General features: G+C 54.3%; 25 protein-coding genes (1 of these 25 only partly in view). 13 read left to right on the plus strand and 12 right to left on the minus strand.

Annotated elements, in window-relative coordinates; all coding sequences use genetic code 11:
- On the minus strand, positions 1–448 hold the 5' portion of the coding sequence (locus KA369_03925; protein ID MBP7735099.1) for a LysM peptidoglycan-binding domain-containing protein. The gene continues 365 nt to the left of window position 1, outside the view; the window shows 448 of its 813 coding nt (coding positions 1–448); the start codon lies at positions 446–448; its stop codon lies off the left edge, out of view.
- Positions 449–633: 185 nt separating this feature from the next.
- Between KA369_03925 and KA369_03930 the strand changes: the two genes are divergently transcribed.
- Positions 634–1,122 (plus strand): GNAT family N-acetyltransferase, encoded by a 489-nt coding sequence (locus KA369_03930; protein MBP7735100.1) that lies wholly within the window; start codon positions 634–636, stop codon positions 1,120–1,122.
- On the plus strand, positions 1,106–2,209 hold the full coding sequence (sfsA, locus tag KA369_03935; GenBank protein MBP7735101.1) for a DNA/RNA nuclease SfsA: 1,104 nt from the start codon (positions 1,106–1,108) through the stop codon (positions 2,207–2,209). Before KA369_03930 ends, sfsA begins: the two co-directional genes overlap by 17 nt.
- A gap of 9 nt (positions 2,210–2,218) precedes the next feature.
- Here sfsA and KA369_03940 read toward each other — a convergent pair whose 3' ends face one another.
- Entirely contained in the window at positions 2,219–3,571 is a 1,353-nt protein-coding gene (locus KA369_03940) for a response regulator (GenBank protein MBP7735102.1), read from the minus strand.
- A gap of 552 nt (positions 3,572–4,123) precedes the next feature.
- Here KA369_03940 and KA369_03945 point away from each other — a divergent pair.
- The gene (locus KA369_03945; GenBank protein MBP7735103.1) at positions 4,124–8,437 is read left to right on the plus strand and encodes an activase; all 4,314 of its coding nucleotides are present in this window, start codon (positions 4,124–4,126) and stop codon (positions 8,435–8,437) included.
- 64 nt (positions 8,438–8,501) lie between these two features.
- On the opposite strand, the gene KA369_03950 is transcribed toward KA369_03945, so the two are convergent.
- Entirely contained in the window at positions 8,502–9,521 is a 1,020-nt protein-coding gene (locus KA369_03950) for a FecR domain-containing protein (GenBank protein MBP7735104.1), read from the minus strand.
- A 64-nt stretch (positions 9,522–9,585) separates the two neighbouring features.
- The gene (locus KA369_03955; GenBank protein MBP7735105.1) at positions 9,586–10,647 is read right to left on the minus strand and encodes a mannose-1-phosphate guanylyltransferase; all 1,062 of its coding nucleotides are present in this window, start codon (positions 10,645–10,647) and stop codon (positions 9,586–9,588) included.
- 319 nt (positions 10,648–10,966) lie between these two features.
- Between KA369_03955 and KA369_03960 the strand changes: the two genes are divergently transcribed.
- A complete protein-coding gene (locus tag KA369_03960; GenBank protein ID MBP7735106.1) occupies positions 10,967–14,128 on the plus strand; it encodes a hypothetical protein in 3,162 nt (1,053 codons plus the stop codon).
- Between the two features lie 22 nt (positions 14,129–14,150).
- On the opposite strand, the gene KA369_03965 is transcribed toward KA369_03960, so the two are convergent.
- Positions 14,151–15,041 carry a tetratricopeptide repeat protein gene (locus KA369_03965; GenBank protein MBP7735107.1) on the minus strand — a complete coding sequence of 297 codons (891 nt, stop codon included), beginning with the start codon at positions 15,039–15,041 and terminating at the stop codon, positions 14,151–14,153.
- Positions 15,042–15,055: 14 nt separating this feature from the next.
- The gene (locus tag KA369_03970) at positions 15,056–16,003 is read right to left on the minus strand and encodes an ATP-binding cassette domain-containing protein (GenBank protein MBP7735108.1); all 948 of its coding nucleotides are present in this window, start codon (positions 16,001–16,003) and stop codon (positions 15,056–15,058) included.
- A 369-nt stretch (positions 16,004–16,372) separates the two neighbouring features.
- On the opposite strand from KA369_03970, the gene KA369_03975 reads away from it, so the two are divergent.
- The 5 genes from KA369_03975 to KA369_03995 all read left to right on the plus strand — a co-directional run bounded on the left by KA369_03975 (position 16,373) and on the right by KA369_03995 (position 21,744).
- Positions 16,373–17,551 (plus strand): hypothetical protein, encoded by a 1,179-nt coding sequence (locus KA369_03975; protein MBP7735109.1) that lies wholly within the window; start codon positions 16,373–16,375, stop codon positions 17,549–17,551.
- 15 nt (positions 17,552–17,566) lie between these two features.
- Positions 17,567–18,211 (plus strand): hypothetical protein, encoded by a 645-nt coding sequence (locus tag KA369_03980; GenBank protein ID MBP7735110.1) that lies wholly within the window; start codon positions 17,567–17,569, stop codon positions 18,209–18,211.
- A 150-nt stretch (positions 18,212–18,361) separates the two neighbouring features.
- Positions 18,362–18,757, plus strand: a complete 396-nt coding sequence (locus tag KA369_03985; GenBank protein MBP7735111.1) for a hypothetical protein — start codon at positions 18,362–18,364, stop codon at positions 18,755–18,757.
- A 146-nt stretch (positions 18,758–18,903) separates the two neighbouring features.
- Positions 18,904–20,055, plus strand: coding sequence for a DUF1577 domain-containing protein (locus KA369_03990; protein ID MBP7735112.1), 1,152 nt, complete (start codon positions 18,904–18,906; stop codon positions 20,053–20,055).
- Between the two features lie 15 nt (positions 20,056–20,070).
- A complete protein-coding gene (locus KA369_03995; protein MBP7735113.1) occupies positions 20,071–21,744 on the plus strand; it encodes a VWA domain-containing protein in 1,674 nt (557 codons plus the stop codon).
- Positions 21,745–21,773: 29 nt separating this feature from the next.
- On the opposite strand, the gene KA369_04000 is transcribed toward KA369_03995, so the two are convergent.
- The 4 genes from KA369_04000 to rpiB form a co-directional block, all read right to left on the minus strand.
- On the minus strand, positions 21,774–23,255 hold the full coding sequence (locus tag KA369_04000; protein ID MBP7735114.1) for an HDOD domain-containing protein: 1,482 nt from the start codon (positions 23,253–23,255) through the stop codon (positions 21,774–21,776).
- A 106-nt stretch (positions 23,256–23,361) separates the two neighbouring features.
- Positions 23,362–24,795: an HD domain-containing protein gene (locus KA369_04005; protein ID MBP7735115.1), complete on the minus strand. Its 1,434-nt coding sequence runs from the start codon at positions 24,793–24,795 to the stop codon at positions 23,362–23,364.
- Between the two features lie 66 nt (positions 24,796–24,861).
- On the minus strand, positions 24,862–26,547 hold the full coding sequence (locus tag KA369_04010) for a hypothetical protein (protein ID MBP7735116.1): 1,686 nt from the start codon (positions 26,545–26,547) through the stop codon (positions 24,862–24,864).
- A 50-nt stretch (positions 26,548–26,597) separates the two neighbouring features.
- Positions 26,598–27,032 (minus strand): ribose 5-phosphate isomerase B, encoded by a 435-nt coding sequence (rpiB, locus tag KA369_04015; GenBank protein ID MBP7735117.1) that lies wholly within the window; start codon positions 27,030–27,032, stop codon positions 26,598–26,600.
- A 599-nt stretch (positions 27,033–27,631) separates the two neighbouring features.
- Here rpiB and KA369_04020 point away from each other — a divergent pair.
- The 3 genes from KA369_04020 (at position 27,632) to KA369_04030 (ending at position 35,470) form a co-directional block, all read left to right on the plus strand.
- Positions 27,632–28,450, plus strand: a complete 819-nt coding sequence (locus KA369_04020; protein ID MBP7735118.1) for a crotonase/enoyl-CoA hydratase family protein — start codon at positions 27,632–27,634, stop codon at positions 28,448–28,450.
- A 104-nt stretch (positions 28,451–28,554) separates the two neighbouring features.
- Complete coding sequence (locus tag KA369_04025) at positions 28,555–29,550, plus strand: M23 family metallopeptidase (GenBank protein MBP7735119.1); 996 nt, start codon at positions 28,555–28,557, stop codon at positions 29,548–29,550.
- 286 nt (positions 29,551–29,836) lie between these two features.
- On the plus strand, positions 29,837–35,470 hold the full coding sequence (locus KA369_04030; protein MBP7735120.1) for a hypothetical protein: 5,634 nt from the start codon (positions 29,837–29,839) through the stop codon (positions 35,468–35,470).
- Between the two features lie 51 nt (positions 35,471–35,521).
- Here KA369_04030 and KA369_04035 read toward each other — a convergent pair whose 3' ends face one another.
- The gene (locus KA369_04035; GenBank protein ID MBP7735121.1) at positions 35,522–36,607 is read right to left on the minus strand and encodes a DHH family phosphoesterase; all 1,086 of its coding nucleotides are present in this window, start codon (positions 36,605–36,607) and stop codon (positions 35,522–35,524) included.
- Positions 36,608–36,616: 9 nt separating this feature from the next.
- Positions 36,617–38,758, minus strand: coding sequence for a serine/threonine-protein phosphatase (locus tag KA369_04040; protein MBP7735122.1), 2,142 nt, complete (start codon positions 38,756–38,758; stop codon positions 36,617–36,619).
- A 216-nt stretch (positions 38,759–38,974) separates the two neighbouring features.
- Here KA369_04040 and KA369_04045 point away from each other — a divergent pair, with 216 nt between their 5' ends.
- Positions 38,975–41,488, plus strand: a complete 2,514-nt coding sequence (locus KA369_04045) for a response regulator (GenBank protein ID MBP7735123.1) — start codon at positions 38,975–38,977, stop codon at positions 41,486–41,488.
- Positions 41,489–42,579 lie beyond the last annotated feature (1,091 nt).

The raw sequence follows: 42,579 nt of genomic DNA on the forward strand, positions 1-42,579 counted from the left end.
TCAGGATAAATTGGAGAATTCTCCGAAGCAGGCTTGGTCCCTCGGGGTGTGCCGGCTCTTCATGCTTTGCCGGTTCGGGGGGAGCAGGCGGTAATGCCGGCTTATCGCGACGCCGCGTGGCGTCAGCGGGCGCCGCTTTCTTCTGCTTCGAGGAAGAGGCTTGTTTTTTTGCTTTTGGCGAAGAGCCCCTGGCGGCGGCCCATGAACGAATCTCTCCCCTGAACCACTGATCGGCCTCCGGCGTGAAGGCATAGTGATCCCGGATGTATTTCATCGTGTTTTTTTCAATATCCGAATAATCGCTGGAGTCTTTGACGGCCCGCAGAATTTTCCTGGCATCATTCAGCGATATGCGGCCATCGCCTTTTCCTTGAACCGATGCATCCGCCATGCCGATCAATTTCCTGTCGTAATTCTTTCCTTTGATTTTTTTATAATAGGTCGCCATGGTAATGTACCCTCCTTTGTCTGCGTGTATTGTTATATTAAAGGGAGACGGGGTTATCGATGACTCTTTTTGAATGCGAGTTTTGTTTATCATAGACTTGTTAAAATGTCAAGCGACAATGCAAATAAAAAACATGCATTTGTATTTGACAGGTTGCGTCGGTAAGGATAATCAGGGGACATGGCATGGACCTCATGGAAATAATTCCTTTACACAGGATACCTGATTATGCGCCGATCCTCGCCCACTGGTCCTACATGGAGTGGTACCGGGCAAGGTCCATGGATTTTACCCTGGTCCTCAGGGCGTACCAGGAGAGGGCGCGCAGCGACAGGGTGCCTCTTTCCTTCGTGGCGATAGAGGGGTCCCTTCCGGTGGGAATGGTCACTCTTAAGCTGGACGATCTCTGGTCGCGAAAGGACCTGAATCCATGGCTGGCGTCGCTCTACGTGTTGCCTGAGTACCGCAGGTGCGGAACGGGACAGGCTCTGGTCCGCGCGGTCACGGCCCGGGCCCCGGAGCTCGGCCATGATCGCCTCTATCTTTTCCTCGGCCGCCATGACCGGGAATGGCTGGAGCGATACTACATTAACCGCGGGTGGGCCGTTGTCGAATCAGCAGTGGACAATGACGGCCTTGAAACAAAGATACTCGCCTATGAACTCCCCCGCTGATTCGACGTTCCGGGATGCGGTCTTCGTCGAGCGGTTGAATCGCTTTGTGGCGCGGGTCGATCTGGAGGGAACGGCACTGCTCGTCCGCGTCCCCAATACGGGCCGCCTCGCGGAGCTGTTCATTCCGGGAACGCCGGTGATCCTTGTGCCGTCACAGGGAAAATACCCCTTTACCATACAATACGTCATATATCAGGGCCGGCCCGTGCTCATCGATTCAATTTTGAGCAACCGCGTGTTCCGGGACTGCATGGCGGTGCGGACGGTTCCGGGCCTGGAGGACTATGCCATCATCAAGCGCGAGCCGGCCGTCGGGAATCATCGCTTTGATTTTTCCATCGGCAATGGGGTGAGCGATTCCTTCGTAGAGATCAAGTCATGCACGCTGGCGTGGCATTCCATAGCCTCCTTCCCTGACGCGGTGAGCGACAGGGCGGCGGAACATGTGCGTGTCCTGGCTGAATCGGGTAAGGGAATCCTTGTATTTCTGCTCCTCCATGAGGGTGTCGACCTGTTCGTGCCCAACTATCATACTGATTTTGCCTTTTATGAAGCGCTCCGCTCCCATGGCGATGCCATTGACGTTCGGGCCTATGCCGCCCGGTACGACAGCGGGTACCGGATCAGGGGAATGAGACCGGTCAGGATCGAGGTCCCTGATGTGGAGCCCCGGGGCGTTTACACCATTGTGCTCTATAATAACACCGAGAGTGATATTGCCGTCGGCGGGCTGGGGACCAGGACCTTCCCGCGGGGATATTATATCTATGTCGGAAGCAGCATGAACAATCTCTTCAAGAGGATAGACCATCACCGGCGAAAGAGAAAGAAGCCGCACTGGCACATCGATTACCTGACTGTGCAATGGCCGATCAGGGCGGCGCTGCCGATCGTGACCGGGGAAAGACTGGAATGCGCTCTTGCCGGCTCCGTGGCGGCCCTGGGCTACCGGTGCGTGGAGGGGTTCGGATCGTCCGACTGCGGCTGCGCGGGCCACCTCTTCCACGGGGAGTCGAATCCTCTCCATGACGAGCGGTTCATTGATACGATCTACACGTACCGGTACGGGCGCCTGCTGGAGCGGTGAGGCCCCGGATCATGTCATCTGGTATTTCTTGTTCAGAAAAAGATCGAGGCAGATATCGACAATGTCCTTGTCGAAGTGTATGCCTCTCTGCTTCTTGATTTCGTCCAGGGCGAAATCGATCCCCCGGGAGGGACGGTAGGGACGGTCCGAAGCCATGGCCTCAACGACGTCGGCGACGCATATGATGCGCGAGCCCAGCAGGATGCTTTCGCCGTCAAGGCCAAGGGGATAGCCCGAGCCGTTGAGCCACTCGTGGTGCTGGAAAACCATTTCTGCCAGGGGCCAGGGAAATTCGATGGTCTTCAGGATATCATAACCGATCTGGGGATGGGTCTTGATGAGCTCGAATTCAATGGGAGAGAGCTTTCCCGGCTTGCTCAGAATTTCAGTGGGGATGCAGATCTTTCCCAGGTCGTGGATGATGCCCGCCATGAATATCCCTTCGATCTCCTTTTCAGACAGCTTCATCTCCCGGGCAATGGCGCGGGCGATATCGGCGACGCGCCGCTGGTGGCCCGCGGTGTAGGGATCCCTGGTCTCGAGGGTCTGCGCCATGGCCTGGATGATGCCGCTGATCGCTTTCTTGATCTGGAGGTAGCTTTCCTTGATCTTCATCTCTGATTTGATCCGCTCGGTGTCGTCCCTGAGAACGATAACGGACCCGGACCGCTCCCCGCTGATGTCGCTGATATGGGATACGCTGAAGTCAATGGGTACCTGCTTGCCGTTGGGGGTGATGAAGTAATTGAAGTGGAGGCCGGCATCGGCTTCCTGCCCGGCATCGATACCGGGATGGATGCCGTTGTAACGGATGTTCAGGATCTCCGTGAAGCGCTTTCCGATAAGCTTGTCGATGGTCAGGTCGGTTATTTTTTCCGCGATGGGATTGACATAGGTTATCTGGTCGGAATTGTCCATGACAAAAACGGCATCGCCGATGCTGTTCAGGATCGTGAAGAACCGCAGCTCGCTTTCCTTGAGCTTGTCCTCCATCTCGTGTCGCAGTATGGCCAGGTCAATGGCCGACTTGAGCTCTTTCTTGTCAACCGGCTTGACGATGTAGCCGGAGGGGTTCGTGGTCAGGGCGCGCTTCAGGGTGTTGCTGTCCGATGATGACGTGAGGTATATGACCGGGATGTTGTGAATCTCGTTGATCTGCCGCGCCGCCTCGATACCGTCAATTTCGCCGTCCAGGATGATGTCCATCAGTACCAGGTCGGGACTGCTTGTTATCACTTCCCTGACGGCTTCCTCGCCGGTCGGCACCGTATTGGAAATAGTGAATCCCAGGTCGCGGATGAATTTATTGAGAAGGAGGATCGTTGTTTTGTCGTCTTCGACAAGAAGAATTTTTTTATTCATTAAGATCCTTTGCCATGCCGGCCCTTGTGTCTTTGGTTGAATGCATCGAATAAAAGGTTTTTAGCGACATAATTAAACAATGTGTTCTTTGCCAAGTATTGCACAGTGAATAAAAAAATTCAATTTATTCATTATTAAAATACTAAAAAATTTTGTAGAAGTAAATATATGCTTATGTAAAGTATTATTTTTACGCATTATTTACCGGGATGCCTGTTTTCATAAAGGTGGGGTTTTCGGATAAACTGGTTATATCGCCGGTTTTTTGAAGAGATACGCAGCGGGATTTATTAATGTATCAGATGTGCAATAAGGGAAACAGGCGTTTTCTTTTAATGGGGCAATAATAAATTGATTAGCAATAAAAAATCTTAATGGACAAAAAAAATTGTAGATATTTTTATGGGCCCATCATTTTACTGCTTTTCTTATTTTTATGCCACGGGTAAAAAGCGATTCTTATCACTGAGGATACGAGAAGATTGCATTTCTTATTATCGCACTACATATAAAAAATAGAAATAACAAGAGTATTACCGGGAGGATTCTTCTATGCAAAGTTTAGGAATCAATATCGGCTCATCGAGCATCAAGGCGGTGCTCCTGGAGGACAAGAAGGTCCTCTGGAAAACATACGTGGCCCATGAGGGCAATTTTCTCGAGACCCTGAAAACGATACTTGTCGAGAACAGCGTTTCTCCCGGCGTGCCATCCCTGGTGACCGGGACGGAAGGCCGCTATCTGATCAACACGAACAACGTACTCGAATCGATCTGCATCGAAGAGGCCCTGTCACAGCTCAACCTGAATGTCAACGCCGTGGTTTCCCTGGGCGGCGAGAATTTCGTCGTGTACACGATCGATGAAAATGGAAGGATCATCACCAGTTTCGCCGGGAACAAGTGCGCCTCCGGGACCGGCGAATTCTTCAAGCAGCAGCTCGGGCGCATGGACCTGCGCCTCCACGACGTGGCGACCGTGCCCGATACGGCCAAGGTGTGCCACATGTCGTCGCGCTGCTCCGTGTTCATGAAGAGCGATTGCACCCACAAGCTGAACAAGGGCGAGGCCACCAAGGCCGATATCGTCCTGTCCCTCACCGATGTCATGGCGACCAAGGTGGTCGATTTCCTCAAGCGGGCGCGCATCAATTCCGGAAAGGTGCTCCTTGCCGGCGGCGTCACCCGGAACAAGTATATCATCCAGTTCGTTAAGGACAAGATGCCCGGCATCGAGATCATCGTTCCGGAAGAGGCCCCCTATTTCGAGGCCTTCGGCGCGGCCCATCTGGCCCGGAATTCCGGGAGCCCCTTCCCCGGCATCGGCAATCTCTTCAAGCCCCAGCAGATCGAGTTTGCCCGCTACAAGAGCCTCACGACGGTGGAGGGGAGGGTGCATTACCTGAAATCCCGGCGCGGCGCGGCGAAGCCGGGAGGCGAGTATATCCTCGGCGTGGACGGCGGCTCCACCACCACCAAGGTGGCCCTTATTGACATTGAAACGGACGAGATCGTCGCGTCCCATTACGGCCGCACCCACGGCGACCCGGTCAATGCCCTGAAGGAGTGCCTGACCGAGGTCAAGAAACAGCTTAACGAACAGATCGGCGACGCGAAGATCAACATCACCCTCGCCTCCACGACGGGATCGTCGCGGGAGATCCTGGGCGTGTTCCTCGAGACGCCGGCCGTATATAATGAAATCATCGCCCATGCGGTGGGCACGACCTATTTCAAGCCCGACATCGACACCATCTTTGAGATCGGGGGGCAGGACGCGAAATACGCCCTGCTCAAGAACAAGGTCCCCATAGACTACGCCATGAACGAGGCCTGCTCCGCCGGGACCGGCTCCTTCCTGGAGGAATCCGCCTCCGGGGACCTGAACATCACCAACGTCCGGGACATCGGCGACATCGCCGTGCAGGCCCAGGGCCCGCTGAAATTCGGGGAACAGTGCTCCGCCTTTATCAACTCCGATATCCGCAAGGCGATCCAGCTCGGGGCCTCGCGGGAGGACATCACCGCCGGCATCATCACCTCCATCGTGTCGAATTACCTGAACCGCGTCGTGGGGAACCGCACCATCGGGGACAACATCGTCCTCCAGGGGGGCGTGGCCCTGAACAAGGCGGTGCCCCTGGCCTTCGCCATGCTCATGAACAAGAACATCACCATTCCGCCCGACCCGGAGCTGCTCGGCTGCTTCGGCGTGGGGATCCTGGCAAAGCAGAAATTTCACGACGGCATCATAACCAAGGGCGCCTTTGAGATCGACGCGATCCTTAACACGAAGATCGTGTACGAGCGCGAGTTCCGCTGCAAGGCCTGCGACAACGACTGTCCGATCCGCGTGCTCAACGTGAACGGCCACAAGTACATGTTCGGCGGCCGGTGCAACAAGTACGCCAACATGAGGAAGAAGAAAAACATCGACGAATCAAAGGTCTTCAATTATATAGAGAAGCGGGAACAGCTCATGTTCCACGAATGCGCCCCGCCGAAGGAGGAATTCGTCAGGAAATATGATTTCGTCGTGGGCGTGCCCAAGGCCTTTTCCGTGTACACCCTGTGGCCGCTCTATGCATGGTTTTTCCACAGCCTCGGCATAGAGGTGCGGCTGTCGGAGGACATTTCCCACGAGGGCGTGGCCCGCACCGAGGGGTCCTACTGCTTCCCGGCCGAAATAGCCCACGGCGCGGTCCAGGACATCATCAATTCCGGCCTTGACTACATCTTCGTGCCCCATTTCAGGGACCTGGAGAGCTACGAGGAAAAGGTGCACGCCACCTTCTGCCCCATCACCCAGTCGCTCCCCTATTATATCAAGAAGGCCTTCCCGGAGATCGACGAGAAGAAGTTCCTCTCGCCCATTGTCAGCTTCAAGTTCGGCCTGGAAAAGGCCCTCGAGGAATTCATCAAGATGGGAGGAGAGATGGGCATCCCCGAGCGGGAGGTGCGGCGAGCCTTCGACATCGGCTGCGCCAGGCAGAAGGATTTCTGGGAACGCTACCACGCCATGGGCCGGGACGCCTATGAAAAGGCAAAGGCCGCGGAGCACCCGGTCATCGCCATCCTGGGAAGGCCCTACAACGCCTTCACCCGCGACGCCAACATGGGCATTCCCCTGAAGTTCACCACCCGCGGCTACTCGGTCATCCCCTTTGACATGCTGCCCGTCGACGAGGCCCATATATTCGACAACATGTACTGGTATTACGGCCAGCAGGACATGAGGGCGAGCGTGGTCCTGAAGGACCAGCCGAACATTTTCATCACGTATATAACCAATTTCTCCTGCGCCCCCGATTCGTTCATGCTCCATTATGTGAAGTGGATCATGGGTACCAAGCCCTTCCTGGTGCTGGAGCTCGATTCCCACTCGGCGGACGCCGGGGTAGATACCAGGGTCGAGGCCTTCCTGGACATCATCGAGGGGTACCGCTCCAAGTTCGACCAGATACGGGAAGAGCGCTACGACAACGGGCTTCGCTTCATCAACAATGGCGTAGACCCGCTCCACCTCATGGACCTCAAGAACGACCGGAAGATCGATATCTTCGGGAACAAGAAGGTGAAGATGCTCCTCACGAGCATGGGACGGCTTTCCTCCGAGCTCCTGGCGGCGTCCCTGCGGGCTGCCAATATCACGGCCGAGGCCATGCCCCTCCCGGACGTTTATACCCTGCAGATGGCGCGAAACCACATGTCCGGCAAGGAGTGCCTCCCCTCGCAGCTGGTACTTGGGGCCGCACTCAAGTATTTCTCCTCAGAAAAATATCGGAAGGACGAGATATACCTGCTCTTCGTACCCACGACGACCGGCCCGTGCCGCACCGGGCAGTACTTCGTGTTCTACGAGAACCTGTTCAAGGACATGCGCCTCGAGAACGTGGTGGTGGTCACCCTCGATTCGGACAACTCCTACAACGAGCTGGGACCGCATTTCAGCAAGAGCGCCTGGTGGGGCCTCGTGGTGGCGGATTTCATGAAGGACATCGAGACGTCGCTCCGCACCTGCGCGGTGGACCCGGTCACGGCCATCGCCAAGTACGACGAGCTGTGGCAGGAACTCATCGACATCACCGAGACCGATATCGCGAAGGTGCTGCCCGCCCTCCGGCGCATCGCGGTCGAAATAGCCAAGATTCCGCTCAAGCGCAGGATCGAGGATACGCCGAAGGTCCTCATCGTGGGTGAAATATTCGTGCGCCGGGACGATTTTGCCGTGGACGAGATGATACGCATGTTCAGCAAGCGGGGCATCATCGCCAAGGTTTCCGGCATCACGGAATGGATCTACTACTGCGATTACACCAGGAAGCATGACATACAGAAGCGCCTGGGCCTCCTTCCCTGGTATAAGAAGCCGTTCTCCAGGGTTTTCCGCGACCTCGTGGCGTGGAAGATAGAGGAGAAATACAAGCATAGCGTCGAAAAGAGGGTGAAGAAGGCCCTCGAGGTGACGAACCTGATACCGCGTACGCCCCATGACATGGAGCATATCATGGGCAACGCGGAAAAGCACTTCGTCAGCGACGAGCTCTATTCCGAGATATCCATATCGAGCGGCGTCGCCTCCACGGCCATGATGGAGGACTTTTCCGGGATCGTGAACATATCGCCCTTCGCCTGCCTCATCGGCCGGGTGATCGAGGGCCTCATTACCCCCTGGTCGCGGGAGCGGCGCTTCCCGGTCATTTCGGTCGAGATCGACGGGGACATCCTCCCGCCGGGCATCGTCAACAAGCTCGAGATTTTCATGCTCAACGTGCTCCGGTTCCGGTACAACCCGGCCATCTCGGAGCTGGTGGAGCGGGAAGGCGAGAAGGTGGTTTCCCTGGACAGGAAGATCATCAAGGCGTAACGTAAAAGGCCGCGATTTTAATCGCGGCCTTTTTTAGATTGAGTCATGAGTTTTGGATGTGCTCTTATATGCCGGATTTCTTCTCCTTGAACCGGGACTTTATATCATCCAGCTTGTTCTTGTACCGTCCCATGATTTTGTCGCGGGCCTTCAGGTAGTCCTCCCTGATTTTTTGCAGCGACGTGAGGTTCTTTCTCTGCTGATTGGCGACGATGCCCGATTTGCTCTCTATCGAGCGGTACCGGTCGCTCACATCGCCGTCCTTCCCCCTGTACGATTCGGCAATGTCCTTCGCGGAGTGGTTGAGGGCTTCGTTCATCAGGATGTCGTCCTCTGTTCTTTCCGTGGCGCCGTTCAGCATGTCCCCGGCTTTTTCCAGCGATTCCTTGCTGTCCGCATTGTCAACGGCGCTCCGAACGCTTACAATGGCGTCCCCTGTTTCCTTGTTGCGATCGTCGAAGGACTTGAGATTGCTCTCGTATCGTTCGGAACGGGCCGCGGTATTTTTTTCAAAGTCACGGTCGTTCCTGTTTTTCCACTCCTCGGCGCTGCCTTTCGAGGGGGCAGGTTTCCCCCCCATGGGGGTTTCGGATTTTTCATTTTCCTTCACCGCGGCGGATCCCTTTGGGCTTATAATCTCCACGGTGCCTTCCTTCACGTCGACGCGGGTGTCGCCGCCGGTGCTGACGGTGAGGGTATATTCCGTCCCCCGGACCGCGCAGACGATCGTCGGCGAATAGGATTTGCTGGTGCCCTTGATGAGCTTCTTTATGCTTCCGGAGGCGGTCCCGGATATAAGGGAAACGCTGTCGGAACCGGAGATGTTCTTGCTGCCGATGGTGGCGCTGCTCGATTCGTTCAGCTTGATCTTGCCGCCGTCCCCGTACATGATTTCAAGATAGGAATTCTTTCCTGTTTTCAGGTAGTCCCCGGTCTGGAGTTTTTTCCCCACCGCCACGGGGGCCGGTTTCCCGCCGCGGGTCAGGGTTATGCTCCCGAGGAAGAACGATATTTCCACCGGATACAGGGCCGAGGGGAGTAGGAGGATAAGCGCTGCCTGGATGAACGCGAGTTTTTTGATCATGACGGTCCGCTCCTTGCTTTTTAAAGATACTACCATCAAGATAAAGGGGATGGCGTTTTAGTTCTTATTTTTTTACCATGCCGGCTATTATTTTCACGTCCTGCGATGAGTCCTTGTTGATGACCAGGATCTCGTTTCCGGCCTGGACTACGACGATATTGGACAGGCCCACGACGCTGATACGGCTGTTTTCCGTGAACACGGAGCAGTTTTCCGAGTTGAGGAAGATCGCCATGTCCTTCTCCGGCGAGCGGTTCCTGCTTCCGTCTGGGGGCAGGATATCGTCGATGGATTTCCAGCTGCCCAGGTCGGTCCAGCCGAAATCGCCGGGGATGACGATGCGGTTTTCTGCCCGCTCCATGATGCCGAAGTCCACCGATATGGATTCAACGGCATCGAAAATCTTCTTTTTTATTTCCCAGGGTTTGCCGTCATTTGAGGCGATTTCCGCCGGGGTCAGTTCCGACAGGGGCTGGAACGCCGATATCTGGTCCGGAAGAAGCTTCCGGTACTGATCCAGAAGAACCGAGATCTTCCATACGAAGATGCCGCTGTTCCAGAAGTAATTCCCGGACTCGAAGTACTGGCGGGCGCGGTCGATATCGGGCTTTTCCACGAAGGTGTCGATGGGATAGATGGGGCCCGGACCGTCCATCGCCTTGATGTAGCCGTACCCCGTCTCCGGGTAGGTGGGCTTGATGCCGATGGTCACGAGCCTGCCCTGTTCGGCCTCGCGTATGCCTTCCCTGAGGATGCGGGTGAATTCATCGGTATTCTTGATATGATGGTCCGCCGGCAGGGAAATCATGATGGAATCGTCAAAGCGTTTCTTTATGTACAGGGCTGCGTAGAGGAGGGCCGCCGCCGTATTGCGGGGCCGCGGCTCGGACAGCACGGTGCCGCTGAGCTTGAATTTGCCGATTTCGTCCCTGGAGAGGTTTTCATGTTTTTTTGACGTGACTATGATGCAATGTTCAGGATCAAGAGGGAGCATGCGCTTTATAGTCTCTTCCAGGAGCGTCCCCGATCCTGAAAGATTATGAAACTGTTTCGGCTTTTCATCCCGCGAGAGAGGCCAGAGCCGTGTTCCGGCCCCGCCGGCAAGAATAACAGGTATTACCTTCATTGAATGTCCATTTCGATTTAATTTTCAACAAGAATATGTCGGTGCAACGGATTATTATGTCAACAATTATTCCTCAAAATCTTTTTGTGGCGCCCTGAACCATCGATACTATTGCTGAAAATTCCGGATCATGGATCATGATCTTCGCCATCACGTTAAGGGTGTACAATTTATTGGCGTAAATGACGATAACAATAATAGAGGGGCATATCATTTTTTTATTGCCGTGGCGGTATGATCCCGGCTATACTTTATATGTGCGTCAATGGAATCCATACAAATCCTGATAACAGGAAAGAAATGAGCGGGGATTAAACACGTGGCTGAAGAAAAGAGTTTCTTGCAAACCATAAAGCTTGAGATCAGCAGAAGCTTTAAGCTGGTTCCCTACGAGCGCCTGGCATTCCACAAGGTCCTGGGCATATTGAAATCCGACATTGGACTGAGCATACTGTCCAAGGAGCTTGACAAGGGTCCGGAAATACGTTACAGCGCGTTGGCGACACTGGTCACCTCCGATAATCCCGCCGGGCTTCCTGTCCTTCTTTCGCAGCTTGAGAAAAATATTACCGATGAAGAGCGGATCATGGTCCTTGAGTACATCATGCGGCTGGGGGGCGCGGATAACATCAAGGATATCATTAATTTTTTAAAAAAGAAGCAGGACCTGGGATATTCCCCCGCCGTCGCCGCCACGGCCTTCGAGGCGCTAAAAACGATAGGAGTGGAAGCCGAGGAGGTGCTGAATTTCCTGGTATCGGTCATAAACACCGAGCGCGTCGATCCGCAGCTCAGGTCTCTGGCGATTGAATCCCTCTCGTCGTTCAAATCGATAGCCCTTTTTGAAAAGATCCTGAAAAAGGGCGAAGACGTCTTTTGCTATTCCGCCTACAAGGCCATATACGGTCTCGCGGTCGATCTTGCCGACAAGGCCAGCAAGGTGAAAACAGAAGACGACCGGCTCTACACCTATTCTCCCGACAGCGAGGACAAGATCGTCCTTGATATCAGGGTCCTCCTTGGAAAGATGACCCATGAGTTCGATACCTATTCCAATGAGACGAAAAACGCCTTTATCTGCGCCATGATAGCCTGCAACCACCGGGAATACCTGATCTATACCATGAAGGCCCTCACCTCCAATGACATAGAGCTGATCAGCATGGTCCTGTTTTCGCTTTATCATAACATCGATCGTCTCAGGGACCCGGACAAGCTTTTCAGAAACCTGATCGCCATTTCAACCGAGATCGACAGGTTCAACGAGATGATCGTCGATATCTTCGTCAAATATTTCAACATGCCCGTGGATACGCGTCCCTTCAATCTTCTCAAGGACAAATTGTACAATTATATCGTCGTCACCCTGGAAACCTATTTCGAGAATTACCGGAAGTCCTTCATGATCACCGATGTCATAGAGAAGGGCCTTCCGGAAAGCTTCCAGCGGATCAGAAGGTTCATCCTGAGCCACTGCACGCCGGAGGTGAAAAAGGAGATCATCGCCTTCCTGACCAATGACGATCCCTCCCTGGTGAAGCATATCGTGTCCAGCCTCGCGAAGCGGATAAGCTATCTCGAGGGCGAAGGCGTGGAAGACCTGGCCCTGCTCATGGAGGTGATGCTGGAGAAGGACCGCAAGTCGCGGGAGAACTCCGCGTCGCGCCTCGAAGACCTGAATTTCGAGAAGCTGTATCTCCGGAACCGCATCATCAGGCTGTGCCGCGTCATCAGCCTCCTCCATATCGACGAGGCCTCCTCGGTGCTGGTGAACATTTACAATTACCTGAAGAAATACCCGGACCGCGATATCCTGGAGGCGACGGTCCTCACCCTCTCCACCCTGAATTACTCCTACATGCTCGGTGAGATCGAGGTCATGATCACCACCGGCGCTCCCGAGGATCAGAAAAACGCGCTGGGGCTTCTCTCCCTCTTCACCGAACAGAGGTCCCTTAACATCATCCTGGAGCTCATGAAGAACAGGATAGCGGAGGATTCCGGCATCGTCGAATCGGCGATGACCATACTCCTCGACAGGGACATCACGGGCAACATCACGGCAAACCAGATATTCAAGAGCGTCATTGCAGGCAATCCGAGCGCGTCGATACGAAGCCTCGCCGTCCTCGGGATCGGCCAGTGCCGGTTCGACGGGGACATCGATTATCTGAACGACCTGTTCTACAAGATGGGGCAGGACAATTCCAAGGATGTCATCGTGCGGGCCATCGCGATGATCGTCACCGACAGCCAGAGCTTCAACAAGCGCCAGCTCATGCGCTACCTGCAGGAGTACCTGAAGGACCCGGGTATCAAGGTGCGGATTTTCTCGTGCCTCCTGCTGGCCCAGCTGGGAAACAAGGACGCCCTCAGGTCGATCCGCGACATGCTGGTGATCAAGAACAAGGGGATCCAGCGGGATATTTTGGCGATACTGGGGGACCTGAAGTCGATCGAATTTTCCTTCTTCCTTCTCTCGCTGCTCAAGGAGGAGTACGGGATCTCGAAGGATATAATTCCCGTCATCGCGAAACTCTCTCTGGAGGAGATGAAGGAAATAGACGGATTCGTGGTGAACATCTTCCGCAAGTACGAGGCTCCCGTCATCGAGGGGATGCAGGTCCCGTCACCGCAGGAGCCGGGACTCATATCCGTCGAGGGCCTGAAGAGGGAGCGGCTGACGATCCTCAACATGGTCCTGGCCGAGGGAAGCCTGACATCGCTGGCCGGGAGCATTCCCGATCTCATAAGCCTGAACCTCAGGATAAAGGCCTTCATCGCCTCCGCCATCAGCGACGGGGGAGGGACCATCACGAAGCTCTCGAACAGCAATATCGTCGCGTATTTTTCCAGCGCCAAGGCGGCGGCCGACTCGGCCATTAAGATCCAGAGAAATATCCTGGCCTTCAACTCATTGCGGGTCACGGACAGGAACATCGACATGTACCTGCAGCTTGTGACGGATACCGTGAGCATTATCAACGATGAAATAATAGATTTTCCCCGCATGATGAGGGCTTTCACGAGTCTGCCCGTAAGGAACAAGACCGTCATAGACCACGCCACGATGGAGCTGATTTCGGACTCCTTCAGCGTGAGGGAAATCCCGCGGATGGTGCTCGCGATGAGCGGGATTCCCGTCACTAACTACGAGCTGATGAACCCGATAAACTTCGCCCAGCTTTCGGATCAAACCATCAAGAGGATCAAGGAAGAGGAAGAAAAGCGGAACCAGATGCAGCAGCAGATTCAGGCCGAGCTCAAGAGACTCAAGCAGGGGAGCCGGGCCCCGTCGTCTGCGGCGATCGCCCGGGGACTTGATAACCTGGGGGGACAGCTGCAGAACGAGCTCGACGAGATAGACCGGTACGTCCAGAAGCGCTCGACGGACCGGGAACTGATAAAGAACGTCCGTAAAATGCTCACCAACGTGCATAACCTCTACAAGGTGGAGATATCACGGCTCATCATCGATTGATGCGCCCGCCTCCCCGATACGGCTATTTTTCGATGAAGCGGTTGCTCAGGTTGAGCTTGTGCTCGATCAGGGTGACGGAATGGGTGACGAAAAACCTGTCGCTTTTGTTCGCCAGCAGAATGCCGTAATGTTCGCTCGCCGTCCTGTAGTCCTGCAGCTTGAATGATGTCTCGGCGTAGAAATAATGATAGGTCTTGTCGTATTCCTTGCGGGTGTCTATCGCCTTGAGGGTGTTCAGGGCCTTGTAATAATCCTGCTCCATGAACAGGATCTTCGCTTTCCCCAGTATGGCGTTGTTGAAGCGGCTGTTGATCCTCAGGCACTGGTCGTAATACTTTTTTGCCAGCTGGAGCTGATGCCTGCTGAAAAACAGATCGCCGATAAGAACATAGGTGTTCAGCTCGTTCTTGTTCCATTTGAGCGCCTGGCGATAGGCGTCGATGGCCTCGTTGTCCTGGTACCATCGCTGGTAGATGGCACCCATCTGGAGATAGGTCCCGGAATACTCGGGAACCACGGCCTGGGCCTTTTTGAAGTGGAGGAGCGACTTCTGCAGGTCCTGGAGATGGAGGCAACATACGCCGAGGTTGTAGCGGAAGGGGAAAAAGAGAGCGGAATTCTTGAGGGCTTTTTCCAGGATTTCCAGGGCGCCGGCAAAATCCCCGGTCTCCATCCTGGCCGCGGCGCTGTTGTTGACCTCGGCGAGGGTGCTTTCGCCGGTGCAGTATACGATGTCGTTTTTGAAATAGATGCGGTCCCTGGGACCTGCGTCGTCCGGGTTCTTGCGGGCCAGGTGGAGGAGATAATTCAGGTACGTGAAATCCTCGCGGGCCGCGGCGGGTAGGCCCGTGCAGAGCGTTGCCGCCAGGAGCAGGATGACGGCGGGTAATGAACTGCGGGCGGTGCCTGTCATGGCGGCCCTGCCGATCAATAGAGGTGGCAGGCGACCCTGGCCTGCCGTACCTGTTTCATCGCAGGGTAATCCTTCCTGCATATATCCATGGCATGGGGACAGCGGGGGTGGAAATGGCATCCTTCCGGCGGGTTTTCCGGAGAGAGAATTTCTCCCGTGATAACGCTGAATCCGTGCTTTCCGGCCCTCGTCTCCGGGACTGCCTTTATCAGGCTCCGCGTATAGGGATGGAGCGGGCCGGCATAGAGGCTTTTTTTCGGGCTCTCCTCGACGATGCGTCCCAGGTACATCACCACGATGCGGTCGCTCATATGCTCTACCACTGCCAGGTCGTGGGACACCAGGAGGTAGGTGAGCTTCAATTTTTTCTGCAGATCATGGAGAAGGTTCAGGATCTGCCCCTGGATCGACATGTCCAGGGCCGAGACCGGCTCGTCGAGGATGATGAACCGCGGATTAAGGGCCAGGGCCCGGGCTATGCCGATCCGCTGCCGCTGGCCGCCGCTGAATTCGTGGGGATACCGGTCGCGGTGAGACGCCTCAAGGCCCACCAGCGACGACAGTTCCTCAAACCGGGCATTGATCTCCCTCTGCTTCATGGTGGTGTGAATCCGGAGCGGCTCGGTGATTGTTTTTTCCACGGTCATGCGGGGGTTGAGGGAGCTGTAGGGATCCTGGAAGACGATCTGCATGTTTTTCCGGAAGGCCCGAAGATCGCCGCGGTCCAGTTCATGGACCCGGGTGCCTCCTATGACGATCTCCCCGGCATCGGGCTCGATGAGACGCAGGATCGACCGCGCGGCCGTGGTTTTCCCGCTCCCGCTTTCCCCCACCATGCCGAGGGTCTGCCCTTCCGGTATTGAGAAAGAAACGCCGTCAACGGCCCTGATGGTCCCGGGGCGCTCGAAGAACCCGGCTTTCCTGGTCGAGAAGTGCTTGGCCAGGGCTTGAACCGAGACCATTGTCTCACGCTTTTTCTCTATTGCTTTCAACTGTTCCTCGAAGAACTTCAATGATTCATGTATTAATTATCATTCAGGAATATTGTCAACACTATTTGATCGCAGCGCGCTCTTATTCCCGGAGCAAAGCTCCGGGAATAAGAGCGCGCAAAACATTATGCGACAAAATACCCCGTAGCCTGCTATGGGTATTTTATGGCGGTTGCTTCAGGTTTTTATCATTGTGATGAAGGGTTCTATGGTTCCAGAGCTTTAAAAGAATTTTTTTATTGATTTTTTATTGCGCTAATTATGTATATAAATCAGTTTAGCCGTGTCCAAATCATGGAAAGGGCGCATTCAGGGCGTGATACAGAGGGGATGCAGGTAATGGAAGATTTTACTATCATATCATATCCGGGTACCAGAAACGATCTGCTCCTGTCCCTGAACGAATCGAGGTCCCGGTACATGCTTCCCATCGGCGGGAGGTTCCGGGTCGTTGACTTTACCCTGCGGAATTCCTTTACCTCGGGGGCCCGCACAACCATCATTTACAACAACCTTGACGATGATCTCGGGGAATATGTCGACCGGTATGGTCCCTTCGGCGACATGAAATTCCCTCCCATCAAAGTCATAACCCGCGAGTACTCCGATATCAAGGTATGCTATAATCTTATCCTGGAAAGCAACACGGAATATTACGTCATATACAACGGCGATAATCCCTCGATCATCGATTTTTCCACGATCATAAGGAAATACAAGGCCAAGAAGACCGGCGCCGTGCTGTTCCGGTTGAACCTGGACGGCAAGCCCACCATGGCCTACACGGTCCTCATCTCGGACCAGCAGACCCTGCTTGATGTGGTGAAGTCAGCCATCAAGGAAAAGAGAACCGCGCCTAACCTTTTCGAAATGATCATCAATATCCTCGTCAACGAAGGGATCGCTAAAAGCAGCTTCGACGCCTATTACTGGCCCATCAAGAACGTGCCGGAATATTACGCTCTCAGCCGGGATATCATATGGGACCCGGAAATTTTCGGCATGCTCTATCGCGAGCAGATCATCAAGAGCCACATTGCCTCGGGCGGTTTCGCCCACGTGGGACGCCACGGAAAGATCGTCAGGTCCTTTGTTTCGGATTTCTGCAAGATCAACGGCACCGTCGAGAACTCCATCATATACCCGGGCGTTGAAATCGGCGAGCAGACCGTGGTAAAGGATTCGATCATACTGCCCCATAACCGGATAGGGTCAGGAGCGCGCATCATGCGTTCCATCATCGATGAGCGCACCGACCTGAAAGAGGAATCGACCTACCTGAATATCGGGAACGGGAGCCGGATCGGGTCTAGCGAGGAATTCATTAAGAATTCCGATTTTCCCCGCTCGCTTTTTTCAAGCATCACCCTCATCGGAAAAGACTGCCGCATCGCCGACGGCGCGCGCATCGGAGGAGGCTGTTACATTGCCTCCGGACTGGGAGACGAGTTCCAGGGGTCGAAAAAATTCCTTTACGACGGAACATCCCTCATGAAACCCATCCCCGGCGTGGTATAAGGAGCGCCCGGGACCATGAGGGCAGGGAGCGCATGTGCCGGGTTTCTCCTCTGCGCGTTACTGGCGGCGCTGCAGAATCCGGCATTCCCGGCAAAGAAACAGGTTACCAGGACCATGGATTTCCACGAGTTTGCAAAACAGGTGCGGGGGAAGGAATCGTTTGCCCTGAAAGTGCGCGGCGCGCCACGTGAATCGTTTTTTACCGGGAAACGGTATGTCCATTACGAGACCGTGGCCTATATCGGCGTCGATGACATACGTTCAACGCACCAGATGCTGTACCACACGGATGAGGATTTTACCGTCATCTTCGGTAGCGCGGCTGTCCCGGTGCGATACAGCCAGGTCCGCACCTGCCTCAACCCGTCCTTTGAGAGGAAATACGCAAAGGAAGACCTTGTCGATCCCCGGTCCGCAAAAGAAAAATCTCTCCGCTCGATCATGGACGACAAACAGGTAACGGCGCTCCTCCTGGTTGAATATGGACTCGGGGAGGGTATTACATATTACGGCAGGCTCAAGACCGAAGGTTATCACCTCCCGCCACAGGAACCGGGAGGGAGACCGGAACGCAGGGAAAAAACCGTCCTGCTCATCTCAGACCGTTCCTTCCCCAACGAATGCGAGCTCACCCCCCTATACCAGGGATGGAGTTATTGACCGCGGGAACAGGCGCGGCCATCGGGAAGGCAGCCCTGCCGAAATAATCCCTCCATGAAAGGATTGACATTTTTACAAAAGGCCCGTAGCCTGTAATTGACGGCGTCTTATGGGACATATAACCGGATATCAGCTGAAGGGAGGATGACTATGAATAAAATCGTTATTTCCGTGATTGCCGCGGTCCTGCTGCCCCTCTTCCTCTCCGGGTGCGGAAAGTCCGGCGCCAGCTGTGATGATTGCTACGGCGGCACTGACTACCGGGGCCTCTATGACTGTTACGATCGTTGTGACTGCCGGTATCGCCACGGCCGCCTTGCCATGCCGGAAGAGTTTTTCGACGCCCGCGATTTTCGCCGTGACAGCCTCTATGGCGATTACCATAGGTGGCGCGATGACGAGATAGGAAAATATAATAAGAAGGGATCGCGCTGGAGCCGTTATCACCGGTATCGCCGCCATTATTATCCGTATCATGGCCATCAGGATGCCCTGTCAGAGCGCTTTTTGCCGCATATCGCACCAGATTATGAGTATGATGAATAATTCGCAGCTGTATGCCGAGAGCCGCAGATTAAAACCTACCAGCCCTATACCGGCGGTTTTTTTCTCAACATTGAACCGGTATCGTTCGATGATACAATATGGTCCCGGCGTTTATCCATGCCGGGCATTCGGGATTTGGATACACTATGTCATTTTTACGCGACAATCCACGGAAGCTGAAAAGCGCTACCCAGGTGGAAGCGATCAACAGGATAATTGAGAAGTATGTCGATTTAAAAGAGCTTTTCCTGCGCGTGGAATTTAAAAGGGAGCCGATCGAGTATCTGGAACGACCGGAAGACGATGTTCTCGTGCTGCGGTTTAAACAGCCTCTTGAAGAGGACCATGTTGAGATTTTCACGGTTTTGAGGGAGCGGTTTATAGATTTTGTTTTAGAAAAGATCTCCGCCGCCGGTCCCGCCTTTCCCGATTACAGTTATAACATGCGAATCACAAAATGCTCGATCGCCCTGGATAAGCGGGAGCATGAGCGGTACGAGTTCGTCGATGAGTTCCCCATGGCGACCAATATCGCGACGATCAAAATCAGGGAGCGCGAGAGCGATTTTAGGAAGTCGCTGTCGGTGCGGATGATCGTCGAGGAGTTCATTGGTAAGATCGACGGCGTGGATATCAAAAAGGTGCAGTACAAGGAGGACAAGGACATCACGCCCGTTGTCCAGTATGTCATGGAGTCCGGCTCCACGCTCCACATTCCGGACATGTCGGATTTGCCCCGTTTTTTCAAGGAGAACGGCGCCGTTCTTGAGAATATCAAATCCGCGGAGCTCCGGGATGACCTGCAGCGCTGGCTCCAGAACAACAATGTCAGCATCAAGTCCCTTGTCGTCATGCCGGTGATGTATCAGCCCCTGGTGGGGAAAGAATTTCCCATCGCCTACCTTACCGCCATCAACAAAGATACCGTCATAGACGCGGCCCGGGTCGAGCGGATCCGTTCGTCCATCAATGACCTCTCGGAGAGGGTGCGGAACGGGAATCTGGTAGAATCGAAGCTTCAGGGAAAGATCATCGACGTGTCCGCCGGAGGCGTAAAGATCGAGCTCGGCGACAGCAAGATGATCGAAAAGCTGGTCACCCAGAATGTCATCATGCTTGAAATGAATTTCAAAGAGGAGAATCCCATCGTCATATCCGGTCAGATGGTATGGGTTTACAAGCTCGATGACGGCCGCTGCATGATAGGCATAGATTTTCACGGTTCACGGTTCGGGCCGAGAATGAAGAGCGCTCTCGCGATTCATGTGCAGAATTTCATTTCCCGCACCAGGCACTAGTCACGGGTGTTCACGATGAAACTGAGAATGCTCCTGCCCGTCGCGTTAATTTTTTTTTACGCCGCGGCCCAGGCCGCCGAGATAGCCGTCATCCCCTACAAAATAGAAAATCCCTCCTCTGATTTTCCGGAATCAACGGGGGGAGAATATGCGCGGCTCCTTTCAGTGGCCTCCATGGTGCTAAAGGATGATGTGGAGATCACCTCTCCCCGCCAGGTACATCTGGACCTGGCACGCTGGAAGCTGTCCTCCCAGGACATCATAACAAAAGACGATCTCGACATGATGGGGAGCACCCTGCATATCGATTATTTCCTCCTCGGAAATCTCGCCCGTGGCGGCGACCGGTACCGCTCCGACAGCGTCCTATACTCGGTCCGCGACCGGAAAGTGGTTGCCAGGGCCCGGGTGTCGGACCGCGAGCTTATCGGACTCGCGCAAAAAGAAATAAAGGAGGCTTTGAGGCTGTTTCGCACAAAGTCTCCCATGGACGCAGGCGCCGGCGGCGGTTCCATGGACCTGGTTTTTCTCCTGGACCTGTCATACCGGATTAATCGGGACTGGCAGCCGGTAAAAAGCGCCGTTATCGGCCTTGCTTCGCACCTGATAGACAACCGCAGGATGGATACCAGGATCTACCTGGTGCCGTTTTCCGATACGATAGCGTATCCCGCGTCATCCATATCCGTCAATTCGATCGTGGCGGTGCGGAACGGTCTGGATAACCTGAAGCCGGCCGGCGGCGCCGGGAAGGATGATTTCATGAAATCGCTGCGCCATGCCGTGAACAGCGTGCGGTGGCGAGCCGATGCCCGCAAGGCCATCGTGGTGATATCCAATACCCCTGTCAGCTCGGGCAGCGCGGACCGACTGGGCGTTGCGGCGCGCAACAAGGGGATCATCATTAACACCGTTTCTATGGGCGGAATGTCCGGCGACCAGAGCCAGGAGTTGGGCCGGCTGGCGGAAAGCACCGGCGGCTCCCGCTCCCATGCCGCCTATCACCAGAAGATCTTTGATCCCGGCGGCGAGGCCGTTGAGCTGTACATGGAAAACGGGAGGCTTTTCAGGTCGCGGTTTCCGGACAAGGAATGGAAAAAGGGCCTCTTTTCGAAGAAAGGGTCCCGCAGTCGGCAGGGGAAGCCAAAATCATTTCTCGAGGAAGTGTTCATCAGCGAAAAGAAGGGGATACCGACACCCTATGATCTTCCCCGATCCTATTCCCGGATCACGAATGATCGGGTCATCAACGAGGAGCCGCTGGAAAACAACGTCGATCTTCTGGTCAGGCGGGGCATGACCGGGGGGAAGGCGCGGAAAGGGACCGCGGCCGTTTCAGCCGGGAAGGCCCTCATATCTGATGGAAAGGTTTCGTTCTGGGTGTCCGCGCCCAGCGAGGACTTCATCAAGTACTTTATCGACCGACAGGAAGCCGGCCATATGTTTTCCCTGGGTGTCATGGTGAAAAAGGACGTCAACTCGGCCTACGGCGTATCCCTCGTGCCGGTGATCAAGGGCATCGGGCCGGATTACCTCCCCCAGTGCATCAAGGCAAGCCTGAGCGATATCGTGCGGCGCGCCGAATATTACAGCGCCAACGGCCTTTCCTTTCCTCCCGTGTGGTTCGTCGATGTGAAGGTCGACAACAGCGAGAGATCACGGGGCGGCGGCGACATCAGGGGACGGTAGGCGGCCCCCTTCCATCCACAGGAATAATCTCAACTGTTTTTCGAGGGTTCGAACTTGGTCTTTATTTTGGCGTGGAGCTCCGTGAATTTGTTTATATCCAGGAGATTATACTTTTCGAGAATGCCCTCGTCAATGTAATAGAAGCTGTACCGCCGGTCCTCGATGCCGACCATCATGTTGGCAAGGTAAATGGCATAGACGACGTCTCGGTATTTGGCGCTGCAGTTGTAGGGCGAATGATGGTAATTAATGGCCTCAACGAGGTATTCGGGGAAATTCCAGTTCTTGGAAATCATTGATCCGATGGTGGAGTGGCTGATGCCGATGGATATTTCCTCCATGGTGGTCGTGGTGATTTTCCTGTTGTTCACGATGTCGGCGATCCTCTTGACGAGTTTTTTGTCGGTTGCCAGCAGCACGATCTTTCCCAGGTCGTGGAGGAGGCCAGCCATGTACACGTTTTCCACAATGGCGGACTGCCGGAAGGTCAAGGCGATGTTCCGCGCGTAAAATGCCACCCTGTTGCAGTGCTCCCATATCATCTCGAAGCTGCTGTACCGCTCGTTCAAGATGCGCCGCGCGTTGCTCGCCAGGAGAATGGCCTCGAGATTCTTAAGGCCGATCGTTACCACGGCGGTCTTGATGTCCTCGATGCGCTTGCCCGGGACGATGCCCGCCGAGTTTGAAAGCTTGATCACGTCCGAGCTCAGGGCCGGGTCTATCTTCAGGTTCTTGACGATGGCGTCCATGGTTGAGTCGGGGTCCCGGCAGAGATGCTGGAGCTGTATGATCGTTTCCGGGAAGGTCGGGATCCCGTCGATCTCGTTAAGAATGTGCTCTTTCACCTTCGTGGTTATTTCACTCGATTTCAGGACAGAAGGAATCGCGAGGGAGGTGATGGTGGCTTTTCCCGTTTTCTCGATATTATAATTGTGGGCGTCGATGCCCATGTTCTTCAGGAGCAGTATGGTCAGAACGATGCCCAGGCCGGCACCTTCGGTATCGTCCTCGATCTCCGAATAGGCTTCGGAAAAGTCGTTGTACTGGATCGCTTTCTGGATGCGGTAATTGATCCGGTCCAGCTCAACGGTCAGGATCGGCGAATTGTTCGCCACCGTGATCTTGATCATGTCCGAATCGTGCTCGAAGGAAATCTGGACATATAAATCGCTCCGCTTGAGATCGTCCTCGATGGAGTCGAAATCGCCCACAACCTCTTTCTTGAACTTGTCCATTCCTTTCTGGTACTGCGGGGCGTCATTTATGTCGAGATTGTTCTTCATGAAAAAGGCCCGCTTCGTGTTCGCCTTCAGCGCGTTGATAATGAGCTCGCGCAGGATGGTGATTATGGAATTCAGAAGATATATCTGGTCGTTTTTCGACAGGAGCCGCGCGAGCACGCTGTTGAGAACCATGAGCACCTGTTCATTGACGTATTTAAACAGAAGTTTGAGAGGTTCTCCCTTCTCTATCTTGGCGGATATTATTTTTCTATTGGTTATATCAACCATGTCGGTGATTATAATTGTTCAGAAAATTGTGGATGGTTTTTTATGTACATCCGTTCAATCATAATAGGAGGGTTAATCGTTACCGTCAAGCAATTTATGGAGCCATTTATTCAGGGGGTCGATGCCGATCGAGAATTTCCCGGGACAGGGCGGTCAGCTTTTCCCGCTCGTTCAGCTCGGGATTGTCAAGAACGGTCTCCAGGAGCTGGTTCAAAATCATCCCGATTATCGGCCCGGGCTCAAGGCCGAATTCCTCCATGAGAATCGTGCCGTTTATATTCAGGTCGCGGACCGAAAAGGCGTTTTCCTGCTCTATGACATGGTCGATCCGCTGCTTCAGCCGGTTGATCGGCGCGGGAAGGCCCTTCCGGGCGCCGTTCCCTTTCCGGTCGGCCATGCGCAGGGCGAAGAGGTCCTCTATGTTCTCGAGGCCGACTTTGCGGATGAAGCGGCGCACGGCGCCGTCCGTCCATTCGTCGGTATAATGAAACATGTGGTTCAGGATCAGGTTGTTGACCGTCTCGATCTGCTCATTGGAGAACTTGAGGCGCTTCATGATCTTTTTAACCATCTTGGCGCCGACGACTTCGTGATTGTAAAAGGTAAAATCGCCGTCCTCGCCGGGATGCCTTGTCGGCACCTTGCCCACGTCGTGGAGAAGCGCGGCGAGTCGTATCATGGGGTGCTCGCGGGGGGCGGCGTCGCACGAATAGACGCTGTGGTAATACACGTCATAGATATGGTAGCGGTTCTGCGAAACATCGTGGCATTCCGCCAGCTCCGGCAGGAAGAGGGGAAGGAGTCCGGTCGTCCGCAGGTATTCGATGCCCAGCGACGGCTTTTCCGATTCGAGGATCTTGAGAAACTCATCGCGGATCCTCTCGTGGGAAACGCCCTTCACCACGCCGAGGGTCTCGGTGATGGCGCGGAGGGTTTTTTCCTCTATGGTGAAATTGAGCTTCGAGGCGAAGCGGCAGGCGCGGATGGGGCGGAGGCCGTCTTCGGTGAAGCGCATAATGGGATCGCCGATGGTGCGGATAATGCCGCTCTGCAAGTCGCGGAGGCCTTCCACGTGATCGATGAGCTCGCCGGTGAGAGGGTCAAAGGCGAGCCCGTTAATGGTGAAGTCGCGGCGGTCCACGTCGATCCTGAGGTCGTTCGAAAAGGAGACCGAATCCGGATGGCGGCCGTCGATGTATTTTCCGTCGGAGCGGTATGTCGTGATCTCAAACTGCCACTGGTCCGCCAGGACGGAAACCGTCCCGTGCTTTATGCCCGTGGGGATCGTCTTGCGGAACAGCCGCGTGATCTCTTCGGGCCGCGCATCAGTGGCGAAATCGTAGTCGTATATTTCATTGCCCAGGATGAGGTCGCGCACGGAACCGCCGATGAGATAGCACTGAAAACCGGCGTCGCGAAACCTGCCGGCGATATTCAGTATCGTCGGCAGGATGTTTTCCGGGATGGCAATGTCGAGATTCATGTTCTGCATGGGGGAAACGTACCGGTCGTTAACATTAAATTGGGCGTTTTTGGCCATTTCGGCGCTTTGGGGCAATTAAGTATCAGGCGCCGCATTAGTCAATGGATTTTTCCGGGGGGCCGGTTATCTGATCTCCGAGCCCTGGTAGGGTCGCGCCGTAACCGGCTTTGACGGCTCCGACTCGTGGTTGTAGATCGTGTCAGGCTTGTAGGAGTCATAGGCGCTCACCGAAAAATAGTAGAGGACCGTGTTCTGCAGCAGTGGGTACTGCAGCTTGTTGAAGCGGTCATGGCTCCTGTTTTCATCGATGACATCATTGGTTATCGTTACCTGGACGAAATTTCCCGCGCCCATGGCGTTGGTCAGCCTGGCGCCGCCCGCGGTCGTGATGACGCCGTCATAACGGCCCGGCGTGATCCCGTAGTAAATCTTGTATCCCATGAAGTCATGGTCGACGTTCTTTTTCCACCTGAGGACAACCCTTCGGTCACCCGAGGAAACGTTCTCGACCATGAGGGGCGGATTGGGAGGTAGATCGAGGCGGTAGTCGAGCTCCACATGGGAGAGACGCGGCGCCCGCTTGCCGTCGGGCGACGCGACGAGATGGGCCCTCCATTGGTAGTACATTCCCCGGAGAAAGTCCCCCTCGCCCTGCTTTGTCAGGAATATTTTTTTCTGGTTGTTGGCCACGCGGTACCATTTGAGGTCGATATCGCCCGCCCTGAAACTGCGGTCGGCGATTCTGAATTCCATCCAGACGAAGGTATCCGCCCCGGCATCGTCCTTCCAGCGGAACTCCTGTACCTTGGTCCCGGTTCCGGCAAATCGGTACACCGGGCTCGTAATGACGCCTTCCACGTTATAGGGAATACGGCCGATCCTTCCGACGGAGCGGTAGTTCCGGTAGGCCAGCTCGGTGGTCTTTTCAAGGTCCTCGAAATGGCGGTATGATATCCTGAATTCATCGATCAGGCCCGCGTAGCTCCTCCCGATATAGGCCGGTGGCGCGTCGACGCAGTGCAGGGTGCCATCGGCATTGCGGTATCCGAAGGAGGGCGCGTACACGCCGTTGTAGGCCTCGCCGCTCTCGGTTACGTAGACGACCTCGTCCTCCTCGCCGTCAAGGTATTTCGTCAGCTTCCCGCTGAGGCGGTCGAAGCTCAGGCTGAAGTGATGCCATCTCATTTTCGAAAGCGCCCTGCCGCGGCGCAGGACCACGTCGTAGCTTGTCCGATCCGGCTTGTCGAAGATACCGTAGAGGCCGGCAACGAGGGAGCCGTGCGAGATGGTGACATCGATGCCCCGCTTGGTCCCCGATATGTATCCGACCCGGGAAAAGAGTACGCTGCCGTCTCGCAGTTCATAGGGCATGAACCTGAATTCTATGGTGAAGGAGCCGAGGTCATCGCAGGTGCCGAGCCATGCCCCCTTGACGGTTTCTATGGTGACGCCGTGCTCTTTCTTGAAGAACTGGGCGCACCCTTTGCCCAGTGCTCCGTTGCCGGTCGAGAAATTATAATCGCTTGCGATGACCCGGTAGTGGCGGGTATCGTCCCGGACAAGGCGCCGGGAGGGCGTGTTGAAGGAGAGAACGATATCGGTAATCAGGGGATCGCTCGATCTGCGATAGGTCAGGTCTTTTATGCCGTAGGCCGTGCCGCCGCCGGGAAGGGGTATCGGCTTAACGTTGTGCAGGCACTCCCGGGGGATCGAGGGAAACACGATGGTTCCGCTCGAGTCAGGACGCGGCGAAAGAAGTATCCCGCACAGAGGGAGCAGCAGCAGCAAGCGCATTCTTCGTACAGACATGTCTCGTTCCCTGGATTTTTCTCGGTGGCACACTGTTATTGTCTATGCAATCAGGCCTCTTCGAGGCCGTTGATTTTTTCAACCCGCAGCTGATGGCGCCCGCCGTCAAAGGCAGTGTTGAGCCACCGGTCCACGATCCTGAAGGCCAGCTCGTCGCCGAGAACCCGCGCGCCCAGGCAGAGCACGTTGGCATTGTTGTGGCGCTTCGCCATCTCCGCCATGAACTCGTTGCAGCAGAGAGCGGCCCGGATACCCTTCATCTTGTTAGCCGCCATGGAAACGCCGATGCCGGTGCCGCAGATGATGATGCCGTATTCCAATTCACCGCCCTGTATCTTCCGGCACAGGGCAGCGGCGTAGTCGGGATAATCGCATGAGTCTTCGGAATGGGTCCCGGCATCGTCGAATTCTATGGCGCTGAAATGCTTTTTGATCGATTCTTTCAATCTGAAGCCGCCATGGTCTGAAGATATTCCGATTTTCACGATATTCCTCTTAAGTTGCTCCGGTACTCCTCCTGAGGTGACATATGCCAGATTTTTTATCAATTACAATTTGTTTATTCGATTAAATTCTGATTTAAATCGAGCCACCAATGGCTCATCACGCGAATAGACGCTCCGGTCAAGTATTGACACAGTGGGCAATCATGAGACATGGAGCGATCAAAAGTTATCCACAATGTCATAAGCAGTATATTTGGTATATTCTATAATTCTGTATTATCGATATCACCGTGAACAATGAATCTCAAACTTCATTCCATGTTTTTTTTAATCTCTAACCCTTGATATTTCCAGCAGATTTTTTATGTCGTATTTATTATTTCTGAGTATGATGTGATATCTTGGTACGATGCCCGGGTCTTTTTTATGTCCACAGTCTGTTTTTGATGGGGAAATGTGGATAATGTGGATAACTTTGTGGATAAATTGACAAATTTCCCCATCTTACCATTTTTTTATTGCATAATTTCTTGTTCTTTTTAGGTTCAACTCGATCAGTACCGATGATAAAAGTAATGAGCTTTTTTCCGGGCTGAGCCGGTATTTGCCGCATCAACGGCTTAACAGGAGTAACGCATATGGATTACAAGTTTTATTCGGTTGAGAAAAAGCCCCCGTTGGCATGGGTTTATTTGAACAGGCCCGAAAAAAAGAACGCCATGAACGCCCCGGCCTGGACCGAGCTCATCCCGATCATGAAGGATCTCGATGATGATGACCAGATCCGGGCCATAATCGTCGCCGGCAAAGGCACCATCTTCAGCGCCGGCATTGACCTCATGGGAATGATCCCCGAGCTGCCCGAGCTTGTCGACAAGGAGCAGAAAGGCGGCACCAAGCAGAATCTCTATAAGAAAATACTCCTCATGCAGGAGGGATTGTCCTGTATCGAAACATGCCGTAAACCGGTCATAGCCGCCGTCCATGGCAAGTGCATTGGCGCCGGGTTGGACCTCATCACGGCCTGCGATATACGGCTCTGTACCGAGGACGCGGAATTTTCCCTGCGCGAAGCGGCGGTGGGCATCGCGGCTGACATGGGGGTCCTCCAGCGCCTCTCCAATATCTGCGGGCAGGGCATCACCCGCGAAATGGCCTTTACCGCCAGGAATATCCAGGCCGGGCGCGCGAAGGAAATACACCTGGTCAATGAAGTATACGCGAACCAGGATGAGCTCATGAAGGCCGCGGAGCGGCTCGCGAAGGAGATTGCGGACAATTCCCCCGTCGCGGTGAAGGGAACGAAGATCGTGCTGAACCAGCTTGCGTCGGCCCAGGTGAAGGAGAACCTGGTATTCAATGCGATACTGAGCGCCGCCATAATCCCGAACAATGACCTGTTCGAGGCGGTTACCGCCTTCAGCCAGAAGCGGAAGCCCAACTTCAGCGGATCCTGATGAGCCGGACCATGGAGTGACACCCGGGCGTTCCTCCATGATAAAAAATTGTTGTAAATATAATAAAATATGCTACTAACGAATATAGAAAGCGCGCAACAGCCATGAAGGTAAAAATCAAACAATACCACGGGAAGTTCCGCCTCAAGTTTTTTGAGAAGTACTACCTCTTGCGAAAGAAGTTCTTGAAATTCTGGGACAGCTTCGTTGAGAAGGGTCATGAGAAAATGACCGTCATGTTCATCCCCCACAACGAGCGGAAGATATTCAATTTCCAGATTTCGAAGTTCACCATATCGTTTTTTTTCCTCCTCTTCCTGGTCGTCCTGGTGACCTCGTCCTATGCCGTGATCAGGCACGCGGCGGTGAAGCGTGAGGAGCAGCGCCTCCTCATGACCTACGAGGACATCCGCTCCCACCTGCTGCGGTTTGAAAAGCTGACGAACAGCGTCTCTGAACTGGTGGAGGAGATTAAGCCGGATGTCGAGGAGCTTTACGAGCTTACAGCCGGGCCCGAGGAGATCGGAACCATATGGGATATGGACCAGATGGACAAAAAGGATTACGAAGAACTGCGGAAGATGCAGCATATCCTCCCGGAGGAGATATTCACCATCAAGGAGCTCCAGCGGGATATTCTCTGCACCACCAATACGATAAAGACCGTTAAGAATTTCGTCGACGTCCGGAGCAAGGTCGTTCGTGATACTCCATCGCTCGTGCCGAATCCCGGCCATATCACTTCTCTCTTCGGCTGGCGCCGGTCGCCCTTCGGCCACGGACGGGACTTCCATTCAGGCATTGATATCGCCGCGCCGCCGGGCACCGAAATACGCGCCACGGCCCCGGGTAAAGTTACATCGGCGGGGTGGAGCGGCGGATACGGCTGGATGATCCGCGTCCAGCATAAGTATGGATTCGAATCGGTCTATGCCCACTGCCAGCGGGTCGCCGTGAACGGAGACCAGAACGTCAAGAAGGGCGAAGTCATCGGCTACGTGGGGCAGACGGGGAACGCCACCGGCAATCACTGCCATTATGAAATCAGGCTGGGCAATATACCTATCAATCCATATCCCTACATGAGCAGGATATGGTAATCAAAACAACGCCTTCTCCATCCTCTCGCAGATGAAGTAATCAACAAACCCTCCGATCCGAAGGCCCTAGATGAACGGTGTGACAGCTATTTCCGCCGTTCAGGAGTGGTTATCCCGTCATCGCCCCCGTTGCAAGGCTACCGCGCAAATATGCCGCCCCGGTAAAATTTTTTGTCAAAAACAGATTAATCACGCTACTAAATGATTACAAGAGTCTTAACGCGCACGGCCGTATCCCTCCATGACGCGGATATGGTAATCAAAACAATGGCTCCTCCAGTACTGTATGCTGAAACAGCTGTCCCACTATATTTGGCTCGCGGCGATAGCCGGCGCGCTCACGGCCGCCGTCATTGCCAATTCCAGGGGACAGGGCTTCAGGGAGAAGCTCCTCGATTATATCGATGATAACGCCCTTGTCGATGAAGTAACCGTTGCCATCGACGAACCCTCCGATCCGACGGTCCTCGATGAGCGGTTCGACCTGTTTTCCTGCCGCTCCGGAGACTGGGAGGATTACGTCGTCGACCCCCGTTACAGGAATATCGCTGAAAAGGAAAAAATGACGTCGCTCTACCGCGGCGATGACGTGAGGATCGAGACCTACGGATTCCTGAACCTGGACCTGAAATACGGCCAGTCGATATTCACCCGCAAGCGCTACCAGGAATACTCCGGGGACAAGCCGAAGTCGGAGCTGGTCCAGGACGGCTTCAGCGCCAAGCAGGACCTGCAGATCCACGTTGAAGGGACCATCGGCGACCGCATGAGCATTTACATCGATCATGACAGCAGGAAGAAGGACAACCGCTACATGCTGAAGTACCGCGCCGTGCGCGACGATGAGCTGATTCGTGAGCTGAACGCGGGGGAGATCGACATCAATTTCAAGGGGTCCAGATACGCGGTCTATGACAACAACACCGCCAAGGGCCTCGGAGTTGACCTGAAGCTGCAGAAGAACAGGTTCACGTTCAAGGCCTTCGGCAGCGTCACACGGGGAAACACGGAAGTCGAGACGTACAGGGGCAATTCGATGCCCGGCAACATCAAGCTATCGGAGTACCAGTATGTGAAGGGTGTCTACTACCAGATCGAGCCGTACATCCGGTACGATAATAACATCGACCCTCCCCATCCGTCCAATTACACCCTGAAGCCGGTGAACATCAATCCCTACGGATTCGAGATATACATGGACGACCAGGATCCTTACAACAAGCAGAATATCGTCGAGCTCCCCGCCTACGGCGGCCTCTACCGCAAGATGCAGGCGGGGGTCGATTACAAGATCAACTTTTCGACCGGTCTCCTGCAGTTTATCAGGCCCGTGCAGGACAAGGCGCGGATCTTCGCCGTGTATAACCTCATGGGGTCGTCCACCGACCCGTCGGCCCTTCAGCCCGGAGACCCCCGGCATCCGGGGGGGAACTTCTCGGGCAGGATCTTTGTATTCTTGAAATACGGTTATTCCCTGAGCAATGACCCGGTATCGCCGCCGAATCATCCGGCACCGGACGTGTACGAGGTCCGATCGTTCTATGTCATCGGCGACAAGTACATACTGCCCAATAATTTCAGCCTCAGCTTCTTCATGGAAAACGGCGTCATGAGCCAGAACGATATCGCGAGCCTCGGCACCTATTCCGTCGACTACACCAACGGAGTGATCCAGTTCGTGTACCGCGAGCCGTACAGGCAGCTGCTCGGGGCCAATGGGACCGCGGCACGGATCTACGCGGAGCACCAGCCGACGAACGTATATGATTTTTCCCGCTATCGGATAAAGATCGACTACTACAGGGACGCCCGGAGCTTCCAGCTTAACCACCTTAACGTCATTCCGAACAGCGTGGTCGTGAAGGTCGATCGGCGAACGATTTCCGAGACCCTCTACACCGTGGATTATACGGCCGGCTATATCACCTTCAACAGTGCCACCAATCCCCTCATCGGCCCTGAAACGGTCATCGAGATACGGTATGAGTACCTCCCGATCGGGACGCAGGGGCAGGAATTTGTGGGCGGCTTCAGGGGTGAGTATGAGTTCAGCAGGGACCTGAAGGTCGGCGGGAGCATGCTCTACTCCCGCACCGGGAGCGATGAAAAGGTGCCAGCGGTGGGGACCGAGCCGACACAGACGGTGTTTGTCGAAGGGGACGCGACGCTGCATCTGGACGGCCGCCGCCTTGCGCAGTTCGCCAATATTTTCACCCGCAACAGGAGAAAGGAGCTTCCCATCGAGATTAACGGCTACGCGGAATACGCCAAGAGCTATAAAAACATGAACACCTTCGGGAAAGCCATGATCGACAACATGGAATCGTCGGAGGAGGCGGTCGTGCTGTCTTTGGACGAGCGGGACTGGATCTATTCGTCGCCGCCCTCTGCGTTGCCCGGGGCGGTCAGGGGGATTTTGAATTACTATTATTACCGGGACGCGGCCAATCCGACGATCCTGAAGGGAGTCGAATACTCGGCGCTTGCGCCGAAGGTCGCCTATTCCGTCAAGGCGGGGCCCTATAATGTCGCCACGGGCCATGTGCTGAGCACCATCCTCAGCCTGACATCGCAGCGGTCGCTGGTCCTCGATTTCGAGGATAATCACCTCGCCGGGAGCGGCGACTACGTATCGATCGTGACACGGGATTTTTCAAAAAGCGCGGTGGACCTGTCGAGCATGCAATACGCGGAGATATCGTACCGCTATGAGGGAACGACCTCGGTCGATCTCTATCTCGATATAGGGAAAGTCAATGAGGACTCCGGGGGGGATGGAGGCCTTCAAACCGAGGACCTGAACCTGAACGGTATCCTGGATTCCGATCCTGTAACCGGTTTCACCGAAGACATCGGCTACCTCTTTCAGGAGGCCGGCCATCCTGAGACCAGGATCGGCGGCGGCGCGGCCTATAACAGGCTCACCATCGGGGACGGGGTCCTGACCAGCGAAGACCTGAACCAGAACGGGACCCTTGATACCCTCGACAACGTGTATTCGTTCCAGGGCCATTCGGTCCCGCTGGTGTCCGGGATCGACACCTGGCAGGTCGCACGTCTCTATGTCGACCCATCGGCCATGACCCAGTCCGAGATAAATTTGCTGAGGGAAGTCGAATCGGTGCGTCTTTATGTCCGCAAGACCCCGGGAGACAGGGGCCGCCTTTTCATCGACTCGGTCAAATTCGTCTCATCCAAGTGGCGCGAGGCGCGCCTCGGCACGGCGCTGGCGTCGCCCGACCAGATGAAGGTGTCCGCGATAAACTGCTTCGACGACGACGAATACCGCTGGGAGGCCTTTTCGCTTGTCATGAAGAGCGTGTACAAGGCCATGTACGGCGTGAAGAGCGATCAGGACCTTTTAAAGGAAAAGGAAACCTCGCTGAAACTGGAATACGCGATTCCCGCAGGGTCCCGGCAGGTTTCGGTGACGCGGCGCTTTGCAAAAGCGGTCGATTTCCGGAATTACCGTTCCCTGTCGGCATGGATGAATTTCCGCGCCTTCTCGCCGGGCGACCGGGTGGGGATCATCGTCGGCTCTTCGGACACTGACTATTTGGAATACCAGATGAACATGACCTTTCCCCGGGTCTGGCAGGAGATGAAAATGCGCCTGAAGAACAAGTCGGAGAGCTACCTGATCCCGGTTTCCATGTCCGGCCGCCCGGACCTGAAACGGATAACGATGATGAAAATCATAATCTACTCCTCCGCGCCGCCGAGCATCGGGTCTCTCTGGGTCGATGAGATCTACCTGTCCGAGCCCGAAATCCTCGAGGACACGGCGCACTGGTATGAAGGGGAGTTAAAGGTCAACAAGCCGTTCCATGTGACCAAAGGGGGCGTGCCGATCATGTCCGATTTTAGCGTCAAGTACGTGCAGAAAGGGCATGGCTCAAAATTCAGCACCATCGGTAAAAAAGACCTGGATATGGCCGAGGAATACAAGCAGGTCTTTTCCTCTTTCAATATCATCCCGAACTGGAACACCAGGGTCGATTATATCCGTGAGGATTCGGAAACCGACGGCCTCAACGAGGAAGTCGACGTGTCGCAGCGGGGAAAGACCAATAAAAACAGCGTTGTGTTCATCACGGATTATCAATCGGAGAAAAACTGGGTTCCCAGCATCAAATTAATGTACAAGTATGATGATTATAACAACAAGGCGGATGAACGCATTTCCAGTTACAGCGTCAAGCGGCTCAAAACGCAGCTGAACCATTCCCCGGTCATCCACTGCCGCCAGACCATCGAAAAGTTCCTATGGGGCCGGTGGACCAGCGAGGTTCTCATGACAATGCTCTTCAAAAAGGATCAGACGAAGAGGAGTTCCTATGAAATGAGCATGATAGACCTCAACACCATGGCGTCGATCCTCGAAATTGAAAAGCGGCAGCGCAGCGATATCAAATACAATCTGGATTACACCCATCGCGTATTCTATGTCCGCCCGGCGATCCAGGTCGGCTCCGAAGAGATCGTCGCGTGGATCGGAAAATCCCAGTTCAACCGAACCGATCTGCTGTACAACTTCAGGGGGGACTATCATTTCCCCTTCGTATACAACAGTAACTGCCGGTACGTGGAGCGGAGCAAGAACCTGAGCCTGTCCGCGGGGCTGAGCGATTTCAGCTACATAGCGCCGGGATACAAGATCGACATACAATATTTTGAAAACAAGTTCCGCGACTTCAACCTGGAAAGCGCCTCGCAGTACGGGTATAAAAGGGCCAAGGACGCCCAGACCCTGGTTGCCACAACCATCGATATTCCGGTGTATTTTTACAAGATCAAGGCGCTTAAGTCCCTGAGGACCTTCTCGATCAACTACAACCGTTCGCTGTTTCTGACCGAGGCCAATGTTCCCTATGAGGGTGAGCGGAAGGATCCGCTGGACGAGAGGTACGGCATAACCCGCACGGTCAGCAGGCTGTCAAACGCGGCTTTCAATGTCTTTCAGTATTATCCGTTTTGCTTCTTCCTGGGAAGAAACAACTATGCAAGGGGGCGCGACTACCTTTGTAAAACCCTGAACAGGCCCATCATATATAAAAACGGAACGAACGTTTCAGACTACAACAACAACCTTCGGCTCCAGGAGAATTTTTCTGTCGCCTGGTCCGTTGACCTGGACAAGGTGAACATAACGTCGAACTCGGGGCTGCAACAGCTGTGCGAGCGCCAGGACGTGCTGGGTGTGCCAGGCCAGACGGTGAACGCCAATTTTGAAATTAACGTGAATTTCGACCTGATGAAACTGTTGCGCTTCTGGTTTTTCAGGCCGAACCGCGAGGGAATCCCCTATCATGCGGCGTTCCTGACGGTAGGGTATAAATTCGACATCAACATGCTTATAACCCAGAACATCGAGGAAACGGTCCATTCCCCGAACGCGGGCATGAGCTTCAAGCGCGACAGGGCAAGCCTGACCCTGCAGCTGGGCATCTGCCTCAAGAATAAGAACAGCAGGTCGTTCATACCCTGGAGCCCCCTGAAGCTCTCGTTAAAGGACTACCTATACTTCCAGAATATGCCGTTCAATGTTTTTTTCAAGGACAAGGATACGGCCTACACGTTCACCGCCCTATTTGAAACCGATGTCAAGTGGATCTTTAAGTTTTTCTCGCTCTTCTACCGGCTGGCGGCCATGCCCATCTTTAACCTCGAGTATGCCATGAACATAAACCGGTATGACTATCTTCTCACCACATCGCCGCAGCCCCTTGATTCCCATGTCATCACGACCAAGTTGATCCTGGACCTTCACAAGAATATCCAGGGCGGGTTGAACACGCGGGTTGCAGTGGAGCAATACCGGAACAGGAAGAATCTCAACTACTATAATCTGAAGGCGAGCGACCTGAAGCGTGAGGTGTTTTCCTATGAGGTCGGGGCCACCCTGACGATCCTTTTCTAGGCGCCTGGCCGGCGCGCCGGGCGACGGCGCACATCGTGGATAAGGCGCGGCTTATTGGAAATAGTCCCGGATCCTTTTTTTGAATTTCTGGTAAAACCCCTTTAACTCGGTGAGATACAACTCTTCCCTGCTTTTCTTCAGCATTTCCACCGTGGCCAGCCTGATCACTTCCCAGAGGAGGGCGCGGTCCGGACAGTGGCGGAAATAGTCTATCTGTATCTGGTAGGCTCCCTTGAATCTCCGGGCCCCCCCTTCCGGGGATATCTGCTTGATGATGGGACCCAGGTCCAGGGACTCGCTGGAAGAGCGGAACGAGGCGTCAATATAGAGACGGCCCATCGCCGGGTCCTCAATGGCTGCGAAGACTATGACTGTCGGATATTCTTCCCGCCGGAGGAGAAAATCCGCTATGATGGCGATGCTGTCCCTGTGGCCGGCATCGACAAATCCCACGCCGGCGATGAGCCAGTCTTTATAGACAGTCTTGTTTTCAATGGCTGTTTTGATGAGTCCCAGGGTCTCCCGTGAAAGGGGGATGCTGCTGATCCTGTTGAAAACTTCGTGATCTGAAAAATGCGAGAGATAATCAAGGGCCTCGTAGTCCAGTTTCCCGGCCCGGGAGTATTTGTCGGTATCGGTATAGATGCCGTAGAGCAGGGCGGTCGCGACCGATACCATGGTCGCCGGTTCCAGCGGCGCGTCAAGGTTCTTGATCAGCAGCGCCACGAGGGTGCTCGTGGAACCGGCGTCCTCGTCTCTCAGGATGAAATCCGCCTTTGGTTTCTCCCCCGTGGGCTCGTGGTGGTCGATATACACGGCGCAGGGAAGGTCTCCCGCAAACTCCCCGGCGTCGGGGGATGGGTGATCGGTGACGATATAGGCGTCATACTGGCGGTGGTCCGGGAGGCGGGGCGATATGCCGAGGGGTATGCCGAGGATATCGACCATGGCGCTGTTTTGAGGCAGCGACAGTTTTTTTGTGGCGATGATCGCAGTGGAAACATTCAACGAGCGGCACACGGCGCTGATCGCGAAGGAGGACGCAATGGCGTCCGGGTCCGGGGATCCCTTGATGATGATGAGGATGTTGCGGTATTTCGCAATGGACGCAGTGAACGCGCTGGAGGAAGCCTTCATAGCCTGCCCTCATTGATATTTGAAGATTATTACGCTCACATCGTTGATCTGGTTTCTCTGGTTAATGAACTTGTTGTAGTCTTCAAAAATGAGCCGCGTCAGGTCGGAAGGAGATGCGCCCTTGCCGTTCCTGATCAATTCCTTGACCCGGCTGAAGCCATAGACATCGCCGCGGTCGTTGATGGCCGCGGTAAGTCCGTCGGAATAGAGGATGCCGATGGAGCCCGGCGCCAGGCGGATCATTTTCGAATTGAACTTCGATGTCCTGTCGGCGCCGACCGGTACGCCGCCGGTATCGCAGGCGGTGAAGGTGTCATTGGCCGGGCTGTATACGATCAACGGATTGAAGGCCGCGTTGGCATAGGACACGTCGCCGGACGAGTAGAGAATTGCGCAATAGGCGGAAGCGTGCTTGTTCGAGAAACGGGACGTTGAAAGCACCCAGTTCATGGCGGCGAGGATCTTGTCCGGGGCGTCGAAGGATTTTGAAGGTGTGTGCAGGACCGTGTACATCTCAAGGGATAAGACGGCCGAGTCGACGCCCGAATAGGATGAGTCTGACATGAACAGGATGAGCCGATCCTCTCCCGGCGCCACCGAGTCAAAATAATCGCCGCCGTAGGTGGAGTTGTTGATATACAGGGAGCTCACGCGGAACCTGGCCCCTTGATGCATTGCCTGCGGAATGATTTTCTTTTTCACGCTATTCACGACCATCTGGTCATGATCGATGACCTGCGTGGCGCGCACCTCCTCGAGCATGAGGGAGTTTGCCAGGTTCTGCTGGAACTGGATGCGGAAGATCTCAAGTACCGTAATGAGGCTTTTCGAGTAGATCCTGTTGTTGTGCAGGGGGCCCAGAGCGAGCATCCCGATTATCCGGTCTTCCGGGTCCAAAAAGGGAATGATAATTTCCACGTGATTGTGCTCCATGTACCGGAGGACCGCTTCGCGATAGGATTCGAACCGGGAATCGGAGTACAGCGCGGGCTTATAGAGAATGGCGGGAAATTGACCGATCATTTCGGTCAGTGGGCTCGACAGGCTGATCTCCTTGTCAGGAATCGCGGTCACCGAATCGTGGATGACCGATATCTTCTTCTCCTGCCTGTTGATGAGATAAAAGTGGCCGTGACTGATATTGAATTTTTCCACGATGTCGTCGACCAGGGCCGTGAGGATCTCTTCCCATCGTTTCCCTTCATGGGACTCCGGCGAGAGCCCCTTTGCGAAGAGTTGGTCAATGAGCGCCACCGTGGACTGATATCCACGGTGTGGCAGCTTTTCAATCCGCGGCCGCAGGTATTTGAAAACGAGGAAAAGGTAGGCGAAGATAAACACCGCTATCCCGAGGGGAGGCACCGGCTCCTTGAGATATTCTCCCGTGTTGTATTTAATGACAAGCATCGTGGGGATCGTCAGGATGGCGATGATCAGCGTCCTGTAGAGAGCCGTGGAAAAAAAGACCTTCATGTCCTTTTTCACGATGTCCATCGCGGCGTAATTCAGAATGAAAAGAATGGAAGATAAGGCGATGGGGATCGACAGAATGCCGAACCGGTTTATTCCCGCCAAATAGGGCAGGTAGAGCGATACCGCGAGAAAAGATGAATAGAAAAAAGAGAGGCTGATGACAAGGTAGACCAGGTCGTTTTTATGGGCCCTGTTTTCAAGTCTGCTCGCCTTTATGATAACGATGATGATCGTTGCGAGGATATAACAGGTGATTGCCCCCAGGTGGAGAGCGGTGCCCTCCGTGAGGATGTTCGCTCCCCAGTCGTCAGCGGACCATGGCACGACCAGGTCGGTAACAATGGTAATAATACACAGTGCGAAACCCGGAAGGCCGGCCGCCAGAGCCATGGTCGGGCGATTTTTCTTTTTATAGGGAAAAAGGAAAAAGAAACCCATGATCAGGATCGCCACAACGAGGAGCAGCGATAGGACAAACCTCTGAACCATAGGGGCCGGTATGAGGGTGCCATCGATGAGATTGACTCCGATCAGACCGAAAAGGAAGGTCGATGCCAGGCAGGCCACGGACAGCATGATGTTTGCGGCTGAACGGACTTTTTTGAAAATATTATAGGTGCATAAAACCAGTGAAAGTGCTGTCGCTACCCACGCAAAGATGATCTCAAGATAAACCAAGGCGTCTCCGTATAGCTCCCGGGCTGTCGTTCAATAGGGTGAAATATTTCAAATGTTGATTATTATTTCAAGTATTTATCGGCAGCGGCCCTTTTTTTTCCTCAAAGCAGAAAGATTTTATCGTTTATCCGGAAAAATTTTGTCATGAAGAAGCCATAACGCGCTACTACCCAGTATAACCCCATGGAGAGATGCCATGGACGCGGCGGTTCAACAATGGATAAACAAGGGTTGATCGATATAACGATGCGGATGCTGGCCCTGCTCATCGTTGTTCAGGTGACGACATCATGCTCGAAGGGTTATTCCGGCAGGAAGCATCGCCAGGCCGAGAAAGGGACGGTGGACCTCAGAACCTGGGATTTCACCAGGGACGGGCCTGCGGATCTGTCCGGGCAATGGGCGTTTTACTGGAAACAACTGGTAAGGGATGATGGAGGGACGACCCGGGATATGAAGGCTGAATTCATTGATGTGCCGGGAATCTGGAATGGCCGGATCGAATCCGGCCGGGCCATTTCAGGCGATGGTTTCGGGACATACCGGTTACGGGTGCTGCTGCCAAAAGGCTCCGGAGGGCGCACACTGGCCCTTAAAGTTCAGGATATGGGCACGGCCTATTCACTTTTCGTGAACGGGGCGTTGGCCGGCACAGGAGGCGTGGTGGCCGCATCGGCGGAAAAGTCCTCTCCCGGGTACTGGCCCGATGTGATCGAGGCGGATCCGGAAGGGGATCAGATGACCGTCACCCTCCATGTTTCGAATTATCATCACAGAAAGGGCGGCGCATGGGAACCGATCCTCCTGGGCCCCCCGGCCATGCTCCGGGACATCAGGGAACGGAATCTCGCACGGGACTTTTTTCTTTTTGGGTCCATCCTTCTCATGGGCGCCTATCACCTGGTCCTGTTCAGCCTGAGGAAGAAGGACCAGCCGTATCTATACTTCGGCCTCTTCTGCCTGCTTATCGCGGCAAGGGTCCTGGTGACGGGGGAATATTTTGCCGTTCGAATTTTTCCCTCGGCCTCCTGGGAAGCCATAGTATCGGCTGAATACCTGTCCTTTTATGCCGGCGTGCCGGTTTTTTTCCTGTTTGTCAGAACGCTTTGGCCGGATGAGTTTTCACCGAAGGTCCTGACCGGCATCGTGGCAGCGGGAATCCTTTTCTCCGGTGCTGTAATCGCCCTGCCGCCCCGTATGTATACCCATACCATGCGCCCCTATCAGGTGCTCTCCGCCGCTGTCGGCCTCTATGGTCTTTATATTCTTGTATGGGCGGCGGCCCGCAAACGGGAAGGGGCAGCGCCTTTTATCGCCGGGTTTACCGTCCTGTTCATTACTGTCATCAACGACTTTTTACACAATAACATGATTATTCAGACCGGCTACCTGGTGCCGTGTGGTCTTTTCATGTTCATCATCCTGCAGGCGTATCTTCTGTCGAGGCGGTTCTCCATGACCCTCACCGCCGTTGAGCGCCTAACCGGAGAGCTGGAATTGAAAAACAGGAGACTCGTGGAGATGAACGTAATGAAGGATGAATTCCTTGCCTCGGTATCCCATGAGCTCCGGACGCCTCTGAACGGCATTATCGGAATAGCTGAATCGATGATCGAGGGGCGGTGCGGCATGGTGAGCCTTGAATCGAAATTCAACCTGGGCCTGATAAACGCCAGCGGCAGGCGCCTGGCCGCCCTGGTAAACGACATACTCGATTTTGCCCGACTGAAGAACAGTGACATCGCGCTTAACCTGAAGCCGGTGGATATACGGGCCCTGGCGGACGTGGTGCTCGCCTTTATCCGCCCCCTCGTGGGCGCGAAGAATCTGGTTCTGCTAAACGATATCCCGGCGGAATGCCCACCGGTCCATGCCGATGAAGACAGGGTACAGCAGGTTTTATACAATCTCGTGGGAAATGCCGTTAAATTCACAGCCTCGGGAAGCGTGGTCATTTCGTCGCGGGCTGCCGGCAGGGAAGAATGGCTGGAAATAGCCGTTACTGACACGGGCAGCGGCATCCGGGATGAACGGCGCAAAGGCATCTTTTCCGCTAAGGAAGGCTCCGGGACCCCTGGTGGCTTCGGTATCGGGCTTTCCATTACCAGGAAGCTCGTTGAGCTCCATGGCGGCACCATCCAATCGGAATCCGCTCCCGGGGGCGGGTCGGTGTTCACCTTCACCCTGCCGCTCTGGTCCGGCAGCCTGAGGGAGCGGAGGGCGTTATCGGCGGTGAATGGAGATAGCGCGCCGCGGAATCACTCTACAGGGGCGGGTGCGGGCCGATCAAGTGAAGCAAAAGGATTAGAGGGGATAGCCCGTATCCTCGTTGTGGATGATGATAGCGTCAACCTGCAGGTCCTGCGCAACCATCTCTCATCAGCCGGATTCACGGTGGAGACGGCGACGGGCGGCGCCGATGCCCTTGACAGGCTGAGCAGGACAGGCTTTGACCTGCTGATTCTGGATCTCATGATGCCCGGCATGTCGGGACTGGATCTGTGCGGGGAGGTGAGAAAAAGATTCTCTTTGGTGGAGCTTCCGGTCATATTTCTAACGGCACGCCACGGCATCAATGATCTCAATTACCCTCCACATTCCCCACACGCTTCTTTCCTCTCGATTTCAGAATTTTCTCAAGTCCATACACTCTTAGTCCCTTCAATGCAGAGAACTCATCAAGGTACAATTGAGAAAATTCAGGACGGATGTAACTGTAGCCGGTTATGAATGCATGTTTGATAATTCGTTGATTGCCTTCAGCCACTTGATTGTGAACGCCATTCTTTGACCATCGATCACGAGCCCACACATTCCTTTTCTTGTCCTTTGCTCGTGCTGAATGATTTACGGAACGATGATTGTCATTGTATCTTTTCAACCAGGGATAGCCTTCATCCGTGAATGTTGGAGCATTGGCTGGCAGGAAGTCGAATAAAGGCTTGATGGTATGTTGCTTTTGGTCTGGAACGCTATCGAATATGACAGGACCTTTCTTAATGCCAATAGTATGAACCAATGTGCCTATTTGATATTTCCCTCTTTTGTCAGCTACTGAATCACTCAAATAGATGCTGGCTGTCTGCCCATGGTGCTTATAACGCTTCCTATAGCCATTAGAACGCTCTCTGGCGCTAAATAATGCCACTGTATCGGCAAAGATGACCGGCTTTGCCTCTACGTCTTTCCTGAGGTCAATTTCCGGTTCTTTTGGAAATCTGAAGGAATCTCCGAATTCTTTATCAATATCTTTAACCATCAATGCTTTAATATCAGGGATGAATTCTGATAAAAAGAGCTGCAATCTCCTTTTGAGCAATATGGCCGAGCTTGACGATATGCCGAGCTTTCTTTGGATGGATGCGGTATTCAGTACTTGAGGATGTAACTGCATTGCTTCTGTCAGGATATAGCCGAATGTCCATAATGGCAGTTTAAAATGATGCAATGGCGTGTATGCTGTCCTGGAACCTTGGAAATGGCATTTTGGACATCTTATAGCATTCTCCCTGGTTTGGATTTCTCTGGTCATGGGGGTATTGCAATTGGGGCAGTATTTCGGATAGGTTTTTTGTAGTATTTGCTTTGTTAGTTGTGCATAGTAATTGATGTTGATTTGAGGGAATTTTTGATTAAATGATAGCTTGGCATTATTTGGATAATGTTCAGATTGTGGGGAAGGTGAGGGGGAGATATGATCTCAATTACCCTCCACATTCCCCACACGCTTCTTTCCTCTCAAATCCAAAATTCTCTCAAACCCATACACTCTCAATCCCTTCAATGCAGAGTATTCATCAAGGTACAACTGAGAGAATTCA

The sequence above is a fragment of the Spirochaetota bacterium genome (assembly GCA_017999915.1).
Lineage (GTDB): Bacteria > Spirochaetota > UBA4802 > UBA4802 > UBA5550 > RBG-16-49-21.

Bases quoted from the DNA above. Each gene is read 5' to 3' on its own strand.
- KA369_03930 (MBP7735100.1), top strand. From the start codon at position 634: ATGGACCTCATGGAAATAATTCCTTTACACAGGATACCTGATTATGCG.
- sfsA (MBP7735101.1), top strand. From the start codon at position 1,106: ATGAACTCCCCCGCTGATTCGACGTTCCGGGATGCGGTCTTCGTCGAG.
- KA369_03940 (MBP7735102.1), bottom strand. From the start codon at position 3,571: ATGAATAAAAAAATTCTTCTTGTCGAAGACGACAAAACAACGATCCTC.
- KA369_03945 (MBP7735103.1), top strand. From the start codon at position 4,124: ATGCAAAGTTTAGGAATCAATATCGGCTCATCGAGCATCAAGGCGGTG.
- KA369_03950 (MBP7735104.1), bottom strand. From the start codon at position 9,521: ATGATCAAAAAACTCGCGTTCATCCAGGCAGCGCTTATCCTCCTACTC.
- KA369_03955 (MBP7735105.1), bottom strand. From the start codon at position 10,647: ATGAAGGTAATACCTGTTATTCTTGCCGGCGGGGCCGGAACACGGCTC.
- KA369_03965 (MBP7735107.1), bottom strand. From the start codon at position 15,041: ATGACAGGCACCGCCCGCAGTTCATTACCCGCCGTCATCCTGCTCCTG.
- KA369_03970 (MBP7735108.1), bottom strand. From the start codon at position 16,003: ATGGTCTCGGTTCAAGCCCTGGCCAAGCACTTCTCGACCAGGAAAGCC.
- KA369_03975 (MBP7735109.1), top strand. From the start codon at position 16,373: ATGGAAGATTTTACTATCATATCATATCCGGGTACCAGAAACGATCTG.
- KA369_03980 (MBP7735110.1), top strand. From the start codon at position 17,567: ATGAGGGCAGGGAGCGCATGTGCCGGGTTTCTCCTCTGCGCGTTACTG.
- KA369_03985 (MBP7735111.1), top strand. From the start codon at position 18,362: ATGAATAAAATCGTTATTTCCGTGATTGCCGCGGTCCTGCTGCCCCTC.
- KA369_03990 (MBP7735112.1), top strand. From the start codon at position 18,904: ATGTCATTTTTACGCGACAATCCACGGAAGCTGAAAAGCGCTACCCAG.
- KA369_03995 (MBP7735113.1), top strand. From the start codon at position 20,071: ATGAAACTGAGAATGCTCCTGCCCGTCGCGTTAATTTTTTTTTACGCC.
- KA369_04000 (MBP7735114.1), bottom strand. From the start codon at position 23,255: ATGGTTGATATAACCAATAGAAAAATAATATCCGCCAAGATAGAGAAG.
- KA369_04005 (MBP7735115.1), bottom strand. From the start codon at position 24,795: ATGGCCAAAAACGCCCAATTTAATGTTAACGACCGGTACGTTTCCCCC.
- KA369_04010 (MBP7735116.1), bottom strand. From the start codon at position 26,547: ATGTCTGTACGAAGAATGCGCTTGCTGCTGCTGCTCCCTCTGTGCGGG.
- KA369_04020 (MBP7735118.1), top strand. From the start codon at position 27,632: ATGGATTACAAGTTTTATTCGGTTGAGAAAAAGCCCCCGTTGGCATGG.
- KA369_04025 (MBP7735119.1), top strand. From the start codon at position 28,555: ATGAAGGTAAAAATCAAACAATACCACGGGAAGTTCCGCCTCAAGTTT.
- KA369_04030 (MBP7735120.1), top strand. From the start codon at position 29,837: ATGCTGAAACAGCTGTCCCACTATATTTGGCTCGCGGCGATAGCCGGC.
- KA369_04035 (MBP7735121.1), bottom strand. From the start codon at position 36,607: ATGAAGGCTTCCTCCAGCGCGTTCACTGCGTCCATTGCGAAATACCGC.
- KA369_04045 (MBP7735123.1), top strand. From the start codon at position 38,975: ATGGATAAACAAGGGTTGATCGATATAACGATGCGGATGCTGGCCCTG.